Origin of the sequence: Streptomyces sp. NPDC015242 (assembly GCF_043079125.1) — a bacterium.
Lineage (GTDB): Bacteria > Actinomycetota > Actinomycetes > Streptomycetales > Streptomycetaceae > Streptomyces.
This window is the reverse complement of sequence record NZ_JBIBUF010000003.1, coordinates 112,887-168,828: the sequence shown is the minus strand read 5'-3', so window position 1 is coordinate 168,828 and position 55,942 is coordinate 112,887. Positions and strand designations below refer to the sequence as shown.

Here is a 55,942-nt window from a genome sequence, read left to right as displayed (position 1 = left end):
ATCCTGGCCGACCTGGGCATCATGTGCGCCGGCGCCGCCACGACCACGGTCTATCCGCAGACCAACGCCGACGAGTCGGCGTACATCCTGTCGGACTCCGAGAGCCGGGTGCTCATCGCGGAGAACGCCGAGCAGCTGGCCAAGGCCAAGGCCAAGCGCGCCGAGCTGCCCGAGCTGACCCATGTCGTGGTGATCGACGCGGCCGGCGCCGAGACCGCCGACTGGATCCTCACCCTCGACGAGCTGGAGAAGCGCGGCGCCGCCCGGCTGGAGAAGGACCCCGACCTGATCAAGGAGCGGGTCGGCGCGATCTCCAAGGACCAGCTGGCCACCCTCATCTACACCTCCGGCACCACCGGCCGCCCCAAGGGCGTGCGCCTGCCGCACGACAACTGGTCGTACATGGCGAAGGCGATCGCCGCGACCGGGCTGGTCAGCGGTGACGACGTGCAGTACCTGTGGCTGCCGCTCGCGCACGTCTTCGGCAAGGTGCTCACCTCCGGCCAGATCGAGGTCGGGCACGTCACCGCCGTCGACGGCCGCGTGGACAAGATCATCGAGAACCTGCCGGTGGTGCAGCCGACGTACATGGCGGCCGTGCCGCGCATCTTCGAGAAGGTCTACAACGGCGTCGCCGCCAAGGCCCGGGCGGGCGGCGGGGCCAAGTACAAGATCTTCCAGTGGGCCGCCGAGGTCGCCCGCGAGTACGCCAAGGTCTCCCAGGACAACTTCCGGCGCACCGGGACCGCGACCGTGCCGTTCGGCCTGAACGCCAAGCACAAGGTCGCCGACACGCTGGTGTACGCCAAGATCCGGGAGGCCTTCGGCGGCAACCTGCGGGCCTGCGTCTCCGGCTCGGCCGCCCTCGCGCCCGAGATCGGCTACTTCTTCGCCGGCGCCGGCATCCACATCCTGGAGGGCTACGGCCTCACCGAGTCCTCGGCGGCGTCCTTCGTGAACCCGGGCGAGGCCTACCGCACCGGTACGGTCGGCAAGCCGCTGCCCGGCACCGAGGTGCGCATCGCCGACGACGGGGAGATCCTGCTGCGCGGCCCCGGCATCATGGAGGGCTATCACAAGCTGCCCGAGAAGACCGCCGAGGTGCTGGAGCCGGACGGCTGGTTCCACACCGGTGACATCGGCGAGCTGTCGCCCGACGGCTACCTGCGGATCACCGACCGCAAGAAGGACCTCATCAAGACGTCCGGGGGCAAGTACATCGCGCCGGCCGAGGTCGAGGGGCAGTTCAAGGCGGTGTGCCCGTACGTGTCGAACATCCTCGTGCACGGCGCCGACCGGAACTTCTGCACGGCCCTCATCGCACTCGACGAGATCGCCATCACCGAGTGGGCCAAGGAGCACGGCCTCGAAGGCAAGTCGTACGCGGAGATCGTCGCGGCGCCGCAGACCGTCGAGATGGTCGACGGGTACGTGAAGCAGCTCAACGAGGGACTCCAGCGCTGGCAGACGATCAAGAAGTTCCGGCTGCTGCCGCGGGACCTCGACGTCGAGCACGGCGAGATCACGCCGAGCCTGAAGCTGAAGCGGCCCGTGGTGGAGCGGGAGTACAAGCACCTGATCGAGGAGATGTACGAGGGGTCGCGCGAGGCGTGAGCTCCCCGCGCTCCTAGGAGACGTCACCCACCCGGCGCCGCAGTTCCCGGACCTCCGCCCTGAGGCGTTCCACCTCCCTGCCCTTGCGGTAGAGGTCCAGGAAGACGCTGACCTTGGCCCTGAGGACCCACGGGTCGAAGGGCTTGGTCACGTAATCCGCGGCGCCGGTGGCGTAGCCGCGGAAGGCGTAGCCCGAGTCGTCGTCCGCCCCGGTCAGGAAGATGATCGGGACGTCCCGGGTCTGGGTCAGGCGCTTGATGTGGGCGGCCGTCTCGAAGCCGTCCATGCCGGGCATGCGGATGTCCAGCAGGATCAGGGCGATCGGCCGGCGCAGCAGGGCCTTCATGGCCTCCTCGCCGGAACGGGCCCGCACCAGCGGTTCGTTGAGGGACGCGAGGACGGCCTCCAGGGCGGTCAGGTTGTCCTCCATGTCGTCGACCAGGAGGATCCCGGCGCGTTCGTCGTGGGTGCCCGCGTCGCTCATGCCTCTTCTTCCGTACCGTCCGGATCCAGCAGTCCGCACACGACCGTCAGCAGCCGGTCGATGTCCACCGGCTTGGGGACGTAGTCGTGGGCGCCGCGGGCGATGGACTTCTCCCGGTCGCCGGGCATCGCCTTGGCGGTCAGCGCCACGATCGGCAGGTCCGCCCAGCGAGGGGTGCGGCGGATGGCGGAGATGGTCTCGTAGCCGTCCATCTCCGGCATCATGATGTCCATCAGGACCAGTTCGACGTCGGGGCTGCGCTCCAGCGTCTCGATGCCCTCGCGGCCGTTCTCCGCGTAGAGCACGGTCATGCCGACCCGGCCCAGGACGTGGGTGAGGGCGAACACGTTGCGGATGTCGTCGTCCACGATCAGCACCTGCCGGCCGGGCAGGATCCGGCCCGGCCGGCCGGACGTCCACGCCTCCAGCCTGGCCGGCGCCGGCCAGGCGTCGTCCGTGTCCTGACCGGCCGGGAACGGGCCGGCGGACGGCTGGAGCGGCAGGGGCGGGGCCGAATCCTCCGGGGCCGGCGTGGGCACCGTGTGGCCCGGGCTGACGACCGGCACGTACAGGGTGAACGTCGAGCCCTTGCCGGGTTCGCTCTCGGCGACGATCCGGCCGCCGAGCAGTCCCGCGATCTCCCGGCTGATGGACAGGCCGAGCCCGGTGCCGCCGTACTTGCGGTTGGTGGTGCCGTCGGCCTGCTGGAACGCCTCGAATATCACCGGGAGCTTCTCCGGCGCGATGCCGATGCCGGTGTCGGACACGGCGAACGCGATGACGTCGTCGGTGTCGCGGACCCAGCGGTGCTCGGTGTCCTGCACCCGGTGCACGCGCAGCTCCACCTTGCCCGTCGCGGTGAACTTGATCGCGTTGGAGAGCAGGTTGCGCAGGATCTGCTGCAGGCGCTGCTCGTCCGAGTACATCTCGCGCGGCACGTCCTCGCCGACCGCCAGCTCGAAGGCGAGTCCCCGGTCCAGGGTGAGCGGGCGGAAGGTCGCGTGGACGTAGTCGAGGAGCTTGATCAGGGGGAGCCGCTTGGGGCGTACGTCCATGCGGCCCGCCTCGATCTTCGACAGGTCCAGGATGTCGTTGATCAGCTGCAGGAGGTCCGAGCCCGAGCGGTGGATCGTCGTGGCGAACTGCACCTCCTGGTCGGAGAGATGGCCGTCCGGGTTGTCCGAGAGCAGCCGGGCGAGGATCAGCAGCGAGTTCAGCGGGGTGCGCAGCTCGTGCGACATGTTCGCCAGGAACTCCGACTTGTACTGCGAAGACGTGGCCAGCAGGGCGGCCTTCTCCTCCAGTTCGGCGTTGGAGCGCTGCAACTCGCCCTGCTGCTTCTGCAGTTCGTCCGAGCGCTCCTGGAGCTGCATGGCCAGGCGCTGGGACTCGCCGAGCAGGGACTCCGTGCGGGAGTTGGCGATGATCGTGTTGATGGCGACGCCGATGGTGTTGACGAACTGGTCGAAGAAGGCCAGGTGCACGTCGGAGAAGCGGGAGAAGGAGGCCAGCTCGATGACGCCGAGGAGCTTGTCCTCGAAGAGGATCGGGATGATGACGATGGTCGTGGGCGCCGCCTCGCCGAGCCCGCTGTTGATCTTGATGTAGTCGGGCGGGGCGCCCTCCACCAGGATCCGTTTCTTCTCCCGGGCCGCCTGCGCGACCAGGCCGTGCACGGGCAGGCCGCCGGTCTCGACGGTCGCGTCCTGGGCGGCTCCGTAGCCCGCGATGAAGGCGAGCCCCTTGGTGGGGACCGTCGCGCCGTCCTCCTCGGGGTCGGCCAGGTAGAACGCGCCGTACTGGGCGTTCACCAGCGGGGTCAGCTCCCTGAGTATGAGGTCGGCGACCTCCATCAGGTCGCGGTGGCCCTGCATCAGGGCGGCGAGGCGGGCCAGGTTGGATTCCAGCCAGTCCTTCGCCCGGGTGGTCTCGCGCAGGTTGGCCACCATCAGGTTGATGTTGTCCTTCAGCTCGGCCACCTCGCCCTGGGTCTCCACCGTGATCGAGCGGGACATGTCGCCCTGCGCCACGGCCGAGGCGACCTCGGCGATCGCGCGGACCTGGGTGGTGAGGTTGGAGGCGAGCTCGTTGACGTTCGTCGTCAGGCGCTTCCAGGTGCCGTAGACGCCCTCGACGCGGGCCTGGCCGCCGAGCCGGCCCTCGGAGCCGACCTCGCGGGCCACCCGCGTGACCTCCGAGGAGAAGGAGGACAGCGTGTCGACCATCGTGTTGATGGTGGTCTTCAGCTCCAGGATCTCGCCCCGCGCGTCCACGTCGATCTTCCGGGACAGGTCGCCCTGGGCCACGGCCGTGGCGACCTGGGCGATGTTGCGCACCTGGGAGGTGAGGTTGTCGGCCATGTAGTTGACGTTGTCCGTCAGGTCCCGCCAGACGCCCGAGACGCCCAGCACCTGGGCCCGGCCGCCGAGCCGCCCGTCGGTGCCGACCTCGCGGGCGACCCGCGTCACCTCGTCGGCGAAGGCCCGCAGCTGTTCCACCATCGTATTGACGGTGTCCTTCAGTTCGAGGATCTCGCCCCGGGCGTCGACCGTGATCTTCTTCGACAGGTCCCCGTTGGCCACGGCCGTCGTCACCTGGGCGATGTTGCGGACCTGCGAGGTCAGATTCAGCGCCATGAAGTTGACGTTGTCGGTGAGGTCCTTCCAGACCCCGGAGACGCCCCGGACCTGCGCCTGGCCGCCGAGGTTGCCCTCGGTGCCGACCTCGCGGGCCACGCGGGTCACTTCGTCGGCGAAGGCGGAGAGCTGGTCGACCATCGTGTTGATCGTCGACTTCAGCTCCAGGATCTCCCCCTTGGCCTCCACCGTGATCTTCTTGCCGAGGTCGCCCTGGGCGACGGCGGTGGACACGAGCGCGATGTTGCGGACCTGCGAGGTGAGGTTGTCCGCCATGAAGTTGACGTTGTCGGTGAGGTCCTTCCAGACCCCGGAGACGCCCCGGACCTGGGCCCGGCCGCCGAGATTGCCTTCCGTGCCGACCTCGCGGGCGACCCGGGTGACCTCGTCGGCGAAGGCGGAGAGCTGGTCGACCATCGTGTTGATCGTCGACTTCAGTTCCAGGATCTCGCCCTGCGCGTCGACCGTGATCTTCTGCGACAGGTCGCCGTTGGCCACGGCCGTCGTCACCTGGGCGATGTTGCGGACCTGCGAGGTCAGGTTCGACGCCATGAAGTTGACGTTGTCGGTGAGGTCCTTCCAGACCCCGGAGACGCCCCGCACCTGGGCCCGGCCGCCCAGCTGGCCCTCGGTGCCGACCTCGCGGGCCACCCGCGTGACCTCGTCGGCGAAGGCGGAGAGCTGGTCGACCATGGTGTTCACGGTCAGCTTCAGTTCCAGCAGCTCACCGGTCGCCTCGACCGTGACCGTACGGGTCAGGTCGCCGCGCGCCACCGCCGTCGTCACGGCCGCGATGTCGCGCACCTGCGCCGTCAGCCGGGACGCCATCGTGTTGACGGCCTCGGTCACGTCCCGCCAACTGCCCGAAAGGCCCTGCACCTTGGCGCGGCCCCCGAGCCGGCCCTCGGTGCCGACCTCGCGGGCGACCCGGGTCACCTCGCCGGTGAACCGGGACAGCTGGTCCACCATCGTGTTCACGGCCCGGCCGAGGCGGCGCAGGTCACCGCGCAACTGCCGGGTCCCGTCGTGCAGGTCGACCCGCTGGGTCAGATCACCGCCGGCCACGGCGTCCAGCACGCGCGTGGCGTTCGCCGCCGGAGCGACCAGGGCGTCGAGCAGCTGGTTCACGTCGTCGACCCGGGACGTCCACAGGCCCTGGCCCGGGCTGGCCGAGAGCCGTTCGTCGAGCCGGCCGTGGCGCACCAGCTCCCGCCGGACGCGCCGCACCTCGGTGGTGAAGTGGACGCTGCGGTCCATGATCTGGTTGTGGACCGCGATGAGTTCGGCCACCATCCCGTGGCCGGTTTCCGGCACCTTGGTGAAGTCGCCGTCGCGGGCGGCCGTCATGGCCGCGAGCAGGGGACGCAGATCGGATGCACGAATCCGACCGTCTTCGTACCGGTCTTCGACCACAGGAGTAGCACGGTTCTCACTCATGGCGGCCCACTTCGGTAACTCGGCGCTTATGGGCGTGGCCAGTCTGTCACTCTGTCGGCATCGACTGTGGCGTATTCGTACGAACTGCCCGGGGAGCTGTCCATGGGGGCCATTCCGACGCAACGGGAGAACGCCTTCCGTGCCTCAGATGCGCCTGCACACGTGGGGGAGACGTTCGTGCCCGTTCAGGAGGGGCCCGTTTTCGGGGAGCCCGTACCGGCCGCGGAGGCATCCGCCTCCGGGGGCGCGTCCGCCTCCGAGGCGCCCGCGCAGGCGCCCGCGCCGGAGCGCGCGCGGGCGCACGCGAGCCTGCCCGGCAGCTCCGTCGCGCCGGGAGCCGCCCGGGCCCTGGTACGCCGGGCGCTCGCGGAGTGGGCCGAACGCGGCCTGCCCGGCGCCGGGCACCTCACCGACCGCCTGCGCGACGACGCCACGCTCGTCGTCAGCGAACTCGTCACCAACGCCGTCGTGCACGCCGGCACCGACGTCGAGATGGAGTGCCGGCTGGAGGGCGACGGCCCGGACACCGCCGCGCTCGTCGTCGAGGTCTCCGACCACCACCCCTCCCGGGCCCCGCGCGGCGGCGAGCCCGAGACGCCGCACGACACGCCCGAGTACGGACGCGGCCTGCGACTGGTCGGCGCGCTCTCCGAGGCCTGGGGGATCACCTACCGCACGGGCCGCAAGACGGTCTGGGCGCGCCTGCCGGCGGCGGGCGGCACGGCGGGGGAGCAGATCGAGGCCTACGCCGGGGAGCACGCGCTGGCGCGCGGCTTACGGGTGGCCGAGATCCTGGCCCCCGAGCCGCCCCCCGGCGACAGGGCCGCGCAGGCCGGACGGGACGCTCCGGGCCTGCGCGACTGGAGCGACCTGCGGGACTGGCGGGACCGCCACGAGAACCCCGTGGGACGCGACGGACCCGACGGCTCCTGGCTCGGCCGCGGGGCCCTGTCCTTCCTCGCGGAGGCCTCCGACCTGCTCGCCGGGCAGCTCGACGAGGACCTGGTCGCCGCCCTCGCCGGGCAGCTGATCGTGCCGCGGCTGGCCGACTGGTGCGCGGTGTGGCTGGAGGACGAGGCGACCGGCGGCGGCTGGGGCGGCGGTGCCGGGGCGGGCGGCCCGCGGCTGGCCCGGGTCTGGCACGGCAGCGAGAACCGCATCGAGGAACTGCGCCGGGCCCTGGAGAAGGAGCCGCCCCCGTCCGGCCCGGTGGGGTCCGGGCCCGTCGGCTACCCGTGGCCCGGCGAGGCGCTCGGCGACGGCCCCGGGGAGTCCGGCTCCGCCCTCGCCTACCGGCTGGTGGCCGGGGGACGCCCGCTGGGCACCCTGGTCATCGGGCGCTCCCGCACCGCCCGCTTCCCCGACGAGATCACCGGCCTCGTCGAGGACCTCGGGCGCCGGGTGGCCCTGGCCATCGGCGCCGCCCGGCAGTACGCCCGCCAGGCCACCATCAGCGCCGTCCTGCAGCGCGGGCTGCTGCCCGGAGCCGTGGCCGAGATCCCCGGCGTGCGCAGCGCCCTCGTCTACGAGCCCTACGACAAGGGCGGGCCCAGCGGCGACTTCTACGACCTGTTCCCGGCCGGCGACGGCCGCTGGTGCTTCGCCGTCGGCGACGTCCAGGGCAAGGGGCCCGAGGCGGCCGTCGTCATCGGGCTGGCCCGCCCGTGGCTGCGGCTGCTGGCCCGCGAGGGCTACCGGGTCGCCGACGTCCTCGACCGCCTCAACCAGCTCCTGCTCGACGACGCCACGGAGGCCGCGGACGCGGCGGCCCGGGCCCTGGTGGCCGCCGGCGCCCGGCCGACCCCGCCCGGCGACGGTCCGCAGACGCGCTTCCTGTCCCTGCTCTACGGCGAGCTCGTCCCCTTCGACGGCGGCGTCCGCTGCACCGTCGCCTCCGCCGGGCACCCGCTGCCCCTGCGGCTCGGGGCGGGCGGCGAGGTCCACCCGTGCGCCCGGCCGCAGACCCTGCTGGGCGTGCTGGAGGACGCCACGTACACCAGCGAGACCTTCGAGCTGCGCTCCGGCGACACGCTGCTGTGCGTCACCGACGGCGTCACCGAGCGCCGCTCCGGCTCCCGCCAGTTCGACGACGGCGACGGGCTCGCGGCGGCGCTGGCCGGGTGCGCGGGGCTGGACGCGGAGCTGATAGCCGAGCGGATCAAGCGGCTGGTGCACGAGTTCGGTGCCCGGCCCCCGGCGGACGATCTGGCGCTGCTGGTGCTCCAGGCCGAGTGACCGCGCGGGTGCTGGACAATGGAAGGCATGCCTTCCGCACTCCCCGACGGCGAGCCCGTCCCCGACGACGGCGCGCTGCCCGCGACCGCCCTCGCCGGGGCCGCCGACCGCCCGCTCGGGTTCTACCTGCACGTCCCGTACTGCGCCACCCGCTGCGGCTACTGCGACTTCAACACCTACACGGCGACCGAGCTGCGCGGCACCGGCGGCGTGCTCGCCTCCCGCGACAACTACGGCGGGACGCTCGCCGACGAGATCCGCCTGGCCCGCAAGGTCCTGGGCGACGACCCGCGGCCCGTCCGCACGGTGTTCGTGGGCGGCGGCACGCCGACGCTGCTGGACGCCGGCGACCTCGTCCGGATGCTGAAGGCCGTCCGGGACGAGTTCGGGCTCGCGCCGGACGCCGAGATCACCACGGAGGCCAACCCGGAGTCGGTCGACCCGGCCTATCTGGCGACCCTGCGCGAGGGGGGCTTCAACCGGATCTCCTTCGGCATGCAGAGCGCGCGGCAGCACGTGCTGAAGGTGCTGGACCGCACGCACACCCCCGGGCGGCCCGAGGCGTGCGTCGCCGAGGCCCGGGCGGCCGGGTTCGCGCACGTGAACCTCGATCTGATCTACGGCACGCCGGGCGAGTCGGACGACGACTGGCGGGCGTCGCTGGACGCGGTGCTCGGGGCCGGGCCGGACCACGTCAGCGCGTACGCGCTGATCGTCGAGGAGGGCACGCAGCTGGCGCGGCGGATCCGCCGCGGCGAGGTGCCGATGACCGACGACGACGTGCACGCCGACCGGTACCTGATCGCGGACGAGGTGCTCTCGGGCGCCGGGTTCGAGTGGTACGAGGTGTCGAACTGGGCGACCTCGACGGCGGGGCGGTGCCTGCACAACGAGCTGTACTGGCGGGGGGCCGACTGGTGGGGCGCCGGGCCGGGGGCGCACAGCCACGTGGGCGGGGTGCGGTGGTGGAACGTGAAGCATCCCGGGGCGTACGCGGCCGCGCTGGCGGCCGGCCGCTCGCCCGGTGCCGGGCGTGAGGTGCTGAGCGACGAGGACCGGCGGGTCGAGCGGATCCTGCTGGAGCTGCGGCTGCGGGACGGGGTGCCCTTGTCGCTGCTGCGGGAGCAGGGGCTCGCGGCCTCGCGCCGGGCCCTGTCCGACGGGCTGCTCCAGGAGGAGCCGTATGCGAGAGGGCGGGCCGTGCTGACCTTGCGCGGGCGGCTGCTGGCCGACGGCGTGGTGCGCGACCTGGTGGACTGAGCGGGCGCCCGGCGTGGGCTAGGGCGCCGTCACGAAGTCGATCAGCTCCTCCACCCGGCCCAGCAGCTCCGGTTCCAGGTCCTTGTACGAGTGGACCCCGGACAGGATCCGCTGCCACGCCGCGCCCGTGTTCTGCGGCCAGCCCAGGGCCCGGCACACGCCCGTCTTCCAGTCCTGGCCCCTCGGTACCCGGGGCCAGGCCCCGATCCCCAGGGACGACGGCTTCACCGCCTCCCAGATGTCGATGTAGGGGTGGCCGACCACCAGCGCGTGCTCGCTCGTGACCGACTCGGCGATGCGCCACTCCTTCGAGCCCGGCACGAGGTGGTCGACCAGGACGCCGAGGCGCGCGTCCGGGCCGGGCGCGAAGGACTCGACGATCGACGGCAGGTCGTCGACGCCCTCCAGGTACTCCACCACCACGCCCTCGATCCGCAGATCGTCGCCCCACACCTTCTCGACCAGCTCGGCGTCGTGCCGGCCCTCGACGTAGATGCGGCCGGCCCGGGCCACCCGCGCGCGGGCGCCGGGCACCGCCACCGAACCCGAGGCGGTGCGGGTGGGGCGCGCCGGGGCGCCGGAGGAGGGCCGGACCAGCGTGACCGTCCTGCCCTCCAGCAGGAAGCCGCGCGGCTCCAGCGGGAACACGCGGTGCTTGCCGAAGCGGTCCTCCAGCGTCACCGTGCCCGCCTCGCAGCGCACGACCGCCCCGCAGAAGCCGCTGCCGGGCTCCTCCACCACCAGGCCCGGTTCCGCCGGGACCTCGGGGACCGGCTGGGGCTTCTTCCACGGCGGGGTCAGGTCCGGAGAGTACTGGCGCATTCGGATGACGATAGGAGAAGCCGCGGGGCGATCACGGAGACACGCCGAAACGCGCCGCCAGCGCGTCCCGCTGGTCCCGGACGAACGCCGCGTCCACCACCGCTCCGTGACCGGGCACGTACAGCGCGTCCTCGCCGCCCAGCGCGAGCAGCCGGTCCAGCGCGGCCGGCCACTGCGACGGCACCGCGTCCGGCCCGGCCTGCGGCTCGCCCGACTCCTCGACCAGGTCGCCGCAGAACACCACCTCCGGATCGCCCGGCACCAGCACCGCGAGGTCGTGCGCGGTGTGCCCCGGGCCGACGTTCGCCAGCAGCACCTGGCACCCGCCGCCCAGGTCGAGCGTCCACTCGCCGGAGACCAGGTGGCGGGGCGGGACCAGCCGGCCGGCCGACGCGCGCGCCACGTCCTCGGCCAGGCCGTTGCGCACCGCGTCCGCGCACAGCTCCGCGCGGTCCCGCGCCCGGGTCAGCACCGCGTCCACGCCGACCGCGCCGTACGTCTCCGCGTCCGGGAACGCCGCCGCCCCGAAGACGTGGTCGAAGTGGGGATGGGTCAGCGCGAGATGCGTCACACGGCCGCCGGTGAGCGCCCGTGCCTGCGCACGCAACCGCGCGCCCTCGGCCGGGCTCGACCCGGCGTCGATCACCAGCACCGCGCCCTCGCCGGCGACCAGCCCCGCCGTGCAGTCCCACACCGGCAGCCGGCACCGGCCCACCCCGGCGGCAAGCCGCTCCCAGCCGGGCTCTTCCCAAGTCACCGTCATACGGCGACGCTAACCGTGCGCCCCGCCCGGGGCACGACGCCGCACGACCAGCCTTGCCGCAGGCGTACCCCACCGCCGTACACTGGGCCGGGGAACGTTGGCACTCGCACGCGCAGAGTGCCAGGCCGCGAACGGCAGGCAACGGGCGGACGACTTCTGGAGGTGTGCGCGATGCTCAGTGAACGCAGGCTTCAGGTGCTGCGCGCCATCGTCCAGGACTACGTCGGCACCGAGGAGCCCGTCGGCTCCAAGGCCCTCACCGAGCGGCACAACCTCGGCGTCTCCCCGGCGACCGTCCGCAACGACATGGCGGCCCTGGAGGACGAGGGATACATCGCCCAGCCGCACACCAGCGCCGGGCGCATCCCCACCGACAAGGGCTACCGCCTGTTCGTGGACAAGCTCGCCGGTGTCAAGCCCATGACCGCGCCGGAGCGGCGGGCCATCCAGAACTTCCTGGAGGGCGCCGTCGACCTCGACGACGTCGTGGCGCGCACGGTGCGGCTGCTCGCGCAGCTCACGCGCCAGGTGGCCGTCGTGCAGTACCCGTCGCTGACCCGGTCCACCGTGCGGCACGTGGAGCTGCTCTCGCTGGCACCCGCGCGGGTGATGCTCGTGCTGATCACGGACACGGGACGGGTCGAGCAGCGGGTGGTCGACTGCCCGGCGCCCTTCGGCGAGGCCTCGCTCGCGGATCTGCGCGCGCGCCTCAACAGCCGGGTGGCGAACCGCCGTTTCGCGGACGTGCCGAGTCTGGTGGAGGACCTCCCGGAGGCTTTCGAGCACGAGGACCGGGGTACGGTCTCCACGGTGCTCTCCACACTCCTGGAGACGCTCGTCGAGGAGAACGAGGAGCGGCTGATGATCGGCGGCACCGCCAATCTGACCCGCTTCGGTCATGACTTCCCCCTCACGATCCGGCCGGTGCTGGAGGCGCTCGAGGAGCAGGTCGTGCTCCTCAAGCTGCTCGGCGAGGCGAAGGATCCGGGCGTGACCGTCCGTATCGGTCACGAGAACGCCCACGAAGGACTCAACTCCACGTCCGTCGTGTCGGTCGGCTACGGTTCGGGCGGCGAGGCAGTCGCCAAGCTCGGCGTGGTCGGACCGACCCGCATGGACTACCCGGGAACGATGGGAGCGGTACGCGCAGTGGCACGGTACGTCGGACAGATCCTGGCGGAGTCGTAGTGGCCACGGACTACTACGCCGTACTCGGCGTGCGCCGCGACGCGTCGCAGGAAGAGATCAAGAAGGCCTTCCGGCGGCTCGCCCGCGAGCTGCACCCGGACGTCAACCCCGATCCGAAGACCCAGGAGCGGTTCAAGGAGATCAACGCCGCCTACGAGGTGCTGTCGGACCCGCAGAAGAAGCAGGTCTACGACCTCGGCGGCGACCCGCTCTCGCAGTCCGGCGGCGCCGGCGCGGGCGGCTTCGGGGCCGGCGGCTTCGGCAACTTCTCGGACATCATGGACGCCTTCTTCGGCACGGCGTCGCAGCGCGGACCGCGCTCGCGCACCCGCCGTGGCCAGGACGCCATGATCCGCATCGAGGTGGAGCTCGACGAGGCGGCCTTCGGCACGACGAAGGACATCCAGGTCGACACCGCCGTCGTCTGCAACACCTGCAACGGCGAGGGCGCGGCCCCGGGCACCTCCGCGCAGACGTGTGACATGTGCCGCGGCCGCGGTGAGGTGTCGCAGGTGACCCGGTCCTTCCTGGGCCAGGTCATGACGTCCCGCCCGTGCCCCCAGTGCCAGGGCTTCGGCACGGTCGTCCCGACGCCGTGCCCCGAGTGCGCGGGCGACGGCCGCGTCCGGTCCCGCCGCACGCTGACGGTCAAGATCCCGGCCGGTGTGGACAACGGCACGCGCATCCAGCTCGCCGGCGAGGGCGAGGTCGGGCCCGGCGGCGGTCCCGCGGGCGACCTGTACGTCGAGATCCACGAGCTGCCCCACGCGCAGTTCCAGCGCCGCGGCGACGACCTGCACTGCACGGTCACGCTGCCGATGACGGCGGCCGCCCTCGGCACGAAGGTGCCGCTGGAGACGCTGGACGGCATGGAGGAGGTCGACATCCGTCCGGGCACCCAGTCCGGCCAGTCGATCCCGCTGCACGGCCGGGGCGTCACGCACCTGCGCGGCGGCGGACGCGGCGACCTCATCGTGCACGTCGAGGTCCAGACCCCGACCAAGCTCGACCCCGAGCAGGAGCGCCTGCTGCGCGAACTGTCCAAGCTGCGCGGCGAGGAACGGCCCACGGGCCAGTTCCAGCCGGGTCAGCAGGGGCTGTTCTCGCGGCTGAAGGACGCCTTCAACGGCCGCTGACGCGGCGGCCGGCAGGGCTGCGGAAGCGATGGTTCAGCTGGTCTGTGCCACACGGCAGGCCGGTTTCGGAGTTGTCCGGAGGACGTGACAACATGCGGTCATGTCCTCCGCACTGACCGATCTCTTCCCGCTCCCGATCGTGCAGGCCCCCATGGCGGGCGGCGTCTCCGTGCCGAAGCTCGCCGCCGCCGTGTGCGAAGCGGGCGGGCTCGGGTTCCTCGCCGCCGGGTACAAGACCGCCGACGGGATGTACCAGGAGATCAAGCAGCTGAGGAGCCTCACCGGCCGCCCCTTCGGGGTCAACCTCTTCATGCCGCAGCCCGAGTACGCCGACCCCGCCGCCGTCGACGTCTACGCCCATCAGCTGGCCGGCGAGGCCACCTGGTACGAGGCCGAGCTGGGCGATCCGGAGAGCGGCCGGGACGACGGCTACGAGACCAAGCTCGCGGTGCTCCGCGACAACCCCGTCCCGGTGGTGTCGTTCCACTTCGGCGTCCCGCACCGCGAGGTGATCGACGCCCTGCACCGTGTCGGGACGTTCGTCCTGGCCACCGCCACCACGCCCGACGAGGCCCGGGCCGTCGAGCGGGCCGGGGCGGACGCCGTGATCGCCCAGGGCGTCGAGGCGGGCGGCCACCAGGGCACCCACCGGGACGTCCCCGAGACGGACGGTTCCGGCCTCGGCCTGCTGACGCTGGTCGCGCAGGTCCGGGAGGCCGTCGGCATCCCGGTCGTCGCCGCGGGCGGCATCATGCGCGGCGGCCAGATCGCCGCGGTCCTCGCGGCCGGCGCCGCCGCGGCCCAGCTGGGCACGGCCTTCCTCGCCACCCACGAGTCCGGCGCGCACGCCCTGCACAAGCAGGCGCTGACCAACCCGCTGTTCGTGCGGACGGAGCTGACCCGGGCCTTCTCGGGCCGCCCCGCGCGCGGGCTCGTCAATCGCTTCCTGCGCGAGCACGGCCCGTACGCGCCCGCCGCCTACCCCGAGATCCACCACCTCACCTCGCCGCTGCGCAAGGCCGCCGCCAAGGCCGGGGACGCCCAGGGCATGGCGCTGTGGGCCGGGCAGGGGCACCGCATGGCCCGGGAGCTGCCCGCCGGGCAGCTCGTCGAGGTGCTGGCCGGTGAACTCGCCGCCGCCAGGACAGCGTTGTCGGGTGGGGGCGTCGCGGGCGGAGGCGCGCGATGACCGCGCCGGTGTTCGTCGTCGAGCACTTCGACGCGGGCGGCGGCGGGCGGTACGTCCTGGACGGGCCGGAAGGGCGGCACGCCGTGTCCGTGAAGCGGCTGCGCGCCGGGGAGGACGTGATCCTCACCGACGGGGCCGGGCGCTGGGCGGACTGCGTGGTGCTCGGCACCGAGGGCAAGGACCGCCTGATCGTCCAGCTGGACTCGGTGAGCGAGGAGCCGCCGGAGCAGCCGCGGGTGACCGTCGTGCAGGCGCTGCCCAAGGGCGACCGCGGGGAGCTGGCCGTCGAGACGATGACCGAGGTCGGCGTCGACGCCGTCGTGCCGTGGGCGGCGGCCCGCTGCATCACGCAGTGGAAGGGCGACCGCGGGGCGAAGGCGCTCGCCAAGTGGCGCGCCACCGCCCGGGAGGCCGGCAAGCAGTCGCGCCGGGTGCGCTTCCCGGAGGTCGCCGACGCGGCCACGACCCAGCAGGTCGCCGCGCTGCTGCGGGACGCCGACTTCGCCGCGGTGCTGCACGAGAGCGGCGACGTCCCGCTGGCCACGGCCGAGTTGCCGGCCGCCGGCGAGATCGTCCTGGTCGTGGGGCCCGAGGGGGGCGTGGCGCCGGAGGAGCTGGCGCTGTTCGAACAGGCGGGGGCCGGGGCGTTTCGCCTCGGGCGCAGTGTGCTGCGCACATCGACTGCCGGGACGGCGGCCGCTGCCGTCCTCCTGGCGCGTACCGGCCGCTGGTCCTGAACCCCCTGGAGGCACCGTGGAACTCGCCCAAGTACGCCTGCTCGTCTCCGACTTCGCCGCCTGTTACCGCTTCTACGGCGACGTCCTCGGCCTCAAGCCGCAGTCGGGCGCCAGTGAGGGCCCGTACGAGAAGTTCAGCCCCGCGGTCGGCTCCGCCGGGATCGCGCTGCAGGACCGGTCGATGATGGCCGAGGTGCTCGGCGAGGTGGGCCGTCCGGCCGCCGGGCACCGGTCGCTGGTGGTGCTGCGGGTGGACGCGCTGGACGCGTACTGCGAGGAGATCACCCTGCGCGGCGCCACGGTGCTGCACGGTCCCGCGCCCCTGACGGACCGGATGCGGGTCGCCCATCTGAAGGACCCTGAGGGCAACTTGGTGGAGCTTCAGGAGTGGCTGCTGCTGCGCGGTTGACGCCTTTGCGCCCTACCGCGCGGCCCCCGTGGATGGCAGGCTGCCCCTCATGGGGGTTTCGAGAAGGTTCTTGCCGGGAGGACGCGGCCGGCGGGCGGCCGTCGCTGCGGTGTTCGCGGTCGCCGCCGTCGGCGGTGCCGTCGCCTGCGAGCCGGGCGATGGCATCAGTTCCGCGGCCGTCGCGTACACCCTGGACGAGACCGTGACCCGGGAACTCGACCGCCAGAAGGCGGGCGTGCGCTGGCTCAGCTGCACCGCCTCCTACGGCGACAGCGGCAGGAGCACGAAGCCGTCGCCCTCGGCGAGCCGGAAGACGGTCGCGAGCGTCGACTGCCAGGGCGAGACCGACGACGGCAAGGACATCGACGTCGACGGCGAGGTCACCCACGCGGTGGACGGCGCCTGCGTGCGCGGGAACATCACCGCCAAGGTGGACGGCAAGGTGTGGTTCGAGGTCGACGGGCTCGGCGACTGCGACGCCACCAGCCCGCCCCCGGTGGGCGGCGGACCCACGAACGGCGGGCCGGGGGCCACCGTCACCGTGACGGTCACGCAGACCATCTGGTGCGACCGGTACCCGGACTGCCGCCCGGTCGAGGGCAAGTGATCCGAACCCTGTCCGCGCGGCGCCCGTGCTGCATAGGGTGATCAGGTGACATCGCCTGCTTACCTCCGGTTCCCGCACGTGCACGGCGACCTGGTCGCCTTCACCGCCGAGGACGACGTGTGGCTCGCGCCACTCGACGGCGGCCGGGCCTGGCGCGTCAGCGCCGACAACACGCCGGTGACCCACCCGCGCATCTCACCCGACGGCACCACCGTCGCCTGGACCTCCACCCGGGACGGCGCCCCCGAGGTGCTCGTCGCCCCGGTCGACGGCGGCCCTGCCAGGCGCCTGACGTACTGGGGCAGTTCGAAGACCCAGGTGCGCGGCTGGACGCCCGGCGGCCAGGTCCTGGCGATCAGCTCCCACGGGCAGGCCAGCCTGCGCCGCACCTGGGCGCGTGCCGTCCCGCTGGACGGCGGCCCCGCCGCCACCCTGCCGTACGGGCCGGTCGGCGCCGTGGCGTACGGGCCGCACACGGTGCTGCTGTCCGCGCCGATGGGGCGCGAGGCGGCCTGGTGGAAGCGGTACCGGGGCGGTACGGCGGGCAAGTTGTGGATCGACCGCGAGGGCGACGGCGAGTTCGTCCGGCTGCACGACGACCTCGACGGCAACATCGAGGATCCGCTGTGGGTGGGCGACCGGATCGCGTTCCTCTCCGACCACGAGGGCACGGGCGCGCTCTACTCGTCCCTCGCCGACGGCTCGGACCTGCGCCGCCACACCCCGCTCGACGGCTTCTACGCCCGGCACGCCGCCACCGACGGCAGCCGGGTCGTCTACTCCAGCGCCGGTGAACTCCGGCTGCTGGACGACCTGGACGGGGCCGAGCCGCGCCGGCTCGACGTGCGCCTCGGCGGGCAGCGCGCCGACCTCCAGCCGTTCCCGGTGAACGCCGCCCGCTGGTTCGGTTCGGCCTCCCCGGACCACACCGCGCGCGGCAGCGCCGTCTCGGTGCGCGGCACCGTCCACTGGGTCACCCACCGCTCCGGACCGGCCCGCGCCCTGGCCGCCACGCCCGGCGTCCGGGCCCGGCTGCCGCGCGCCTTCCGCGCCGACGGCGAGGAGTGGGTGGTGTGGGTGACGGACGCCGAGGGCGACGACGCCCTGGAGTTCGCGCCCGCCACCGGCCTGGCCCCGGGCGCGACCCCGCGCCGACTGGCCGCCGGGCAGCTCGGCAGGGTGCTGGACCTCGCCATGGCCCCCGACGGCAGCCGCGCGGCCGTGGCCTCCCACGACGGGCGCCTGCTGCTCGTGGAGCGGGAGACCGGCGAGGTGCGGGAGGTGGACCGCAGCGAGGACGGCGACGTGTCCGGGCTGGTCTTCTCGCCCGACTCGTCCTGGCTCGCCTGGTCCCACCCCGGCCCACGGCCCCTGAGCCAGCTGAAGCTCGCCAACACCACCGACCTGTCGGTCACCGAGGCGACCCCGCTCCGCTTCCAGGACTACGCGCCCGCGTTCACGGCGGACGGCAAGCACCTCGCGTTCCTGTCGACCCGCTCCTTCGACCCGGTCTACGACGAGCACGTCTTCGACCTGGCCTTCGTCGAGGGCGCCCGGCCGCACCTCATCACCCTCGCGGCCACGACCCCCTCGCCGTTCGGCCCGCAGCGGCACGGCCGGTCCTTCGAGACGCCCGACCGGGAGGAGACCCCCGACAGCGAGGGCACCCCGACCACCCGGATCGACCTGGAGGGCCTCGCCGACCGCATCGTTCCCTTCCCGGTGGAGGCCGCCCGCTACTCCAACCTGCGGGCCGCCAAGGACGGGGTGCTGTGGCTGCGCCACCCGGTCGCCGGAGTCCTCGGCGCGTCCCGGGCCACCCCCGACGACCCCGAGCCGAAGACCGAGCTGGAGCGCTACGACCTCGCCCAGCAGCGCGTCGAGCATCTCGCCGCCGACGCCGACCACTTCGAGGTCAGCGGCGACGGCAAGCGCGTCCTGCTGTGGACCGACGGACGGTTGAAGGTCGTCCCCAGCGACCGGCGCGCCTCGGGCGACGACGACAGCGACAGCAACATCACCGTCGACCTGAGCCGGATCCGGCAGATGATCGACCCCGCCGCCGAGTGGCGGCAGATGTTCGACGAGAACGGCCGCATCATGCGCGACCACTTCTGGCGGCCGGACATGAGCGGCGTCGACTGGACCGGCGTGCTCGACCGCTACCGCCCGGTCGTGGAGCGGCTCGCCACCCACGACGACCTCGTCGACCTGCTGTGGGAGGTCCAGGGCGAACTCGGCACCTCGCACGCCTACGTCACCCCGCGCGGCGGCCACGGCGGCGGCCCCCGCCAGGGCCTGCTCGGCGCCGACCTCTCCCGCCACGAGGACGGCACCTGGCGCGTCGACCGCATCCTGCCCTCGGAGACCTCCGACCCCGAAGCCCGCAGCCCGCTGGCCGCACCCGGCGTCGCGGTGCGCCCGGGCGACGCGATCGTCGCGGTCGCCGGGCAGCGCGTCGACCCGGTGGCCGGCCCCGGCCCGCTGCTCATCGGCACGGCGGGCAAGCCGGTGGAGCTGACCGTCCTGCCGTCCGGCGGCGGCGACCCGCGGCACGCCGTCGTCGTCCCGGTCGCCGACGAGGAGCCGCTGCGCTACCACGCCTGGGTCGCCGACCGCCGCGCCTACGTCCACGACAAGTCCGGCGGCCGCCTCGGCTACCTGCACGTCCCGGACATGCAGGCGCCCGGCTGGGCGCAGATCCACCGCGACCTGCGCGTCGAGGTGGCCCGCGAGGGGCTGGTCGTCGACGTCCGCGAGAACCGCGGCGGCCACACCTCCCAGCTCGTCGTGGAGAAGCTGGCCCGCCGCGTCGTCGGCTGGGACCTGCCCCGCGGCATGCGCGCCGAGAGCTACCCGCGCGACGCGCCCCGCGGCCCGGTCGTCGCCGTCGCCAACGAGTTCTCCGGCTCCGACGGCGACATCGTCAACGCCGCGATCAAGGCCCTCGGCATCGGCCCCGTGGTCGGCACCCGCACCTGGGGCGGCGTGATCGGCATCGACAGCCGCTACCGCCTGGTCGACGGCACCCTGGTCACCCAGCCGAAGTACGCGTTCTGGCTGGAGGGCTACGGGTGGGGCGTGGAGAACCACGGCGTCGACCCGGACGTGGAGGTCGTCCAGCGCCCGCAGGACCACGCGGCGGGCAGGGACCCCCAACTGGACGAGGCGATCCGGCTGGCGCTGGAGGCGCTGGAGGCCACTCCCGCGAAGACGCCCCCGGCCCTGTCGGCCCTCTAGGGCCTGTCTGACAATTCCCACCGTCGCCCGGAGGGCGGCCTCGCGGCGTCAGGTGCGTGCTCTCGGCGTGCCGGGCGTAGAGCGTCGTACTGGATGTACTTGGCTCTGCGCCCGGTGCGGCGAGAGTGCGTGCATGGCGTCGCGAGGCAGGAGGGAATTGTCAGACAGGCCCTAGGGGCCGGACCGCCCGCGCCCGACGACGATACGATGCCGACTGCGCTCACACCGCCCAGACTTCGGAGGTAACCGAATGGCCGGGGAACCCCAGGACGACTGCCTGTTCTGCAAGATCGTCGCAGGCACGATCCCGGCGACGATCGTCCGCCAGACGGAGACGACCCTCGCGTTCCGCGACATCAACCCCCAGGCACCCACCCACGTCCTGGTCATCCCCAAGGCGCACTACGAGAACGCGGGTGCCCTCGCCGCCGCCGACCCGGGCCTCACCGCGGACGTGCTCCGCGAGGCCCAGGCCGTCGCGGACGAGGAGAAGCTCGACAGCTACCGCCTCGTCTTCAACACCGGCAGCGGCGCCGGCCAGACCGTCTGGCACGTGCACGGCCACGTGATCGGTGGCCGCGGCCTCGAGTGGCCCCCGGGATAACCGCCTTGTCCGTACGCGAACTCGTCGTCCTCGGCACCGCCAGCCAGGTCCCGACCCGGCACCGCAACCACAACGGCTACCTGCTGCGCTGGGACGGCGAGGGCATCCTGTTCGACCCCGGCGAGGGCACGCAGCGCCAGATGCTGCGCGCCGGGGTCGCCGCGCACGACCTGAACCGCATCTGCGTCACGCACTTCCACGGCGACCACAGCCTCGGCCTCGCCGGTGTGATCCAGCGCATCAACCTCGACAAGGTCCCGCACCGGATCACCGCCCACTACCCCCGCTCCGGGCAGCGCTTCTTCGACCGGCTCCGGTACGCCACCGCCTACCGCGAGACCGTCGGCATCACCGAGGCGCCGGTCGACGCCGACGGGCCCCTCGCCCGCGCCGGCGGCTACACGCTCGAAGCCCGGAAGCTGTCGCACCCGGTGGAGTCGTACGGCTACCGGCTCGTCGAGCCCGACGGCCGCCGCATGCTGCCCGAGCGGCTGGCCGCGCACGGGGTGACGGGCCCGGACGTGGGGCGGATCCAGCGCGAGGGCTCGCTCGGCGCGGTCACCCTGGAGGACGTCAGCGAGGTGCGGCGCGGGCAGCGGTTCGCGTTCGTCATGGACACCCGTCTGTGCGAGGGCGTGTACGCGCTGGCCGAGGGCTGCGACCTGCTCGTCATCGAGTCGACCTTCCTCGACGAGGACGAGCAGCTCGCCGTCGAGCACGGTCACCTGACGGCGGGTCAGGCGGCCCGGGTGGCGCGGGAGAGCGGGGTGCGGCACCTGGTGCTCACCCACTTCAGCCAGCGATACACGGACCCGGACGAGTTCGAGCGGCAGGCCCGGGCCGCCGGATACGAGGGCGAGCTGACCGTCGCCCACGACCTCCTGCGGGTGCCGGTTCCGAAGCGTCGGTGAAACGCCCGTACGATGCATTGATGCCCATCCCCAAAGCCGAACTGCACCTTCACATCGAAGGCACCCTGGAGCCGGAGCTGGCCTTCGAGCTCGCCACCCGCAACGGCCTCACGCTGCCCTACGCCGACACGGACGAGCTGCGCGAGGCCTACCGCTTCGACGACCTCCAGTCGTTCCTGGATCTGTACTACGAGCTCATGGCCGTCCTGCGCACCGAGCGGGACTTCGAGGACCTGGCGAACGAGTACCTGGCCCGGGCCGCCGCGCAGGGCGTGCGGCACGCGGAGATCTTCTTCGACCCGCAGGCCCACACCGGCCGCGGCCTGGAGCTCGGCACGGTCGTCGAGGGGCTGTGGCGGGCGCTGGGGCGCAGCGAGGAGAACCACGGGGTCTCGACCCGGCTGATCCTGTGCTTCCTGCGCGACGAGTCCGCCGAGTCGGCCCTGGCCACCCTGCAGGCGGCCGAGCCCTACCTGGACCGGATCACCGGCGTGGGTCTGGACTCGGCGGAGGTCGGGCACCCGCCGGCGAAGTTCCGCGCGGTCTACGAGGCGGCCGCCGCCCTCGGCCTGCGCCGGGTCGCCCACGCGGGCGAGGAGGGCCCGCCCGCGTACATCACCGAGGCGCTGGACGTGCTCGGTGTCGAGCGGGTCGACCACGGGCTGCGCTGTGTGGAGGACCCGGCGCTGGTGGAGCGGCTGGTGCGGGACCGGGTGCCGCTGACGCTGTGCCCCCTGTCGAACGTCCGGCTGCGCACCGTGGACACCCTCGCCGATCACCCGCTGCCCGCCATGCTGGACGCCGGCCTGATGTGCACGGTCAACTCCGACGACCCGGCCTACTTCGGCGGCTACGCCGGCGACAACTTCGACGCCGTGCGCGCGGCGCTCGGCCTGGGCGAGGAGCGACTGCGCGAGCTGGCCCGCAACTCCTTCCTCGCCTCCTTCCTGGAGGACGACGAGGAGCTGCGGGCGCGGTACCTGGCCGAGGTCGAGGCGTACACCTTCGCCTAGGGCCTCACAGGACCTCCGAGCCCGCCTTGCCGTAGGCGCGCTGGGCGGGGACGGCCGGGGTGTCCACGGGGATCTCCACCACCGGCTGCTCCGGGGCTCCGATCTCGGGAATCGCGCCGGTCGGGGTGCCGGTGGCGGCGGCGACCAGGGCGGCCGGGTGCCCGCCGCGGCGGCGGATCGCGCCGGGCAGCAGCGGGCGCCCGCCGGTGTGCAGCGCGACGGCGGTCATCGGCAGCGCGATCACCAGCAGGCCGGCGCCGAGGACCAGGCCCATCACCGGGAACCCGGCCTGCGCCGACAGCACGCTGCCGGTCAGCGGTCCGGCGGCCGTGCCCAGCGAGGACGCCGAGCCGACCAGCACCGCCCAGCGGCCGCGCGGGTCGAGCGAGGCGGCCAGCCCGATCAGGTACGACAGCACCACCGGGTACAGCGTGTTCCAGGCGATCTCGCCGGCCGCGAAGCTGCCGAGACCGGTGGCGGAGGCGCTGACGGCGATGCAGCCGGCGATCAGCACCGTGCCCAGGCCGATCGGCACGGCACGTCCGAGCCGCGCGCCGAGGGCCCCGGCCGCGAGGACCCCGGCCAGTCCGGCGCCCAGCGCCACGGCGAACACGGCGCCGACGGTCGCCTCGCCCAGGTGGGCCTGCTCCAGCCCGATGCGTCCGCTCACGCCCCACAGGGAGTTCTGGGCGAGCGACCAGCAGACCATGGCGGCGGCCAGCACCAGACCGGAACGGGCGTGCGGCAGGCGGGCCTTGTCCTGCCGGGCCGGTGCGGCGGGCACCCCGGAGGGGAGCCGGCCGGTCAGCGGCCACACCGCCAGGGACGTGAGGGCGATCGCGGACAGCGGCAGGCCGTGCCCCGGGCCGAGGTGCGGAACCGTCAGGTACACGGCGCCCGCGAGGGCGGAGACGCTCAGCAGCCCGGCGGTGGAGGCCCGGTGCGGGTCCCGCTGCGCGGCGATGAGGGTGGCGGCGACGGTCGTCGCCGTGCCGGAGCCGAAGCCGCCGGCCATCGCGCCGGCGACGACGGCCGGGACCGCGGAGGTCAGGGCGGCGCCGCCGTAGCCGAGGACGGCCAGGACGAGGCCGAGCCGGGCGAGGGCGCGGGCGCCGATCCGCTCGACCCGGGAGGCCAGGGCGAACCCGGCGGCGGCCGAACTCAGCAGCAGCGCGCTGCCGACGGCACCGGCCTGCGTGGCGGAGAGCGGAAGGGCCGAGTCGAGTCTGCCCACGGTGGTCGGGAGCAGGTACGGCGCGAGGTACCCGGCCGTGAAAAGGGCGACGAGGGGCCAGGGGGTGGTGCGGGGGGCGAGCACGGGCGTTCCCAGGGCATGCGAAAGGAGCGGCGAGAAAAGGGGGGATGGGGCGACGACCGTCGACGGACAGGAACGCGCGGGCAATTTGTATCAAGCAAGTACTCGGGCACGGGAGCCCGGGGCGTGTGATCTGGCGCACGTTGCGTTTGGGGTGGTGAAGCCCGGGTAAACGCGCGTCTTTCGCCAGGTGTTCCGGAGGTTCCCCCGGCTCCTCCCGCGCGTCCGCGCTAGCGCCAGTGCACCGACCCGGCGCCCGCCGGCACCGTCGCCTCGATCTTCGCCCGGATCTCCCGCATCACGGCGACGATCCGCTCCTCGTGCTCCGGGCTGAGCCGGGCGACCGGCACCGAGCAGCTGATCGCGTCCTGCGCGGGGGTGTCGTAGCGCAGCGCGAAACCGAAGCCGACGATGCCGGGCACGCCCTCCTCGCGGTCGACGGACCAGCCGCGGTCCCGGATCCGCGCGAGGTCCGCCGCCAGGGACTCCCGGCTGGTGTGCGAGTGCGCGGTCAGCGCCTCGTACGGCCCCTCGGGCAGCTCCTCGTCGGGGCGTTCCGCCAGCAGCGCCTTGCCGAGCGCGCCGACGTGCGCGGGCAGGCGGCGCCCGACCCGGCTGATCGTCCTGAGGTACTCGTGCGACTCCCGCGTCGCCAGGTACGCCACGTCCCGGCCGTCCAGCCGGCCCAGGTGGATGGTCTCGCCGAGCGCCTCGGACGCCTCGTCGAGGTACGGCCGCACGACCCGGACCCGGGGGTCGGAGTCGAGGTAGCTCGTGCCGGTGAGCAGGGCGTGGATGCCGATGCCGTACAGGGAGCCGGTGACGTCGGTGCGGACCCAGCCGCGCGAGATCAGGGTCTGCAGCAGCGCGTACATCGAGCTACGCGGCACGCCGAGCGCGCCGGCCAGTTCCTGGAGCCGGGCCGGGCGGTCGCCGCGCGCGGCGAGGAGTTCCAGCAGCTCCACCGTGCGCGCCGCGGACTTCACCTCGCGGACGCCCCCTGTGTCTGACATGCGCCGATCGTAATCGTCCCACCGCGCCCGGTTGACGGCCTCTGTTCGCCTACCTAACCTCCATTCCCATACGTGGATCGCGTCTACATGAGGAGATGATCGTGAGCGCTGGACCGGTGGCGGTCGCGCAGCGGCTGCGGGACGGCATGGCGGGCGGCGTGCTGTCGTTCCCGCTGACCTGCTTCCGCGACGACGGCGCCCTCGACCCGGACGGCTTCCGCCGCCACGTCGCCGAGCGGCTCGCCGCCGCGCCCGGCGCCGTCTTCCCCGCCTGCGGCACCGGCGAGTTCTTCTCGCTGGACGAGGACGAGTACCGGCAGGTCGTCACCCTCACCGTCGAGGAGGCGGCCGGCCGCGTCCCCGTCGTCGCGGGCACCGGCTACGGCTGGGCACAGGCCGCCCGGTTCGCGCGCATCGCCGAGGACGCCGGAGCCGACGCGCTGCTCGTGCTGCCGCACTACCTCGTCGCCGCCCCGCAGGACGGCCTGGTCGCCCAGATGGAGCAGCTCGCCGCCCGCACCCCGCTGCCCCTGATCGCCTACCAGCGCGGCCAGGTCGCCTACACCGCCGCCTCGCTGCGGCGCGTCGCCGCCCTGCCGACGGTCATCGGCCTCAAGGACGGCCACAGCGACCTCGACCGGCTCCAGCGCCTCACGCTCGCCGCCCCCGAGGACTTCCTGTTCTTCAACGGGGCCGCCACCGCCGAGATCCAGGCCCGCGCCTACGCCGCCGTCGGCGTCCCGGCCTACTCCTCCGCCGTCCACGCCTTCGCCCCCGAGATCGCCGGCGCCTTCTTCACCGCCCTGCGCGACGGCGACCACGGCACGGTCGGCGAACTGCTGCGCGGCTTCTACGTCCCGCTCGTCGAACTGCGCGACCGCGTCCCCGGCTACGCCGTGTCCCTGGTCAAGGCCGCCGCCCGGCTGCGCGGCCGGCCCGTGGGTCCCGTGCGCGCCCCGCTCACCGACCCCTCGCCCGCCGACCTGGCCGCCCTCGGCACCCTCCTGCGCACCGGACTCGGCCTCGTGGGAGCCGCCCTGTGAACCTCACCGTCACGGACGTCCGGCTGACGCCGGTCCTGGTCGCCGACCCGCCGCTGCTGAACACGCAGGGCGTGCACCAGCCCTACACGCCCCGGCTGATCGTCGAGGTCGTCACGGCGGACGGCATCACCGGCGTGGGGGAGACCTACGGCGACACCAAGTACCTCGAACTGGCCCGGCCCTTCGCCGAGCGGCTGAGGGGACGCCCGGTCAGCGACCTGAACGGGCTGTTCACCCTCGCGGACGAGGTCGCCGTGGACGCCTCCCGGGTCGAGAACGCCGTCGACGTCGGCGGCCTGCGGGGCGTGCAGACGGCCGGCAAGCTGCGGCTGTCCGTGCTGTCCGGGTTCGAGGTCGCCTGCCTCGACGCCCTCGGCAAGGCCCTCGGGCTGCCGGTGCACGCGCTGCTCGGCGGCAAGGTGCGCGACGCCGTCGAGTACAGCGCCTACCTGTTCTACAAGTGGGCGGGCCATCCGCGGGGCGTGCCGGCCGAGCCGGACGACTGGGGCGCCGCCCTCGACCCGGCGGGGGTGGTGGAGCAGGCCCGCCGGTTCACCGAGCGGTACGGCTTCACCTCCTTCAAGCTCAAGGGCGGCGTCTTCCCGCCCGACGAGGAGATCGCCGCCGTACGGGCGCTCGCCGCGGCCTTCCCCGGGCATCCGCTGCGGCTGGACCCCAACGGGGCCTGGTCGCAGGCGACCTCGCTGCGGGTCGCCGAGGAGCTCGGCGACGTCCTCGAATACCTGGAGGACCCCACGCTCGGCACCGCCGGCATGGCCGAGGTCGCCGCGCGGACCCATGTGCCGCTCGCCACGAACATGTGCGTGACGACGTTCGCCGAGATCGAGGAGGCCTTCACCCGCGACGCCGTGCAGGTCGTGCTCTCCGACCACCACTACTGGGGCGGGCTGCGGGCCACCCAGCAGCTCGCCGCCGTCTGCCGTGCGTTCGGCGTCGGCGTGTCCATGCACTCCAACACCCACCTGGGCATCTCGCTCGCCGCGATGACGCACGTCGCCGCCACCGTCCCGGACCTCCACCACGCCTGCGACTCGCACTACCCCTGGCAGCCGGAGGACGTCCTCACCGAGCGCCTCGCCTTCGAGGGCGGCAGGGTCGCGGTCCCCGACGCCCCCGGGCTCGGCGTGGAACTCGACCGCGACCGGCTGGCCGCGCTGCACCGGCGATGGCTGGAGGACGACGGTGCGCTGCGCGACCGCGACGACGCGGCGGCGATGCGGGTCGCCGACCCGGCGTGGCGGACGCCCTCGATGCCGCGCTGGTGAGGCGCGTGGCCCGAGGGGGGCGTGCGGAGGTCCCGCGCGAGCTGACGGGCCGGGCGGGTCCGGCGTGAGAGGCGTCGCGTCGCCGGTGGCGTGGTGCAGACTGGCCTGATCCGCACCACGCCAGGGAGCGCCTCGTGATCGCGTCCACCGCCCCGGCCGGAAAGGGCCCGGCCGGAAAGGGATCGCCCCGCCAGAGCCAGGTCGATCCCCTCGCCCCGCTGCGCACGCCGGACGACCCGCCCTGGGACGTCTACCTCACCGGCACCGTCTTCCTCGACATCGTCTTCACCGGCCTCGACTCCGCCCCCGTGCGCGGGACGGAGTCCTGGGCGCGCGGGATGGGGTCGAGTCCGGGCGGTGTCGCCAACATGGCCACCGCGCTCGCCCGCCTCGGCCTGCGCACGTCCCTCGCGGCCGCCTTCGGCGACGACCACTACGGCGACTACTGCTGGGACGCCCTGGAGCACGGCGAGGGCATCGACCTCTCCCCGTCGCGCACGGTCCCCGGCTGGCACTCCCCGGTCACCGTCTCCATGGCCTACGAGGGCGAGCGCACGATGGTCTCGCACGGCCACGAGCCGCCTCCCGAGGAACCGGCCCCCGAGTGCCCGCCCCGCGCCCGCGCCGCCGTCGCCTCCCTCGCGCCGGGCGTCAGCGCGCCCTGGATCGCGCAGGCCGCGAGCAAGGGAACCCGCGTCTTCGGCGACGTCGGCTGGGACGACACCGGCGCCTGGGACCTCGCGGGCCTGCCCGACCTGCGGCACTGCGAGGCGTTCCTGCCGAACGCCGAGGAGGCCATGCGGTACACGGGCGCGGACTGCCCGCGGGCCGCCGCGCACGCCCTGACCGAGTACGTGCCGCTGGCCGTGGTCACCCTCGGCGCGGACGGGGCGTACGCGGTGGACCGGCGGACCGGGGAGACGGCCGAGGTGCCCGCCATCGAGGTGGAGGCGCTCGACCCGACCGGGGCCGGGGACGTGTTCGTCGCCGGGTTCGTCACCGGGACGCTGGCCGACTGGCCGCTGGCGGACCGGCTGGCCTTCGCCGGGCTGACGGCGGCGCTGTCGGTGCAGGAGTTCGGCGGCTCCCTGTCGGCGCCGGGCTGGTCGGAGATCGCGGCCTGGTGGCGCAAGGTGCAGTCCGTCGAGGGACAGTCGGCGGAGGCGCTGCAGCGGTACGGCTTCCTCGCCGACCTGGTGTCGGAGGAACTGGTGCGGCCCTGGCCGCTGCGCAGGGCCGTGCCCACGATCGGCTTCCGCCGCTCGGCGTGACGGCGACGTGCCCTCGCCTCCGCGACCGCCCCTCGGGAACCCCTGGGGAGAATCCCTGGTGAGAAGCCCCGCCCCAAAACCCCTACGGCGTTGTCACTCCACCGTCGTACCCTGGGAATCGCGAGGCCGCCCTCAGCTGCGCGGCCGTGACGAGGAGGAACCGCAGGCCTTCAGCGCCGGCCCATGACTCAGACACCCACAGCTCACACCCCCGCGCAGGAGCAGGCGAGAGCGCAGTTCACCGTCCCCGCCCAGCACCCCATGGTGACCGTTCTGGGGTCCGGCGACTCCCTCCTGCGCGTGATCGAGAAGGCCTTCCCGGCGGCCGACATCCACGTCCGGGGCAACGAGATCAGCGCGGTCGGCGACCCCGTGGACGTCGCCCTCATCGCCCGCGTGTTCGACGAGATGATGCTGGTGCTCCGCACCGGGCAGCCGATGACGGAGGACGCAGTGGAACGCTCGATCGCCATGCTCAAGGCGAGCGACAGCGGCGAGAGCGACGGCCAGGAGACCCCGGCCCAGGTGCTCACGCAGAACATCCTGTCCTCGCGCGGCCGCACCATCCGCCCCAAGACGCTCAACCAGAAGCGCTACGTGGACGCGATCGACAAGCACACGATCGTCTTCGGCATCGGCCCGGCCGGTACCGGCAAGACGTACCTGGCGATGGCGAAGGCGGTGCAGGCCCTGCAGTCCAAGCAGGTCAACCGCATCATCCTGACCCGCCCGGCGGTCGAGGCCGGCGAGCGCCTCGGCTTCCTGCCCGGCACGCTCTACGAGAAGATCGACCCCTACCTGCGCCCGCTGTACGACGCGCTGCACGACATGCTCGACCCGGACTCGATCCCGCGGCTGATGGCGGCGGGCACGATCGAGGTCGCGCCGCTCGCCTACATGCGCGGCCGCACGCTCAACGACGCCTTCATCATCCTGGACGAGGCCCAGAACACGAGCCCCGAGCAGATGAAGATGTTCCTCACCCGCCTCGGCTTCGACTCGAAGATCGTGATCACGGGTGACGTGACGCAGGTCGACCTCCCCGACGGGACCAAGTCCGGCCTGCGGCAGGTCCAGGACATCCTGGACGGCGTGGAGGACGTGCACTTCTCGCGGCTGTCGTCGCAGGACGTCGTCCGGCACAAGCTGGTGGGCCGTATCGTCGACGCGTACGAGCAGTACGACACGCAGCACGGCACCCAGAACGGCGCGCACAAGGGCCGCGGCAAGTCCGGGCACAAGGGGAAGTAGACACACACAGCACCATGTCGATCGACGTCAACAACGAGTCCGGAACCGAGGTCGACGAGCAGGCGATCCTCGACATCGCCCGCTACGCGCTCGCGCGGATGCGCATCCACCCGCTCTCCGAGCTCTCGGTGATCGTCGTGGACGCCGATGCCATGGAGCAGCTCCACATCCAGTGGATGGACCTCCCCGGCCCCACGGATGTCATGTCCTTCCCGATGGACGAGCTGCGCCCGCCGTCGAAGGACGACGACGAGCCGCCGCAGGGGCTGCTCGGCGACATCGTGCTGTGCCCGGAGGTCGCCGAGAAGCAGGGCAGGGAAGCGGAGACGCAGCACTCCATGGACGAGGAGCTCCAGTTGCTCACCGTCCACGGCGTGCTGCACCTGCTCGGCTACGACCACGAGGAGCCGGACGAGAAGGCCGAGATGTTCGGCCTCCAGGCGGCCATCGTGGACGGCTGGCGCGCGGAGCGAGGCCTGACCGGGCCGTCCCCGGCGCCGACGGTCTCGTAGCGCCCGCCGATGAGTCCGCAACTCGTTCTGGGCGCCATCGCCCTGGTCGTCGTGGCCTGGCTCGCCGCCTGCGCGGAGGCGGGCCTCGCGCGCGTCTCCAGCTTCCGCGCCGAGGAGGCCGTGCGCTCCGGCCGCCGCGGCAGCGCCAAGCTCTCCCAGGTCGCCGCCGACCCCACCCGCTACCTCAACGTGGCGCTGCTGGTCCGCGTCGCCTGCGAGATGGCCGCCGCCGCGCTGATCACGTACGGCTGCCTGAAGGAGTTCGACGGCACCACGCAGGCCCTGCTGATCGCCATCGCGGTCATGGTCCTCGTGTCGTACGTCGCCGTCGGGGTCTCGCCGCGCACCATCGGCCGCCAGCACCCGCTGAACACGGCCACGGTCTCCGCCTACGTCCTGGTGCCGCTGGCCCGGATCATGGGGCCGGTCCCGTCGCTGCTGATCCTCATCGGCAACGCGCTCACGCCCGGCAAGGGCTTCCGGCGCGGCCCGTTCGCCTCCGAGGCGGAGCTGCGCGCGCTGGTCGACCTCGCCGAGAAGGAGTCCCTCATCGAGGACGACGAGCGCCGCATGGTGCACTCCGTCTTCGAGCTGGGCGACACCCTGGTCCGCGAGGTCATGGTGCCGCGCACGGACCTGGTGGTCATCGAGCGCTTCAAGACCATCCGCCAGGCCCTCACCCTCGCCCTGCGCTCCGGCTTCTCGCGCATCCCGGTCACCGGCGAGAGCGAGGACGACATCGTCGGGATCGTCTACCTGAAGGACCTGGTCCGCAAGACGCACATCAGCCGTGACGCCGAGTCCGAGCAGGTGTCCACGGCCATGCGCCCGGCGTTCTTCGTGCCCGACACCAAGAACGCCGGCGACCTGCTGCGCGAGATGCAGAAGGAACGCAACCACGTCGCCGTCGTCATCGACGAGTACGGCGGCACGGCCGGCATCGTCACCATCGAGGACATCCTGGAGGAGATCGTCGGCGAGATCACCGACGAGTACGACCGGGAACTGCCGCCCGTGGAGGAGCTCGGCGCGGACCGCTTCCGGGTCACCGCCCGCCTCGACATCGGCGACCTGGGCGAGCTGTACGGCCTGGAGGCGTTCGACGACGAGGACGTCGAAACGGTCGGCGGACTGCTCGCCAAGGCGCTGGGCCGGGTGCCCATCGCCGGGGCGTCGTCCGTCGTCGCCCTGCCCGACGGCCGGGAACTGCGTCTGACCGCGGAAGCCGCGGCCGGCCGCCGGAACAAGATCGTGACGGTGCTCGCGGAGCCGGTGGACCCGCCCGAGCCGCCCGAGGAGGAGAAGCCGGAATGACCCCGCAGGAGCTGCGCGCGTTCTGCCTGTCCTTCAACGCGGCGGAGGAGGACTTCCCCTTCGGCCCGGAGATCTCGGTGTTCAAGGTGCGGGGCAGGCTCTTCGCCCTCTCCTCCCTGGACGCGCGCCCCCTGAAGGTCAACCTCAAGTGCGACCCGGACGAGGCGGTCCGCCTGCGCCGCGAGCACGAGGGGCTCATCGTGCCGGGCTGGCACATGAACAAGCGCCACTGGAACACGGTCACCGCCGACGGGGACCTCCCCGATCAGCTGGTCCGGGAACTCGTCGAGGACTCCTACGACCTCGTCGTGGCCGGCCTGCCGCGAGCGGACCGCCTGCGCCTCGACCGCCCCTGACGCTTCCGTATGCTCGGATCATGACCGACAGCAGCGCGCTCGACCCCGAGGACCGCAAGATCGTCACCCTGGCCCGATCCGCGCGGGCCCGCAACGGCGTGCCCGAGGGGGCGGCCGTGCGCGACGAGACCGGACGTACCTATGTCGCGGGCACCGTGTCCCTCGACTCGCTGAAGCTGAGCGCCCTGCGGACGGCGGTGGCGATGGCGGTGGCCTCGGGGGCGCGGTCGCTGGAGGCGGCGGCGGTGGTGACCGAGGCGGAGTCGGTGCCCGACGAGGACCGGGCGGCCGTGCGGGACCTCGGCAGCGCGCGGACCCCGGTGCTGCTGGCGGGGCTCGACGGGACGGTCCGCAGCACGGTCACCGCCGGCTGAACCCCGCTGTGACGGTGACGCGGCCCCGGTGCTCAGAGCGCGTCGGGGCCGCGCTCGCCCGTGCGCACCCGGACGACCGTGTCCACGGGCAGCGCCCACACCTTGCCGTCGCCGATCCTGCCGGTGTGCGCGGCCTTCACGACCGCGTCGATGACCGCTTCGGCGTCCGCGTCCTCCACGACGACCTCGATCCGGGCCTTCGGCACCAGGTCCACCCGGTACTCGGCGCCCCGGTACACCTCGGTGTGGCCGTGCTGCCGCCCGTAGCCGCCGGCCTCGGAGACCGTGAGGCCGTGCACGCCGAGTTCCCGCAGGGCGTTCCTGACCTCGTCGAGGCGGAACGGCTTGACGATCGCGGTGATGAGCTTCATGCCTGGGGGCTGACCTTCCGGGCGGGGAAGACGACGGAGCGGTGGACCGGGGCGATCGTAGGCGGTCCCGGCGTGCACCGTGAGGTCCGGGCCGGTGTGCTGCCGCTCCTCACGGCGGCGGCGGGCCGTCCGGCGGTGTCACCGGCGCACGCGGCGAGGGTCCTGCGGGCCGCGGTGCGGAGGGGTCGGTTGGATCAGGGAGAATGGGCGGCATGAGCGTTCGCATGCAGTCATCCGAAGAACCGGGCGAGACCGTCCACCGTGCCGGCTTCGCCTGCTTCGTGGGCCGTCCCAACGCGGGCAAGTCCACGCTGACGAACGCTCTGGTCGGGCAGAAGGTGGCCATCACCTCGAACCGGCCGCAGACCACGCGGCACACCGTGCGGGGCATCGTGCACCGGCCGGAGGCGCAGCTGATCCTGGTGGACACCCCGGGGCTGCACAAGCCGCGCACCCTGCTCGGCGAGCGCCTGAACGACGTGGTGCGCACCACCTGGGCCGAGGTCGACGTCATCGGCTTCTGCCTGCCGGCGAACGAGAAGATCGGCCCCGGTGACCGGTTCATCGCCAAGGAGCTCGCGGGCATCAGGAAGTCGCCGAAGGTCGCGATCGTCACCAAGACGGACCTCGTCGACGGCAAGACCCTGGCCGAGCAGCTCATCGCGATCGACCAGCTGGGCAAGGAGCTGGGCATCGAGTGGGCGGAGATCGTCCCGGTGTCGGCGGTCGGCGACAAGCAGGTCGAGCTGCTGGCGGACCTGCTGATCCCGATGCTCCCGGAGGGCCCCGCGCTCTACCCCGAGGGCGACCTGACGGACGAGCCCGAGCAGGTCATGGTGGCCGAGCTGATCCGCGAGGCGGCCCTGGAGGGCGTCCGCGACGAGCTGCCGCACTCCATCGCGGTCGTGGTGGAGGAGATGCTCCCGCGCGAGGACCGCCCCGCCGACAAGCCCCTCCTCGACATCCACGCCAACCTCTTCATCGAGCGTCCCAGCCAGAAGGGCATCATCATCGGCCCCAAGGGCAAGCGCCTGAAGGACGTCGGCATCAAGTCCCGCAAGCAGATCGAGGCGCTGCTGGGGACGCCGGTCTTCCTGGACCTGCACGTGAAGGTGGCGAAGGACTGGCAGCGCGACCCCAAGCAGCTCCGGAGGCTGGGCTTCTGAGCGGCCCGCTCCCCGCGAGCTCGGGACGGCACCGGCAGGTCATCCGGCCCCGGGCCACCCGTCCCCGCCCCTGAGGCCCGCCGCGCGCGTCAGGCGCGGGTCGCCGGTCTGGTTGGCCCGGATGAGCGACCGGTAGTGCTCACTGGTGTCGAGCAACTCCCCGTGGCTGCCCGTGGCGACGACCCGGCCCGCGTCGAGGACGACGATCAGGTCCGCGGCCCGGATGGTCGACATGCGGTGCGCGATCACCAGCAGCGTGCACTCCCGCGCGGTCTCCCGCATCGACCGCCGCAGCGCCGCCTCACTGACCATGTCCAGATGCGCGGTCGGCTCGTCGAGCAGGAGCAGGCGCGGCCGGGCCAGCAGCGCCCGGGCGATCGCGATCCGCTGCCGCTCGCCGCCGGAGAGCGCCATGCCGTGCTCACCGGCGTCGCTGTCCAGGCCCCGCGGCAGCCGGGCGACCAGCTCCCCGAGGTGGGCCAGTTCGACCACCCGGTCCAGCTCCTCCGGGCCGGCGTCGGGGACGGCGTAGGTGAGGTTCTCCCGCAGCGTGCCGTACAGCACCGGGGCGTGCTGTTCCACCAGGCCGACGCGGCTGCGGTGTTCGGCCCGGCCGGTCGCCGCGATGTCCCGGCCGCCGAAGAGGATCCGGCCGCGCTCCGGGTCGTAGAACCGCTCGATCAGGGCGAAGACGGTGGACTTGCCGACCCCCGAGCTGCCGATCAGGGCGACCTGGGCGTGCTCGGGCGCCTCGAAGGACACCCCGCGCAGGACGGGACGCCCCGGCTCGTAGCCGAACCAGACGTCGCGGAACTCCAGCGCGGGCGCCCGGGTTCCGGCTGCTCCCGGCGGCCCCCCGTCCTCCGCACCGGCGGTGCCCGGCACGGCGTCCCGCTCCGCGGGCAGTTCCAGCACCTCGGTCACCCGGCGGTACGCTCCGACGCCCTGCTCCATGGTGCTCAGGGACTGGAACAGCATCCCGATCGGCTCCACCAGGTAGATCATGTACAGCAGGAAGGCCGCGAGGTCGGCGACGGACCCCTGCCGGTCGGCGACCCGCAGGCCGCCGATGAGCAGCACGACCACGAACGAGCCCTTGACGGCCAGCTGGATCGCCGGTGCCACCACGGCGTCCAGCTTCGCCATCCGCACGCTGCCGGCGTAGGCCGCTTCGGCGCCCTGCGCGATGCGGTCGGTCTCGCGCTGCTCGGCGCGGTTCGCGCGGACGGTGCGGACGGCACCGAGGGCGCGCTCGAGGTCGGCCGTCATGGCGCCCGTCGCCCGCTGCGTGGTCAGCGACGCCACCTCGATGCCGTGCAGCACGGACACGACGATCACGGTGGCGATCGCCACCATGGCCAGGACGACCAGGAACATCAGCCAGTCGAGCCAGACCATCAGGGCCACGATGCCGACGAGCCCGATCGCACCGGTCACCGCCTCGGTGAAGCCCTCGGCGACGAGCAGCCGCAGAGTGGTGCTGTCGGTGCTGGTGCGGGAGATCAGGTCGCCGATGCGGTGGCGGTCGTAGGCGGCCATGGGCAGCCGCAGCACGTGCCTGATCAGCCCGAGCCGGATCCCCAGGACGATCCCCTCGCCCGTGCGGGCGAGCACGAACTGGGCGAGGCCCTGCACCAGTGCCTGGGCGAGGAACAGGACGACGAGCAGGGCCAGGACGGGTCCGACCGCGCCGCCGGTCGTGGCCGACTCGATCACCCGCTTGACCAGCAGCGGCTGGGCCAGGCTCAGGGCCGAGGCGCCCAGCGTCAGCAGGACGGCCAGGGCGATCCACCGCCGGTGGCCGTACAGCAGGCGCAGGAAGTCCCACGGGGCGGTCCGGCGGTGCCCGCCGGTCTCAGCCGTCGCTTCGGGCTTCATGGAGCAGGGCTTCACGGCGGTCGGGACCCGGCGCGCAGGGCACGGTGAACAGGGGGCGGAAGTAGTCGGGCGGGTGGTGCTCGCCCACGGCCACTCCCTCCGCCTCCACCCAGGCGTGCGCCCCGAAGGGCGGCAGGCGCCGCGCGCCCACGCACCAGGTGGGCCACTGGCCGTGCAGCCGGCACAGCAGGATCGTGGCCAGGGACCGGGGGAGGCACCCCTCCCGCCCTCCGCACGCCAGGCTGACCGCGACCACGGCGTCCCGGGCGGCCCGGGTCTGTGCGACGGTGGCCGGACGGGCGCCCCGGCGCAGCAACTCCAGGACGGTCCGGATCTGCCGGGGACGCCGGCGGGCCAGCAGCCGGGCGGCGCCCACCGCGAGGCGGACCGGGATCCGGCGGCGCAGGGGCACCGAACGCGGGTCGTGGAAGATCACTTCGGGTGAGGTCATGGCCGCTTCCCTTCCCGCCGCCGGCCGCGCAGGTGCGGCCGGCGGCCGTGCGCCCCGGCCCCGGGCTCTCGCGCGCCCCCGGCGTCCTCCCCGCCCAGGCCGGCCGAGCGCAGTCCGCCGACCAGCTCCCGGACATCGCGCCGGGCGGTGCCGGGATCCACCGCGTACTCCGTGGCGAGGGCCCGCGCGGCATCGGCCTCGGTGCCCCCGTCCAGCAGTGTCCGCAAGGCGACGGCGGCACTGGGGTTGAGCGTCCAGTACTGGTCGTGCTCCTCGTCGAGGAGGGCGATCCCGTAGTCGGTCTCGGCCGTGAACACTCCCTGGCGCAGCTTGAACGCCATGGCCCTCTCCTTCTCAGCCCGGAACGGCGGTGGGGACGTCCTCCAGCGTCCGCAGCCACATCTCGCACACGACGGTCTGGTACAGCGCGTCGAACGGCAGCGTCGGAGGCAGCGGCCCGCCGCACGTCTCCCGCAGCCGAGCCGCGTCGATCAGGCCCAGCCGGGCCAGCCGGGAGTCCTCGCACAGGGCCAGCAGTTCGGCCCGCTGCTCCCGCATCCCGGCCTCGGCCTCGTAGGAGCCCTCGTCCTTGGTGTGGCGGGTCAGGCTCTCCTCGGGGACGACGCCGCGCATCGCCTCGACGATGAGCGGCTTGTACCGCCAGGGGGTGATGCGGTCCTGCGGGCGCACGGCGAGGCCCGCCTCGACGACGCGGTCGTCGTAGTAGGGGGCGGCGAAGGTGAGCCCGGTGCGGCCGGCCATCCGGCTCACCTGCCGGACCATGCGGGAGTTGTTCCCGAGGGCCTCCAGTTCGATGTGCTGCCCGCGGCTGCCGGCCAGGGGCTCGGCGGTGCGCGCCGCGGTGCGGATCAGCGCCCGTACGGCCTCGACGGCGTCCGGAGTGGCCCAGGGGGGAAGCCGCGGCGGTGTCCCCCAGTCCAGCGCGGGCGCCTCCAGCGGGGGTGGCGGGGCGGTGAGCGAGTCGCCGGCGCGGGCGAGCCACTCCCCGTAGGAGCTGGTGTCCCACAACTGCCGGAGCGTCTCCCGGTACGGCCACGGGCCCTGGGCGGCGAAACCGCGCAGTCGCTGCCACGCGGTCCGGGGGTGGGTGCGCATCAGCGTGTGCAGATGCGCCGGCGAGCCGGCGAGCAGTTCGTCCCCGCCGAAGCCCGTCAGGTGCATGCGGGAGCCCGCCGCCGCGGCCAGCCGCGGGACGGCCAGGCAGCGGCCGGGGTGCATCATCGCCGGGCACGGCTCGTCGAAGCGCTCGGACACGGTCCGCACGCCCTCGTAGACCATCGGCAGCCGGTCCCCGGCGATGACGTGGTGCGTGACGCCGCTGAGCGCGGCGACCGTCCGGCGCGCCCAGGCCACGTCGTCGCACAGCGGGTCGAGACCGTCGGCGGTGTAGGCGAGCACCCGCGCCGGGCCGCGGGCCGCCAGGGCGCACACCGAGGTCGAGTCCAGCCCGCCCAGATCGCAGCTCACCACGTCCCGGCCCCGGATCCGCACCTCCACCGCGGCCGACAGCGCGTCCCGCAGCGCCGCCGCGCCCTCGGCCATCGGCACCACCGGTGCCGGCGGCCGCCACCACGCCACGGGCTGTCCCCGGCCGTCGGCGTCGAGCGCCAGGTACTGGCCGATGCCCAGGGCGCTCACACCGCGCCACACCGGCTCGCCGGCCAGCGGATGGGGCGCGCACGGATTGAGCAGCCGGGCCGCCAGCCGTTGTGCGTCGACCTCCGCGTGCAGCAGGCCGGCCAGCACGTCGGCCCGGTCCGCGGCCACCGTGACGCCGCCGATCCTCGCGTGGAACACCCGCCGGAAGCCGGTGACACTGCCCTGGACCCGCACCCGCCCGGCGACCGAGGCGAGCAGGTGGGCGCTGCCCGCCATGCCGCGGGCCAGGCCGTCCAGGCCGGTGAGCGCCCGGGTCCGGCCGGCCGCCACGGTGAGCCGCCCGGCGCCCAGGGCGTGTTCCCCGACGACCGCGATCCGCACCGGGCCCGCCTCGCCGGCGGTGAGGGTGCCCGGTGCCCAGCGGCCCAGCAGCCAGGGACGTCCGGACGGGTGGGCGAGCTCCTGGAGCCTCCGGGCGCGCAGGGCGCCGGCCACGGGGGCGGCCGAGGCGCAGTCCGGGAGAGCGACGAAGAAGTCCGGCTCCTCGCCGGATTCAGGAAACGCGGCCATGCCGGCCCCTTCGCGTACGACGAGCCACGGGGTCCGTCAGGGACAGGGGCGGCAGGACGCGCGTCCTGCCGCCGTCGGGGAGTTCCCGTGCCGGTGGCACGGCCGGCGGATCAGAAGAACCTCCTCCGGAAGAACCAGTACCTCTCCGGTCCGGCCCGGAAGCCCAGACCGGTCTTGCGGAAGGAGCCGACCGCGGTCAGCGTCGGACGCTCGTAGGTGCGCATCGCGTTGCACCTCCTCGATCAAGCGCGGTGCTCGGTGGTTCCTCTCAGAATAGGACGGTATGCACCAAATGCCCAGATAAAACTGGGTTGTTACCGCTTCAATCATTAGGGGTGCTCAGCGCTGATCGCGTGCGCCCTGCGCGCGCAGCACCTCCTGGAACCACGCGTAGGAGGCCTTGGGCGTCCGCTCCAGCGTCTCGAAGTCGACGTGGACCAGACCGAAGCGGCGGGCGTAGCCCTCCGCCCACTCGAAGTTGTCCAGCAGCGACCAGACGAAGTAGCCGCGTACGTCGACTCCCGCCTGAAGCGCCCGGTGCAGGGCCCGGAGGTGGCCGTCCAGGTACGCGATGCGGTCCTGGTCGTCCACGCCCGGGTACGAGCAGCCGTTCTCGGTGATGACGACCGGCGGCAGGCGGTCGCCGTAGCGGTCGCGGAAGGACGTGAGGAGCTCGGTGAGGCCCTCCGGTACGACGGGCCAGCCGAAGTCGGTCACCGGGTGGCCCTCGATCTCCCGCACGGAGAAGGGGAGTTCGGCCGGCATGGTGACCCCGCCGAACTCGATCCGCGTGCCCTGCGGCGCGCCCACCCGGGTCGGGGCGTAGTAGTTGACGCCGTACCAGTCGAGCGGCTCGGCGATGACCTTCAGGTCGGCCTCGACGTCCCCGGGCAGCAGCGCCTCGATGCCGTCCGGGTAGCGGCCCAGCAGCAGCGGATCGGCGAACAGGCGGTTCAGCAGCAGGTCGTAGAAGTCCGCCGCCTCCACGTCCGCCGCCTCCGCCGAGGCGGCCCAGGTGGGGCCGTGCGAGTTGGCGACGCCGATGTCCGCGGCGCCCGCCGCGCGCAGGGCGCGGACGGCCAGGCCGTGGGCGAGCAGCTGGTGGTGGGCGACCGGCAGCGCGTCGAACAGCAGCCGCCTGCCCGGCGCGTGCACGCCCAGGGCGTGCCCCAGCAGGGTGTGCTCGGCGGGCTCGTTCAAGGTGATCCACCGGGGCACGCGGTCGCCGAGCCGGCCGGCGACCAGCGCGACGTGGTCGGCGAAGCGCGCGGCCGTGTCGCGGTCGAGCCAGTCCAGGTCCGCCGGCAGGTCCCAGTGGAACAGCGTCGGCACCGGGCGCACGCCCGCCGCGCACAGCTCGTCGACCAGCCGGTCGTAGAAGTCCAGGCCGCCCTCGGAGCGCACCCGCGGCCAGGACACCGAGAAGCGGTAGGCGTTCACACCCAGGTCGGCCAGGAGCGCCACGTCCTCGCGGTGGCGGTGGTAGTGGTCGCAGGCCACCGCCGCCGTCGAGCCGTCCTTGACCCGCCCCGGCTCGGCCGTGAAGGCGTCCCACACCGAGGGTTCGCGCAGCTCGGCCGCGCCCTCGATCTGGTGCGCCGAGGTCGACACGCCCCACAGGAAGCCGGGCGGGAAGCGGGGGATCGGGGTGCCTGCGTCAGTCGCCATGCGCCGGATCATCCGTACCGGGGGTAACGGAAGTCAACGGCCGCGCGGGCACCGGCCGTTACGCCCCCTCCTTCAACACCCGCGAGATCAGCCTGCGTTGCTCGTCGGTCAGCCGTGGATCGGCCGCGTACACGGTCCGGCCGTCCACGGTGATCCGGTAGGCGAACCCGTCCGGGACCCCGATCGGCGGCGTGGTCCGGCCGCCGGCGAGCGCCCGTTCGGCCAGCGCGTGCCACTCGGCGGCGTCGGAGCGCCCGGCGGTGTCCACCTCGGCGTGCCGCTCGATGCCCGCGAAACCGCCCGTGCGCCTCACCTGAATCCGCATGGCACCTGTCTAGTACGGAACTACAGGGTCCGCACCCCGACCCGCTCCCAGGCCTTCGCCACCGCGTCGAGTTCCTCGCCGTCGCCGAAGCGCTCCCGGGCGGCCTTGACGGTGAGCGTGGCGAAGTCGACGAAGAGGGCCTGCTCCTTCAGCTCCCCGCCGGTCAGCACGTCGTACCAGACCTGTCCCGCGCGCTCCCAGGCGTGGCCGCCCAGGGCCGTCGCCGCGAGGTAGAAGGCGTGGTTGGGAATGCCCGAGTTGATGTGGACGCCGCCGTTGTCGCGGCCGGTGCGGACGAAGTCGTCCATGGTCGCGGGCTGCGGGTCCTTGCCGAGCACGTCGTCGTCGTACGCCGTGCCCGGCTCCTTCATCGAGCGCAGGGCCTTGCCGGTCACCCTCGGGGCGAGCAGCCCGGCGCCGATCAGCCAGTCGGCCTCCGCCGCGGTCTGGCCGAGCGTGTACTGCTTGATGAGCGCGCCGAAGACGTCCGACAGGGACTCGTTGAGCGCGCCGGGCTGGCCGAAGTACGTGAGGTTGGCCGTGTACTGCGTGACGCCGTGGGCGAGTTCGTGGCCGATGACGTCGATCGGGATGGTGAAGTCGAGGAAGATCTCGCCGTCCCCGTCGCCGAAGACCATCTGCTCGCCGTTCCAGAAGGCGTTGCTGTAGTCGCGGTCGTAGTGCACGGTCGCGTTCAGCGGCAGGCCGTTGCCGTCGATCGAGTCGCGCCCGAAGGCACGCAGGAACAGGTCGAAGGTCGCGCCGAGTCCGGCGTAGGCCCGGTTGACGGTGGCGTCCTTGCCGGGGGCGTCGCCCTCGCCGCGGACCTTGTGGCCGGGCAGGCCGGTGCCGTGCCGGGCGTCGTGGACGGTGCGCCGCGGCCTGCCGTCGGCGGACGAGGGGACGGCGGCGGCGCCGAGGACGGTGGTCAGGCGGCGCTGGGTGCGCTCGAAGGCGTCGCGCTGCAGAGTGCGGCGGGCGGGTCCGGCGAGCGCGGGGTCCTCGGCCTGGGCGAGCCTGTCGAGGACGTGGGGCGGGACGATGGTGCAGAAGACGGGCTCGAAGCCCCCGTGGGTCGTCATAACCGGCACCCTTGCACTGCGTGACGAGACTGTCACCGGTCGCCACCATGATTGGTGAAATACCGGGACAACGAAGCTCACTCTCCGTGGCGAAGTGGTATAGCGCACTTTTTGTCCCGTTTGGGTGGCGGGTCCCGCATACTGATACGACCCCACGCGCAGAGGAGGGGCTCGGCTAGCATGCTGCGCATCATGCGTTTCGGGCTGCTTCTCCTTAGCTGCCGCGGCGAGGGCCTGTAGTCGAGGCCGACTCCCTCCCCGCGGAGCTTGGTGCTGCGTCGTCGGCCGTCCTTCCGGACACCCTCTGAGGAGCCCACAGCATCATGGCCAACCGCCAGCAGCCCAGTTCCATGCCGATCCACAAGTACGGCCGCTACGACCAGGTCGACATCCCGGACCGCACCTGGCCGGAGAAGCGCATCACCACCGCCCCCCGCTGGCTCTCCACCGACCTGCGCGACGGCAACCAGGCCCTGATCGATCCCATGTCGCCGGCCCGCAAGCGGGCCATGTTCGACCTGCTGGTCAAGATGGGCTACAAGGAGATCGAGGTCGGCTTCCCGGCCTCCGGCCAGACCGACTTCGACTTCGTGCGCTCCATCATCGAGGAGCCGGGGGCCATCCCCGACGACGTCACCATCTCCGTACTGACCCAGGCCCGCGAGGACCTGATCGAGCGCACGGTGGAGTCCCTGAAGGGCGCCAAGCGGGCGACGGTCCACCTCTACAACGCCACCGCGCCGGTCTTCCGCCGGGTCGTCTTCCGCGGCTCCCGGGACGACATCAAGCAGATCGCCGTCGACGGCACCCGCCTGGTCATGGAGTACGCCGAGAAGCTGCTGGGTCCCGAGACCGAGTTCGGCTACCAGTACAGCCCCGAGATCTTCACGGACACCGAGCTGGACTTCGCGCTGGAGGTCTGCGAGGCGGTCATGGACGTCTGGCAGCCCGGCCCGGGCCGCGAGATCATCCTCAACCTGCCCGCGACCGTCGAGCGTTCCACGCCCTCCACGCACGCCGACCGCTTCGAGTGGATGGGCCGCAACCTCTCCCGCCGCGAGCACGTCTGCCTGTCGATCCACCCGCACAACGACCGCGGCACCGCCGTCGCCGCCGCCGAGCTGGCCCTGATGGCCGGCGCCGACCGCGTCGAGGGCTGCCTGTTCGGCCAGGGCGAGCGCACCGGCAACGTCGACCTGGTCACCCTGGGCATGAACCTCTTCTCCCAGGGCGTCGACCCGCAGATCGACTTCTCCGACATCGACGAGATCCGTCGCACGTGGGAGTACTGCAACCAGATGGAGGTCCACCCGCGCCACCCGTACGTGGGCGACCTGGTCTACACGTCCTTCTCCGGCTCCCACCAGGACGCCATCAAGAAGGGCTTCGACGCCATGGAGGCCGACGCGAAGGCCAAGGGCGTCACCGTCGACGACATCGAGTGGGCCGTGCCGTACCTGCCCATCGACCCCAAGGACGTCGGCCGTTCCTACGAGGCGGTCATCCGGGTCAACTCCCAGTCCGGCAAGGGCGGTATCGCCTACGTCCTGAAGAACGACCACAAGCTCGACCTGCCGCGCCGCATGCAGATCGAGTTCTCGAAGATCATCCAGGCGAAGACCGACGCCGAGGGCGGCGAGGTCACGCCGAAGGACATCTGGGCCGTCTTCCAGGACGAGTACCTGCCCAACCCCGAGAACCCCTGGGGCCGGATCCAGGTCAAGAACAACCAGTCGACCACCGACACCGACGGCGTGGACACGCTGCAGGTGGAGGCCACGGTCGACGGGCAGGACACGGTCCTCACCGGCTCCGGCAACGGCCCCATCTCGGCGTTCTTCGACGCCCTGCAGTCCATCGGCATCGACGTGCGCCTGCTGGACTACCAGGAGCACACGATGAGCGAGGGCGCCTCCGCGCAGGCCGCCTCCTACATCGAATGCGCCATCGACGGCAAGGTCCTGTGGGGGATCGGAATCGACGCGAACACGACCCGCGCCTCGCTGAAGGCCGTCGTCTCGGCCGTCAACCGCGCGACGCGCTGACCAGCCTCGCAGGCGGTTTGCGGGCTCCGTCCGCCGATGTCCGGCGGGCGGAGCCCCGTCACATACCGGCCAATTGCTGTGAGGGTCACGGAAAGGTCTCCTCCGGGGTGCTGACTCCTCCTCGCGGATGTGGCTAACATCACGCAAGCGCGGCGACGTTGCCGTGCGGCGTGACGGAGGTGCGACGTGCTGCCAGGACGGGGACGAAACGGCCGTGCCGCCGGGCTTGCCCGCTTCCTGGGCACCCGTACCGCGTGGACGGCCGCCGGTGACGGGGAGTTCTTCTGCCCCGGCTGCGGCGGTGACCGCAACTACCAGCGGCTGACCGGACAGCGCCGCTTCACCCTGCTCGGCGTGCCCGTGCTGCCGCGCGGCGAGACCGGGCCGGTCGTGGAGTGCGCCGCCTGCCGCCGCCACTTCGGCACCGACGTCCTCGACCACCCGACCACCACGCGCTTCTCCGCGATGCTCCGCGACGCCGTGCACACCGTCGCCCTCGCGGTCCTGGCCGCGGGCGGCGCCGGTTCCCGTACGGCACTGGAGTCCGCCGTGCTCGCCGTGCGCGCGGCCGGCTTCGACGACTGCACCGAGGAGCAGCTGGCCGCGCTCGTGGAGGCGCTGGAGGCCGACACCGGCCGCATCGCCGGCGAACCCTGCGGCGCCGGGCTGGCCATAGAGCTCCACGAGGCCCTCGACCCGCTCACCCCGCACCTGGCCACGGTCGGCCGCGAATCGATCCTGCTGCAGGGCGCGCGCATCGCGCTGGCGGACGGGCCGTACACCCCGGCCGAGCGGGACGTCCTCGCGACCGTCGGAGCGGCGCTCACGATCTGCTCCGACGACGTGACCCGCCTGCTCGCGGCGGCGGCCCGCACGCCGTCGTAGCACCGGCGGCCCGTACGCCGCCGGGTGGGGCGTCGCCGTGCCGTTCTGCGGGGTCGACGCGCGCTTCTGCCGCCAGTACGCCGCCTCCATCGTGGAGCGCGCCGGACGGGCCGAACGCACCCGCGAGGAGGAGGCCCGGCGGCGCCTCGCCGAGGGGCGGCTGCGGATCGCCCGGGACCTGCACGACCTGCTCGCCCACAGCATCACCGTCATCGGCGTGCGGACCGCCGTCGCCGCCCACGACCCGGGGGACGCGCGCGGTCCGCTGCCCGGCCCGGACGGGCTGCCCGGCCTCGCCGACGCGGCGCGGTTCGCCGGTGCCCGGGTCGAGCGGACCGTACGGATACGGCACGCGCCGCCCGCCGTCGGCGCCGCCGCCCACCGCATGGTCCAGGAGGCCCCCACCAACGCCGTACGGCACGCCGGGCCCGGACCGGGCGCCCGGGTGTCGCTGCTGTCGCCGGGGCCGACCACACGGCTGATCGAGCGGTTCCTGCGCAGCCCCTCGGCACCGGCGGCCGGCGGGCCCGAGTGCCTGTCCGAGCGCGAGCGGGAGGTGCTCGCACCGGTCGCGCGGGGCCGCAACTACACCGAGGCGGCCGAGGTGCTGGGCCTCAGCCCCCTCACCGTGAAGACCCACGTCAGCCGCATCATGGGCAAGCTGGGGGCGCGGGACAGGGCGCAGCTGGTCATCGTCGCCCACGAGTCGGGGACGGTGAGACCGGGGACATCCGGGGGATGAGACTCCTCACCCGCACCCTCGTGGCCACCTCGGCCGTCCTGGTCCCTCTCACCGCCGCCGTCCCCGGCGCCTCGGCCGCTCCCGGCTGCGCGTCCTCCGTCCCGTACGTCTCGGGCGAGGGCGGTTACGCCGCGTACCGCATCCCCGCCGCCGTCACCACGCCCCGGGGCACCGTCCTCGCCTTCGCCGAGGGCAGGCGCGGCGGGGCGGGCGACAGCGGCGACATCGACGTCGTCCTCAGACGCTCGGCCGACGGCGGCTGCACCTGGGGACCGCTCACGGTCGTCGCCGCCGGGGACGGCGACACCCGCGGCAACCCGGCACCCGTCCTCGACCCGCGCAGCGGCGCCGTCGTCCTGCTCACCTCCTACAACGGCGGGGACGTGACGGAGGCGCAGATCATGCGCGGCGAGGTCATGCCCGGGCAGAGCCGCCGCGTCTTCGTGCAGCGCAGCCGGGACGACGGCCGCCGCTTCACCGAGCCCCGCGAGATCACCGCCCAGGTGAAGCACCCGTCCTGGCGCTGGTACGCGACCGGCCCCGGCCACGCGCTCGCCCTCACGCGGGGCCCGCACGCGGGCCGCCTGGTCGTCCCCGCCAACCACTCGGCGTCCCCGCCGCCCGGCTCCCCGGACACCGGCCGGGAACCCCGCTACTACGGCGCCCACGCCCTCCTCAGCGACGACGGCGGCCGGACCTGGCGGACCGGTTTCGTCGACGACTCCTACGACGGGACGCACAACGCCAACGAGTCCACCGCCGCCCAACTCCCCGACGGAGCGATCTACTTCAACGCCCGGGACCAGCACGGCACCAGCCCGGGCCACCGCCTCGACAGCACGTCGCGTGACGGCGGCGCGACCCTCGACCGGCCCTACGCCGTGCAGCCGGCCCTGAACGACGTCCCGGCCGTCCAGGGCAGCGTGCTGCAACTGCCCGGTCTGGGCAGGCCGTTGCTGTTCTCCGGTCCGTCCGTCCCCACCGCACGCCGGGACATGGCCGTGTGGCGCAGCACCGACGGCGGCGCCACCTTCACCAAGGCGCTGACGCTCTCCCGGCAGCCCGCGGCCTACTCCGACCTGGTGCCGCTCGGCCGGAAGACGGTGGGGATCCTCTACGAGACCGGCGTCCGGGGGGCCTACGAGACGATCGCGTTCCGGCGCGTCCCGGCCGGTGACCTCTAGAGCAGCCCGGCAGCGGCCAGGTATGCGCCGACCCGCTCCACCTCGCCCGGCGACAGCGGCACCTGCGGCTCGGCCGTCGCCGGGCAGTCGATCACGCCGCGCAGGTGCAGCGCGGCCTTGAAGGCGCCGATCGCGGAGGAGCCCGGGCCCATGCGGGCCGGGTCACCGACGGACACCATGCCGAACAGCGCGCACAGCCGCTCCTGTTCGGCCCGGGCCTCCTCCGGGTCCCCGGCGCGGCACAGGCGGTCCAGGCGGACGTAGCCGTGCGGGTCGACGTTGCCGAGGCCCGGGACCGTGCCGTCCGCACCGAGCGCGAGGGCCGCGTCGACGATCAGCTCGGACCCGGTCAGCACGCTGAAGCCGGTGATGCCCTGATGGTCACGGGCGCCGGTCACCACCTGCCGGAAGGCGGCCAGATCGCCGCTGGAGTCCTTCAGCCCGGCCAGGACGCCGTCGGCGGCCAGCTCCAGCACGACGTCCCCGGGCAGCTTCGTGTGGACGGCGACGGGGATGTCGTAGGCGATGACCGGGACCGGGCTGGCGGCGGCGACCGCGCGGTAGTGGCGGGCGATCTCCGCCGGATGGGTGCGGGCGTAGAACGGGGCGGTGACCACGACCGCGTCCGCGCCCGCCGCCGTCACCGCGGCGACGTGGTCCCGCACCCGGGGCGTGGTCATGTCGATCGCCCCGGCCAGCACCGGAAGCTGCCCGCCGGCGTGGCGGACGACCGCCTCGACGACCAGCCTGCGCTGCGGGTCCGTCAGAAAGGCCGCCTCCGAGGTCGAGCCGAGCACGAACAGGCCGTGCACCCCGCCCTCCACCAGATGGTCGACGAGCCTGAGCAACGAGGGGACGTCCACCTCGCCGTCCGGTGTCAACGGCGTGCACAGGGGCGGGATGACACCGGTCAGCGGGGTGATCGTCATGGGGCCTCCGTCGGTTCGCTCCGGGGGACGAGGTCACGGGTCGACTCGTCCTCCCCGACAGGATGGTGGCAGCGGAAGCGGTGCGCGGGGGCCGACGCGGCCGAGAAGCCCGGCATCCCGTCCGCGCAGACGCCGTCCGCCTTCCAGCAGCGGGTGCGGAACGGGCAGCCGCTCGGCGGGCGGGTCGCCGAGGGCACGGGACCGGACAGCGGGATGGGCTCGATCGGGTCGAGCAGGCCGGGTGTGGCGGAGAACAGGGCGCGGGTGTACGGGTGCCGGGCCCGGTCGGTGACCAGGGCGGCCGGGCACTCCTCGACGATCCGGCCCAGGTACATGGTGATCACCCGGTCGCTCATCCGCCGGACCGTCTGGATGTCGTGCGAGACGAACACCAGGGCCAGGCCCAGGCGTTCCCTCAGATCCAGCAGGAGGTTGAGGATCTGGGCCCGGACCGACACGTCCAGGGCGCTGGTCGGCTCGTCCGCCACGACCAGGTCCGGGTCGAGCGCCAGGGCCCGGGCGATCGCCACGCGCTGGCGCTGCCCGCCCGACAACTGGCCGGGCAGGGCGTCGGCGAGGGCCCGGGGGAGACCGACCAGCGACATCAGCTCCCTCACCCGCTCCTCGCGCCAGGCACGCGTGCCGCGGTCGTGCACGTCCAGCGGGTCGCGCAGGATCCGCCGGACGGGCAGGCGGCGGTTCAGGGCCGTCGACGGGTCCTGGAAGATCATGCCGGTGCCCGCGCCGACGGTCCGGCGGCGCTCGGCGGCCGGCATCGCCCACAGGTCCCGTCCGCGGAACGCGACGGTGCCGCGGGCCGGCCGCTCCACGCCCACCAGCACCTTCGCCAGGGTCGACTTGCCGCAGCCGGACTCGCCGACCACGCCGACCGTCTCGCCGGGCGCGACGGCCAGGTCCGCGCCGGTCAGGGCGTACACCCGGTCCCGGGTGAACACCCCGCCGCTGCGGGCCCTGTGGACGACGTGCGCGTCGGACAGTTCCACCAGGGCACGGCCGGACGCCGTGACCGGCTCGCTCATGACACCGCCTCGGTCTCGGTGGCCGGCAGTTCCACGGCCGGGTGATGGCAGGCCACCGTGTGCGCCGGAGCACCGGCCAGGACGGGGGCCGTGGTCCGGCACACCTCGCTCGCGCGCGGGCACCGGCCGGCGAAGCGGCAGCCCGCCGGGAAGTCGGCCGGGGACGGCACGACACCCCTGATCTGCGTCATGCGCTCCTGCGCCGACTCCAGCGACAGCACGCTGCCGAGCAGTCCGCGCGTGTAGTGGTGGGCCGGGGCCTCCACCAGGTCGGCCGTGACGCCGGTCTCCACGATCTGCCCGCCGTACATCACCGCCACCCGGTCGGTGACGTCCGCGACCAGTGCCAGGTCGTGCGAGACCAGGATCAGCGCGAAGCCCAGCTCCGCGCGCAGCCGCAGCAGCAGCTCCATCACCTGGGCCTGCACGGTGACGTCGAGCGCGGTCGTCGGCTCGTCGGCGACGATCAGCTTCGGCTCGCGCGACAGGGCCATCGCGATCAGGACGCGCTGGCGCTGCCCACCGGACAGTTCGTGCGGGAAGCTGCGCAGGGTGCGCTCGGGGTCCAGGCCGACCAGGGTCAGCAGCTCGGCGGGGGTGCGCCGGCCGCCGCGCCGTACGACCTGCTTGAGCTGGGCGCGGATCGTCATGGCGGGGTTGAGGGAGGACAGCGCGTCCTGGTAGACCATCGCCATCTCGTGGCCGAGGAGCCTGCGGCGGGCGCGCACCGGCTCGGCGAGCAGGTCCCGCTGGTGGAAGCGGACCTGACCGCGCACGCGGGCCTCCCTGGGCTGCAGGCCCATGACCGCCAGCGCGGTCAGCGACTTGCCGCAGCCCGACTCGCCGACCAGGCCGAGCACTTCGCCGGGGTGCACCTCGAAGCTGATGCCGTCGACGATGTCCACGCCGCCGTGCCGCCGGTCGAAGCCGATGGCGAGGTTCTCCACCGCCAGCACCGGCTGCCCGTCCCGGGGGACGTGCCGGGCCCGGGCCCGCAGCCTGCGCGCCGCCTGCGTCAGGCCGGGCAGCGGCGCGACCTCCCCGCCGCCGGGCTCCGGCGCCTGGAGCCGGTCGTCGTCGCCGGGCGCCGTCACCTCCCGGCCCGACGGGGCCGCCCACGCGTCGGAGACGCCCTCGGACAGGATGTTCAGCGACAGCACCGTGACCAGCATCAGCAGCCCCGGGAACACGGTCGCCCACCAGCCGCCGGTCAGCACCATGTTCTTGCCGTCGGCGATGACGCTGCCCCAGGACGGGTCGGGCGGCCGCACGCCCGCCCCGATGAAGGACAGCGACGCCTCGAAGACGATCGCCTCGGCGACCTGGACCGTGCAGAACACCAGCACGGGCGCGGCGCAGTTGACCGCCACGTGCTTCAGCACGATGTGCGGGGTCCGGGCGCCGATGACCCGTTCCGCCGTCACGTAGTCCTCGCCGTACTGGTCCAGGACGTTGGCCCGGACGACCCGGGCCACCGGCGGGGTGAACAGGAAGGCGAGCGCGCAGATCAGCACCGTGATGCCGCCGCCGAACACCGCCACCAGCACGGCGGCCAGCGCGATGCCCGGGAACGCCATCACCACGTCGAGGCAGCGCATCAGCGTCTCGTCGACCGCCTTGCGGGAGGTGGCGGCGACGGCCCCGAGCAGCGCTCCGGCCACCAGGGCGAGCCCGGTCGCGCCGAGCCCGATCGCGAGCGACCAGCGCGCCCCGTACATCAGCCGGCTCAGGATGTCCCGGCCGAGGCTGTCCTGGCCCATCCAGTGCCCGGCGGAGGGGTGCCCGGTGCCGTCCACCGGCGGCTGCTGGTCCAGCGGGTCGTGCGGGGCGAGGAGCGGCGCGAGCAGGGCCATGAGGACGACGACCGCCAGGAAGCACAGGGCGGCCTTCGACAGCGGCGGCAGCCCGCGCCGGCCGCGCCGGCGCACGCCGCTCCGGGACAGGGCCGTGGTGAGTCTCGTGCGGGCCGTCACGTCGTCCCACCCCTCAGGCGCGGATTGACCAGCAGGTACAGGACGTCGATGACGAGGTTCACCACCACGAAGCCGGCCGCCGTGGTCAGCACGACGCCCTGGACGACGGCCGGGTCGCCGTTCTTCACGGCGTCGATCATCAGCTTGCCCATGCCCGGCAGCGAGAAGATCGTCTCGATGACGACGGCGCCGCCCAGCAGGTAGCCGACGCGCAGCCCGAGCACGGTGAGGGGGTTGATCAGGGCGTTCCGCAGCACGTTCCGCCCGACCACCACCCGGGGCGGCAGTCCGCTGCCGATCGCCGTCCGCACGTAGTCCTTGTCCAGTTCCTCCACCACGGCCGTCCGCACGATCCGGGTCAGCTGCGCCGCCACCGGGAGGGAGAGGGCGAGGGCGGGCAGGGTCATGGTCCGCAGCCAGCCGGTGAGGGAGTCGGCCGGGTTGATGTAGCCGCCGGTCGGGAACCAGCCCAGGTCGACCGCCAGGTACTGGATCATCAGCAGCGCGAGCCAGAAGCCGGGAGCGGCGACCCCGGTGAGCGACACGACCCGGATGACCTGGTCGGGCAGCCGGTCCCGGTGGATCGCCGCCGTCACGCCGCCCAGCAGGGCCAGCACGACCGCGATGCCGAGGCCCAGGAAGGTGAGCTGGAGGGTGAGCGGCAGCGCGGTGGCGACCTGGTCGATCACCGGCGCCCGGGTCAGCGCGCTGGTGCCCAGGTCGCCGTGGAGCAGGTCGGCGACGAAGGCGAGGTAGCGCACGGGCAGCGGGTCGAGCAGGCCGTGTTCCTCGCGGAAGTCGTGCAGTTGCCGCGGGGTCGGGTTGGCGCCCTGGAAGAACGCGGAGGCGGGGTCGACGTCCGAGAACCGCATCACCAGGAACACGAACAGCACGATGCCGAGCATCAGCGGCACGAGCAGGGCGAGGCGGCGCAGCAGGATCCGCAGGACGGCCGTCATGCCGCTAGGCCCACTTGGCCCGGAGGAGGTTGATCCCCGGGTAGGGCTGGGCCCTTATGCCGCTGAGCCGCTTCGGGTCCCAGGCCGTCATCAGCTCGTTGTGCACGACCGGGTAGAGGACGGCCTGTTCGGCGACGACGTCGACGTAGTCCTGGACGATCGCCTTCTTCTTCTCCGGGTCTGGTTCCCGGGTCGCCCGGTCCATGTCCTCGAAGAGCTGCCTGGCGACCGGGTGGGAGGCCCACCGGGTGTACTGCATCCACAGGTTCTCGGGGCCGTAGTTGTAGCGCATGATCAGGTCGGCGTCGACGCCGAACTGGTTGGGGTTCGAGGCGGCGGCCACGACCTGGTAGTCCTGCTTCTGGTCCATCTTGGTGAAGACGGCCGTGGTCTCCTGCGGGGAGAGGGTCGTGCGCACGCCGATCGCGTCCCAGGACGCCTTGATGGTGGGCAGGCAGTCGACGATCCAGCTGACGTTCACGGCCAGGACGTCGATGCTCAGGCCCTCGGCCCCGGCCTCCTTCAGCAGCGCCTTCGCCCTGTCCGGGTCGTGGTCGTAGACGGTCTTCGCCCGGCGGTAGGCCGGGTTGCTCTCGTCGAGGAAGGAAGTGGACGGCTTGCCGTGCCCCTTGAGGGCGACCTCGACCATCTTCTCGGTGTCGATGGCGTAGTGCAGGGCCTGGCGCACGCGCACGTCGTCGAAGGGCTTGCGCCGGGTGTTGAACATCAGGAACAGGTTGTTCATCCCGGCCCCGCCGGCGACCGTGAGCCCGCCGCTCTCCAGTTGGCCGATGTTGGCGTAGGGGATGTTGTCGGCGATCTGCGCGCCCGCGCTCGACCCGGAGATCTTCGCGACGCGGGGGGCCGCGTCCACGATCGTCAGCCAGTTCATCTTGCGGAAGGCGGGTCTGCGCGGGCCGTTGTAGGCGTCGAACGCCTCGAAGGCCGTGTTCGACTTGGGATGGTGGGCGGTCTGCCGGTACGGGCCGGAGCCGATCGCCTTGCCCTTGATGGCGTCGTCCCAGCCACCGGGCCGCCCGAACACGTGCCTCGGCATGATCTTGGCGAGCGTCAGCCGGGAGAGCCCGTCCGGGAAGGGGAACCTCAGCACCAGCTCGACCTGCCGCGCGTCGATCCTGCGGACCTCCTTCAGCCAGCTCGCGAAGAAGCCCTTGGCGAGGGTCTGGGTGTCCGGGTCGAGGATGCGGTCGAAGACGAAGACCACGTCGTCGGCGGTGACGGGCCTGCCGTCGTGGAACGTCGCACCGGCCCGCAGCGTGAACCGCCACGCGGTGCCGTCCGGGTCCTTCGGCACCTCGGTCGCCAGGGCCGCGTACGGCTCCCGGGAGATCGGGTCCGTGTCGAGCAGGCCCTCGTAGATGTGGTGGTTGGCGGCCATGCAGAACGCCGAGGCCGTCTGCGTGGGGTCCCAGCTGCCGTCGTTGCCGTAGCCGATCACGGCCGTGAGCGTCCGGTTCGCCCCGCTGCCGCCCTCGCCCGTGTCGTTCGTGGACTCGGGTCCGGAGGAACAGGCCGACAGCGACGCGGAGACGGCGGCGGCCGCGCCCAGCGCGCCGGTGTACTTCAGGAACGACCGGCGGTGCAGCGCCGGCTCGTCGGGGGTCACGTCGCGCACGGGTCCTCCAGCGAGAGGTCTGGGGGGAAGGGGCCGGCCGAGGAGATACGACGTCCTACGTCCTGCGGTCAGCGCGACCATAGGAGGGGCCGTGGGGCCGGTCAAGGGATCGCACACGAATGGCCCATCCGCCACAGGTCGGACCAATGGCGCCGGGAAATGACCGACAACAGAGGTGAATTGACCGCCCGTCAGGCCGGTCGCGGCATCGGGTGCCGCCGGAGGTGGGACGTGGGACGTCCCGGGCGCGTACGATGCGGCGCATGTCCGAGGAGCCCAGGACCAGCCGGATACGGCGCGAGGTCGTCCAGCTCATCCTCGACCGCGGGCTCACCGCCGGCGCGCCCCTGCCCACCGAGACCGAACTGACGCGGACCCTGGGCGTCAGCCGCAACTCCGTCCGCGAGGCCCTCAAGGCCCTCCAGGCCCTCGACATCGTGGAGATCCGGCACGGCCACGGCACCTACGTGGGCCGGGCCTCCCTCACCCCGCTCGTCGACGGCCTCACCTTCCGCACCCTGACCCGCCACGCCGACGGCCCCGGCGCCCTCGCGGAGATCCTCCAGGTCCGCGAAGTGCTGGAGGCGGGCCTGATCCACCGGGTGGCCGCGACCGTCACGGAGGCGGAACTGGACGAGCTGGAGGAGGTGGTGACACGGATGGAGGCCGCCGCCCGCGCCGGGGAGGAGGCCCGCGGTACGGACCGGTCCTTCGCCGACCTCGACCGCGCGTTCCACGAGGCGCTCTACGCCTCCCTGGGCAACGACCTCGTCCCGCAGCTCCTCGCCGCCTTCCGGACGGTCATCCGGCAGGTCTCCGGCGCCGGCGGCCGGTCCCACGACCCCTCGCCCCGGACCACCGCCCGCCGCCACCGGGCCGTCGTCACCGCCCTGCGCGCCCGCGACGCCGAGGGCGCGCAGCGGGCCATGGCCGTGCACTTCCGGGGGGCCGGGGCGCGGACGGCGCGCCGGTCGCGGGGCGTGGGCTGAAAACCGCCGACGCCCCGGCCCCCGAGGGGGAATGATGGCGGGCGTGAGCGATCTGTGGAGCGAGCGGGACGCCGGCGTCCTGCGTCTGCCGTCCGGCCGGTCGGTGCGCGGCCGGGGCCTGCGCCACCCCCTGGACCCCACCGCGCCCCTGCCTTCCTACGGCGTCTACCTGCTGGGCCGCCGGCCGCCCGAGACGCCCTGGCCGTCGGAGTGGGTGCGCTGGCCCGACTTCCGGCTCCCGGCGGACCCGGAGGCCGCCCGCGCGGCCCTGACCGGGGCGTGGGAGCGGGCCGCCGGGGAGCGGGTGGAGATCGCCTGCGGGGGCGGCCGGGGCCGCACGGGCACGGCCCTGGCCTGCGTCGCGGTCCTGGACGGCGTCCCCGCGGTGGAGGCCGTGGCGTACGTCCGCCGGCACTACGACCGGCGGGCGGTGGAGACGCCCTGGCAGCGGCGGTTCGTGCGGCGCTTCGCCCACCCCCGCTGACGTCACCCGCAGTGCAGGTCGGACCCCGGCCGCTTCCCGGTGGCGAGGAAGCGGGAGACGGCCCGGTCGCCGCAGGCGTTGCCGTTGGACAGGTAGGCCTGGTGGCCCGTGGAGTCCACGGTGACCATCACGGCCCGGTCGCCGAGCGCCTCGCGGAGCTTCAGGGCGCCGCTGAGCGGGGTGGCGACGTCCCGCTCGTTCTGCACGAGCAGCACGTTGGACGGCCCGCGGCCGGTGATCCGCACGGCGGGTTCCGCCGGCTCGTACGGCAGGGCGGCACACACCATCGGCCCGCGCGGCATGCCCGCCGTCAGCGGGTACTTCACCCGGCTCTCGTGGACGCCCCGCTGGTAGGCCCCGGGCGACTCCGGCCAGTCGACGTCGTTGCACACCGTGCCCACGCTGACCGCGGCGACGTTCTGCAGCACCGACTCGGGCGGCGACTCGGGCACGGGCGGCACGGTGCCCGCCCGGGCCGCGAGGATCGTCCTGGCCAGCACCGGGTAGTCGTCCGGGTCGTAGAGGTTGGTCAGCATGGTCTGGCGCAGGGCGGTGCCGTCCAGCCGGTCCGGGGTCGCGCCGGGCCAGGGCAGGGGGTCGCGGTCCAGCCGGGCGGCGAGGCGCAGGAAGCCGGAGCGCACCTCGGCGGGGGTGGAGGCCAGCCGGTACGGGTTGCCGGGCCGGGACGCCCACGCGGCGAACACGGGGAAGTTGTCCTCCACGCCCCGCTCGAACGCGGCGAGCCAGCCGCGGGTCACCCGGGTGGGGTCGGGGTCGTCGTTGCTGTCCAGCACGACGCGGTCGGTGCGGTGGGGGAACAACTCCCGGTAGACGGCGCCGACGTACGTGCCGTACGAGACGCCCCACGCGGAGATCCTGGACTCGCCGAGCGCGGCCCGGACGCGGTCGAGGTCCCGGGCCTCGTTGGCGGTGCTGATGTGCCGGATCAGCTCACCGCCGTTGCGGTCGCAGGCCGCGGTGATGCGCCGGGCGGTGGCCATGTTCCGGGCGACGGAGCCGTCCGGGGCGGGCCAGGGCAGGAGCCGGGTCATGCTGAGATCGGCCGGGTCCAGCTTGCAGTCCACGGCGGTGGAGGGCGCCATGCCGCGCGGCGCGAAACCGATGAGGTCGTAGGTGTCGCGCACCTTCTGCGGCAGCTTCTGCCCCTTGCCCGAGGGGTCGGCGAGGCTGTCCCCGCCCGGCCCGCCCGGGATGAGTAACAGCGCGCCGCGGCGGGCGGAGGGCTTCTCGCTCTTGATCCGGGACACGGCGATCTCGATGGTCCGCCCGGCCGGGTCGGAGTAGTCCATCGGGACCTTCACGGTCGTGCACTGCTGCCGGGGGTCGAGGCCGGTGCCCCGGCAGCCGGACCACTTCAGCGGCTCGGGGGTGCCGGCGGAGGCGGTCAGCGGGACGGCGAGGGAGAACAGGACCGCTGAGGCCGCGGCGAGTGTGGCGTGACGCCTGATCTGCTTCTTGTCCATGACCCGATCCTGGCCCGCCGCCGCCCCACCCCCCATCCGGGCAACTCCCGCATTCCGCCGGGGGTTTACCCCAGCCTCAGGCCGGAGGCCGGAGCATGAGGACGTCCGTCGCGTCCTCGCTCTCCACCTGGAAGCCGTGACGTTCGTAGAGGCGGCGGGCCGGGCTGCCCTGCAGGACGTCGAGACGGACGGCCGTCCCGGTGGCGTCCGTCCGGCTCAGCAGCGCGCGCAGCACCGCCGTGCCGAGGCCCCGGCCCTGGACGCCGGGGGCGAGGTAGAAGTGCTCCAGCCAGTGGCCGTCCTCCGCCGGGCGCAGGGCGACGCCGCCCGCGAAGGCGCCCCCCACCAGGACGACCGACGTGTGCTCGGGACGGAAGCCGTCTCGCAGGCGCCGGCGCACCCGGTCCGGGTCGTAGCGCCCCAGCCGCTCCAGATCCGGGC

50 protein-coding genes (2 of these 50 only partly in view) are annotated in these 55,942 nt (G+C 73.3%); 28 read left to right on the top strand and 22 right to left on the bottom strand.

Going from position 1 to position 55,942, the window contains the following annotated elements:
* On the top strand, positions 1-1,614 hold the 3' portion of the coding sequence (locus ACF07N_RS12320) for an AMP-dependent synthetase/ligase (protein WP_392111452.1). The gene continues 261 nt to the left of window position 1, outside the view; only the last 1,614 of its 1,875 coding nucleotides appear in the window; its start codon lies beyond the left edge, outside the window; the stop codon is at positions 1,612-1,614.
* 13 nt (positions 1,615-1,627) lie between these two features.
* Here ACF07N_RS12320 and ACF07N_RS12315 read toward each other — a convergent pair whose 3' ends face one another.
* Complete coding sequence (locus ACF07N_RS12315; RefSeq protein ID WP_383322563.1) at positions 1,628-2,098, bottom strand: two-component system response regulator; 471 nt, start codon at positions 2,096-2,098, stop codon at positions 1,628-1,630.
* On the bottom strand, positions 2,095-6,171 hold the full coding sequence (locus ACF07N_RS12310; protein ID WP_392111449.1) for a HAMP domain-containing protein: 4,077 nt from the start codon (positions 6,169-6,171) through the stop codon (positions 2,095-2,097). The genes ACF07N_RS12315 and ACF07N_RS12310 overlap by 4 nt, the downstream gene beginning before the upstream one ends.
* Before the next feature lie 102 nt (positions 6,172-6,273).
* Here ACF07N_RS12310 and ACF07N_RS12305 point away from each other — a divergent pair, with 102 nt between their 5' ends.
* The gene (locus ACF07N_RS12305; RefSeq protein WP_392111446.1) at positions 6,274-8,406 is read left to right on the top strand and encodes a SpoIIE family protein phosphatase; all 2,133 of its coding nucleotides are present in this window, start codon (positions 6,274-6,276) and stop codon (positions 8,404-8,406) included.
* A 27-nt stretch (positions 8,407-8,433) separates the two neighbouring features.
* The gene (hemW, locus tag ACF07N_RS12300) at positions 8,434-9,666 is read left to right on the top strand and encodes a radical SAM family heme chaperone HemW (RefSeq protein ID WP_392111443.1); all 1,233 of its coding nucleotides are present in this window, start codon (positions 8,434-8,436) and stop codon (positions 9,664-9,666) included.
* An 18-nt stretch (positions 9,667-9,684) separates the two neighbouring features.
* On the opposite strand, the gene ACF07N_RS12295 is transcribed toward hemW, so the two are convergent.
* Positions 9,685-10,488, bottom strand: a complete 804-nt coding sequence (locus ACF07N_RS12295; RefSeq protein WP_392111440.1) for a DUF3097 domain-containing protein — start codon at positions 10,486-10,488, stop codon at positions 9,685-9,687.
* 31 nt (positions 10,489-10,519) lie between these two features.
* Entirely contained in the window at positions 10,520-11,251 is a 732-nt protein-coding gene (locus ACF07N_RS12290) for an MBL fold metallo-hydrolase (protein ID WP_392111437.1), read from the bottom strand.
* A gap of 171 nt (positions 11,252-11,422) precedes the next feature.
* On the opposite strand from ACF07N_RS12290, the gene hrcA reads away from it, so the two are divergent.
* The 10 genes from hrcA (at position 11,423) to ACF07N_RS12240 (ending at position 22,285) form a co-directional block, all read left to right on the top strand.
* A complete protein-coding gene (gene hrcA / locus ACF07N_RS12285; RefSeq protein WP_031111606.1) occupies positions 11,423-12,439 on the top strand; it encodes a heat-inducible transcriptional repressor HrcA in 1,017 nt (338 codons plus the stop codon).
* On the top strand, positions 12,439-13,575 hold the full coding sequence (gene dnaJ, locus ACF07N_RS12280) for a molecular chaperone DnaJ (protein WP_311686826.1): 1,137 nt from the start codon (positions 12,439-12,441) through the stop codon (positions 13,573-13,575). Before hrcA ends, dnaJ begins: the two co-directional genes overlap by 1 nt.
* A gap of 100 nt (positions 13,576-13,675) precedes the next feature.
* Positions 13,676-14,764 carry a nitronate monooxygenase gene (locus ACF07N_RS12275; protein WP_392111433.1) on the top strand — a complete coding sequence of 363 codons (1,089 nt, stop codon included), beginning with the start codon at positions 13,676-13,678 and terminating at the stop codon, positions 14,762-14,764.
* A complete protein-coding gene (locus ACF07N_RS12270) occupies positions 14,761-15,501 on the top strand; it encodes a 16S rRNA (uracil(1498)-N(3))-methyltransferase (RefSeq protein WP_392111430.1) in 741 nt (246 codons plus the stop codon). The genes ACF07N_RS12275 and ACF07N_RS12270 overlap by 4 nt, the downstream gene beginning before the upstream one ends.
* Positions 15,502-15,517: 16 nt before the next feature.
* On the top strand, positions 15,518-15,910 hold the full coding sequence (locus ACF07N_RS12265; RefSeq protein WP_383582121.1) for a VOC family protein: 393 nt from the start codon (positions 15,518-15,520) through the stop codon (positions 15,908-15,910).
* Between the two features lie 49 nt (positions 15,911-15,959).
* On the top strand, positions 15,960-16,517 hold the full coding sequence (locus tag ACF07N_RS12260) for a hypothetical protein (RefSeq protein WP_392111427.1): 558 nt from the start codon (positions 15,960-15,962) through the stop codon (positions 16,515-16,517).
* 90 nt (positions 16,518-16,607) lie between these two features.
* On the top strand, positions 16,608-19,757 hold the full coding sequence (locus tag ACF07N_RS12255; protein WP_392112387.1) for a S41 family peptidase: 3,150 nt from the start codon (positions 16,608-16,610) through the stop codon (positions 19,755-19,757).
* 250 nt (positions 19,758-20,007) lie between these two features.
* Positions 20,008-20,361, top strand: coding sequence for a histidine triad nucleotide-binding protein (locus ACF07N_RS12250; RefSeq protein ID WP_383322593.1), 354 nt, complete (start codon positions 20,008-20,010; stop codon positions 20,359-20,361).
* A 5-nt stretch (positions 20,362-20,366) separates the two neighbouring features.
* Positions 20,367-21,272: a ribonuclease Z gene (locus ACF07N_RS12245; RefSeq protein WP_392111424.1), complete on the top strand. Its 906-nt coding sequence runs from the start codon at positions 20,367-20,369 to the stop codon at positions 21,270-21,272.
* A 20-nt stretch (positions 21,273-21,292) separates the two neighbouring features.
* Positions 21,293-22,285, top strand: coding sequence for an adenosine deaminase (locus ACF07N_RS12240; RefSeq protein WP_392111422.1), 993 nt, complete (start codon positions 21,293-21,295; stop codon positions 22,283-22,285).
* A gap of 4 nt (positions 22,286-22,289) precedes the next feature.
* Here ACF07N_RS12240 and ACF07N_RS12235 read toward each other — a convergent pair whose 3' ends face one another.
* Positions 22,290-23,603 (bottom strand): MFS transporter, encoded by a 1,314-nt coding sequence (locus tag ACF07N_RS12235; protein ID WP_392111419.1) that lies wholly within the window; start codon positions 23,601-23,603, stop codon positions 22,290-22,292.
* Positions 23,604-23,830: 227 nt separating this feature from the next.
* Entirely contained in the window at positions 23,831-24,613 is a 783-nt protein-coding gene (locus tag ACF07N_RS12230; protein WP_383322605.1) for an IclR family transcriptional regulator, read from the bottom strand.
* A 95-nt stretch (positions 24,614-24,708) separates the two neighbouring features.
* On the opposite strand from ACF07N_RS12230, the gene ACF07N_RS12225 reads away from it, so the two are divergent.
* From ACF07N_RS12225 to ACF07N_RS12190, 8 genes are all read left to right on the top strand, one after another.
* Entirely contained in the window at positions 24,709-25,656 is a 948-nt protein-coding gene (locus tag ACF07N_RS12225) for a 5-dehydro-4-deoxyglucarate dehydratase (RefSeq protein ID WP_392111416.1), read from the top strand.
* The gene (locus ACF07N_RS12220; protein WP_392111413.1) at positions 25,653-26,942 is read left to right on the top strand and encodes a glucarate dehydratase family protein; all 1,290 of its coding nucleotides are present in this window, start codon (positions 25,653-25,655) and stop codon (positions 26,940-26,942) included. The genes ACF07N_RS12225 and ACF07N_RS12220 overlap by 4 nt, the downstream gene beginning before the upstream one ends.
* A 134-nt stretch (positions 26,943-27,076) precedes the next feature.
* Positions 27,077-28,213, top strand: a complete 1,137-nt coding sequence (locus ACF07N_RS12215; RefSeq protein WP_383322614.1) for a carbohydrate kinase family protein — start codon at positions 27,077-27,079, stop codon at positions 28,211-28,213.
* A 183-nt stretch (positions 28,214-28,396) separates the two neighbouring features.
* On the top strand, positions 28,397-29,464 hold the full coding sequence (locus tag ACF07N_RS12210; protein WP_383322617.1) for a PhoH family protein: 1,068 nt from the start codon (positions 28,397-28,399) through the stop codon (positions 29,462-29,464).
* A gap of 14 nt (positions 29,465-29,478) precedes the next feature.
* Positions 29,479-29,976, top strand: coding sequence for an rRNA maturation RNase YbeY (ybeY, locus tag ACF07N_RS12205; RefSeq protein ID WP_311686795.1), 498 nt, complete (start codon positions 29,479-29,481; stop codon positions 29,974-29,976).
* A 9-nt stretch (positions 29,977-29,985) separates the two neighbouring features.
* Positions 29,986-31,290 (top strand): hemolysin family protein, encoded by a 1,305-nt coding sequence (locus ACF07N_RS12200; protein ID WP_383340096.1) that lies wholly within the window; start codon positions 29,986-29,988, stop codon positions 31,288-31,290.
* Positions 31,287-31,646, top strand: a complete 360-nt coding sequence (locus ACF07N_RS12195; protein WP_392111408.1) for an MmcQ/YjbR family DNA-binding protein — start codon at positions 31,287-31,289, stop codon at positions 31,644-31,646. Before ACF07N_RS12200 ends, ACF07N_RS12195 begins: the two co-directional genes overlap by 4 nt.
* A 20-nt stretch (positions 31,647-31,666) precedes the next feature.
* On the top strand, positions 31,667-32,020 hold the full coding sequence (locus ACF07N_RS12190) for a cytidine deaminase (protein WP_392111405.1): 354 nt from the start codon (positions 31,667-31,669) through the stop codon (positions 32,018-32,020).
* 32 nt (positions 32,021-32,052) lie between these two features.
* On the opposite strand, the gene ACF07N_RS12185 is transcribed toward ACF07N_RS12190, so the two are convergent.
* On the bottom strand, positions 32,053-32,391 hold the full coding sequence (locus ACF07N_RS12185) for a P-II family nitrogen regulator (RefSeq protein WP_392111402.1): 339 nt from the start codon (positions 32,389-32,391) through the stop codon (positions 32,053-32,055).
* A gap of 212 nt (positions 32,392-32,603) precedes the next feature.
* Between ACF07N_RS12185 and era the strand changes: the two genes are divergently transcribed.
* Positions 32,604-33,557 carry a GTPase Era gene (gene era / locus ACF07N_RS12180; protein ID WP_383322630.1) on the top strand — a complete coding sequence of 318 codons (954 nt, stop codon included), beginning with the start codon at positions 32,604-32,606 and terminating at the stop codon, positions 33,555-33,557.
* A gap of 39 nt (positions 33,558-33,596) precedes the next feature.
* On the opposite strand, the gene ACF07N_RS12175 is transcribed toward era, so the two are convergent.
* The 8 genes from ACF07N_RS12175 to ACF07N_RS12140 form a co-directional block, all read right to left on the bottom strand.
* Positions 33,597-35,435, bottom strand: coding sequence for an ABC transporter ATP-binding protein (locus ACF07N_RS12175; RefSeq protein ID WP_392111399.1), 1,839 nt, complete (start codon positions 35,433-35,435; stop codon positions 33,597-33,599).
* Positions 35,413-35,886: a lasso peptide biosynthesis B2 protein gene (locus tag ACF07N_RS12170; protein WP_392111396.1), complete on the bottom strand. Its 474-nt coding sequence runs from the start codon at positions 35,884-35,886 to the stop codon at positions 35,413-35,415. The genes ACF07N_RS12175 and ACF07N_RS12170 overlap by 23 nt, the downstream gene beginning before the upstream one ends.
* The gene (locus ACF07N_RS12165; protein ID WP_392111393.1) at positions 35,883-36,227 is read right to left on the bottom strand and encodes a lasso peptide biosynthesis PqqD family chaperone; all 345 of its coding nucleotides are present in this window, start codon (positions 36,225-36,227) and stop codon (positions 35,883-35,885) included. Before ACF07N_RS12165 ends, ACF07N_RS12170 begins: the two co-directional genes overlap by 4 nt.
* A 13-nt stretch (positions 36,228-36,240) precedes the next feature.
* On the bottom strand, positions 36,241-38,076 hold the full coding sequence (locus tag ACF07N_RS12160; RefSeq protein WP_392111390.1) for a lasso peptide isopeptide bond-forming cyclase: 1,836 nt from the start codon (positions 38,074-38,076) through the stop codon (positions 36,241-36,243).
* Positions 38,077-38,186: 110 nt separating this feature from the next.
* Entirely contained in the window at positions 38,187-38,300 is a 114-nt protein-coding gene (locus ACF07N_RS12155) for a keywimysin-related RiPP (RefSeq protein ID WP_383322644.1), read from the bottom strand.
* 115 nt (positions 38,301-38,415) lie between these two features.
* Positions 38,416-39,744 carry a GH1 family beta-glucosidase gene (locus ACF07N_RS12150; protein WP_392111387.1) on the bottom strand — a complete coding sequence of 443 codons (1,329 nt, stop codon included), beginning with the start codon at positions 39,742-39,744 and terminating at the stop codon, positions 38,416-38,418.
* 58 nt (positions 39,745-39,802) lie between these two features.
* A complete protein-coding gene (locus ACF07N_RS12145) occupies positions 39,803-40,069 on the bottom strand; it encodes a protealysin inhibitor emfourin (RefSeq protein ID WP_383322650.1) in 267 nt (88 codons plus the stop codon).
* 20 nt (positions 40,070-40,089) lie between these two features.
* Positions 40,090-41,151 (bottom strand): M4 family metallopeptidase, encoded by a 1,062-nt coding sequence (locus ACF07N_RS12140; RefSeq protein ID WP_383322653.1) that lies wholly within the window; start codon positions 41,149-41,151, stop codon positions 40,090-40,092.
* Positions 41,152-41,474: 323 nt separating this feature from the next.
* Here ACF07N_RS12140 and leuA point away from each other — a divergent pair, with 323 nt between their 5' ends.
* The 4 genes from leuA to ACF07N_RS12120 all read left to right on the top strand — a co-directional run bounded on the left by leuA (position 41,475) and on the right by ACF07N_RS12120 (position 46,007).
* Positions 41,475-43,196 carry a 2-isopropylmalate synthase gene (gene leuA / locus ACF07N_RS12135; RefSeq protein ID WP_392111384.1) on the top strand — a complete coding sequence of 574 codons (1,722 nt, stop codon included), beginning with the start codon at positions 41,475-41,477 and terminating at the stop codon, positions 43,194-43,196.
* Between the two features lie 186 nt (positions 43,197-43,382).
* Entirely contained in the window at positions 43,383-44,081 is a 699-nt protein-coding gene (locus ACF07N_RS12130; protein WP_383322659.1) for a TerB family tellurite resistance protein, read from the top strand.
* A gap of 37 nt (positions 44,082-44,118) precedes the next feature.
* Positions 44,119-44,823, top strand: a complete 705-nt coding sequence (locus tag ACF07N_RS12125; RefSeq protein ID WP_392111381.1) for a LuxR C-terminal-related transcriptional regulator — start codon at positions 44,119-44,121, stop codon at positions 44,821-44,823.
* The gene (locus ACF07N_RS12120) at positions 44,820-46,007 is read left to right on the top strand and encodes an exo-alpha-sialidase (protein WP_392111378.1); all 1,188 of its coding nucleotides are present in this window, start codon (positions 44,820-44,822) and stop codon (positions 46,005-46,007) included. Before ACF07N_RS12125 ends, ACF07N_RS12120 begins: the two co-directional genes overlap by 4 nt.
* Here ACF07N_RS12120 and ACF07N_RS12115 read toward each other — a convergent pair.
* Genes ACF07N_RS12115 through ACF07N_RS12095 form a run of 5 tightly spaced genes read right to left on the bottom strand, consistent with a single transcriptional unit; the run spans position 46,004 to position 52,544 of the window.
* Positions 46,004-46,936: a dihydrodipicolinate synthase family protein gene (locus tag ACF07N_RS12115; RefSeq protein WP_392111375.1), complete on the bottom strand. Its 933-nt coding sequence runs from the start codon at positions 46,934-46,936 to the stop codon at positions 46,004-46,006. The two genes, ACF07N_RS12120 and ACF07N_RS12115, sit on opposite strands and share 4 nt — an antisense overlap.
* The gene (locus tag ACF07N_RS12110) at positions 46,933-47,976 is read right to left on the bottom strand and encodes an oligopeptide/dipeptide ABC transporter ATP-binding protein (protein WP_392111372.1); all 1,044 of its coding nucleotides are present in this window, start codon (positions 47,974-47,976) and stop codon (positions 46,933-46,935) included. Before ACF07N_RS12110 ends, ACF07N_RS12115 begins: the two co-directional genes overlap by 4 nt.
* Positions 47,973-49,949, bottom strand: coding sequence for a dipeptide/oligopeptide/nickel ABC transporter permease/ATP-binding protein (locus ACF07N_RS12105; RefSeq protein ID WP_392111369.1), 1,977 nt, complete (start codon positions 49,947-49,949; stop codon positions 47,973-47,975). The genes ACF07N_RS12110 and ACF07N_RS12105 overlap by 4 nt, the downstream gene beginning before the upstream one ends.
* Complete coding sequence (locus ACF07N_RS12100) at positions 49,946-50,908, bottom strand: ABC transporter permease (protein WP_383322684.1); 963 nt, start codon at positions 50,906-50,908, stop codon at positions 49,946-49,948. The genes ACF07N_RS12105 and ACF07N_RS12100 overlap by 4 nt, the downstream gene beginning before the upstream one ends.
* A gap of 4 nt (positions 50,909-50,912) precedes the next feature.
* Positions 50,913-52,544 carry an ABC transporter substrate-binding protein gene (locus ACF07N_RS12095; RefSeq protein WP_392111365.1) on the bottom strand — a complete coding sequence of 544 codons (1,632 nt, stop codon included), beginning with the start codon at positions 52,542-52,544 and terminating at the stop codon, positions 50,913-50,915.
* 254 nt (positions 52,545-52,798) lie between these two features.
* On the opposite strand from ACF07N_RS12095, the gene ACF07N_RS12090 reads away from it, so the two are divergent.
* Positions 52,799-53,533 carry a FadR/GntR family transcriptional regulator gene (locus ACF07N_RS12090; RefSeq protein WP_392111362.1) on the top strand — a complete coding sequence of 245 codons (735 nt, stop codon included), beginning with the start codon at positions 52,799-52,801 and terminating at the stop codon, positions 53,531-53,533.
* 34 nt (positions 53,534-53,567) lie between these two features.
* The gene (locus ACF07N_RS12085; RefSeq protein WP_392111359.1) at positions 53,568-54,017 is read left to right on the top strand and encodes a protein phosphatase; all 450 of its coding nucleotides are present in this window, start codon (positions 53,568-53,570) and stop codon (positions 54,015-54,017) included.
* Positions 54,018-54,019: 2 nt separating this feature from the next.
* Here the strand turns inward: ACF07N_RS12085 and ACF07N_RS12080 are convergent, their stop codons facing one another.
* Both ACF07N_RS12080 and ACF07N_RS12075 read right to left on the bottom strand, forming a co-directional pair.
* On the bottom strand, positions 54,020-55,501 hold the full coding sequence (locus tag ACF07N_RS12080; protein WP_392111356.1) for an alpha/beta hydrolase: 1,482 nt from the start codon (positions 55,499-55,501) through the stop codon (positions 54,020-54,022).
* Positions 55,502-55,577: 76 nt separating this feature from the next.
* Positions 55,578-55,942, bottom strand: partial view of a GNAT family N-acetyltransferase gene (locus tag ACF07N_RS12075; RefSeq protein WP_392112384.1) — the 3' portion only. It continues 28 nt past the right edge of the window; the window shows 365 of its 393 coding nt (coding positions 29-393); its start codon lies off the right edge, out of view — the gene reads right to left on this strand; its stop codon occupies positions 55,578-55,580.

What these genes read in the sequence shown, in the direction of transcription:
- era (WP_383322630.1), top strand. Translation starts at nt 32,604, where the DNA reads ATGAGCGTTCGCATGCAGTCATCCGAAGAACCGGGCGAGACCGTCCAC.
- ACF07N_RS12225 (WP_392111416.1), top strand. Translation starts at nt 24,709, where the DNA reads ATGATCGTGAGCGCTGGACCGGTGGCGGTCGCGCAGCGGCTGCGGGAC.
- ACF07N_RS12240 (WP_392111422.1), top strand. Translation starts at nt 21,293, where the DNA reads ATGCCCATCCCCAAAGCCGAACTGCACCTTCACATCGAAGGCACCCTG.
- ACF07N_RS12100 (WP_383322684.1), bottom strand. Translation starts at nt 50,908, where the DNA reads ATGACGGCCGTCCTGCGGATCCTGCTGCGCCGCCTCGCCCTGCTCGTG.
- ACF07N_RS12270 (WP_392111430.1), top strand. Translation starts at nt 14,761, where the DNA reads ATGACCGCGCCGGTGTTCGTCGTCGAGCACTTCGACGCGGGCGGCGGC.
- ACF07N_RS12165 (WP_392111393.1), bottom strand. Translation starts at nt 36,227, where the DNA reads ATGGCGTTCAAGCTGCGCCAGGGAGTGTTCACGGCCGAGACCGACTAC.
- ACF07N_RS12210 (WP_383322617.1), top strand. Translation starts at nt 28,397, where the DNA reads ATGACTCAGACACCCACAGCTCACACCCCCGCGCAGGAGCAGGCGAGA.
- ACF07N_RS12140 (WP_383322653.1), bottom strand. Translation starts at nt 41,151, where the DNA reads ATGACGACCCACGGGGGCTTCGAGCCCGTCTTCTGCACCATCGTCCCG.
- ACF07N_RS12145 (WP_383322650.1), bottom strand. Translation starts at nt 40,069, where the DNA reads ATGCGGATTCAGGTGAGGCGCACGGGCGGTTTCGCGGGCATCGAGCGG.
- ACF07N_RS12080 (WP_392111356.1), bottom strand. Translation starts at nt 55,501, where the DNA reads ATGGACAAGAAGCAGATCAGGCGTCACGCCACACTCGCCGCGGCCTCA.
- ACF07N_RS12310 (WP_392111449.1), bottom strand. Translation starts at nt 6,171, where the DNA reads ATGAGTGAGAACCGTGCTACTCCTGTGGTCGAAGACCGGTACGAAGAC.
- ACF07N_RS12090 (WP_392111362.1), top strand. Translation starts at nt 52,799, where the DNA reads ATGCGGCGCATGTCCGAGGAGCCCAGGACCAGCCGGATACGGCGCGAG.
- ACF07N_RS12085 (WP_392111359.1), top strand. Translation starts at nt 53,568, where the DNA reads ATGGCGGGCGTGAGCGATCTGTGGAGCGAGCGGGACGCCGGCGTCCTG.
- ACF07N_RS12120 (WP_392111378.1), top strand. Translation starts at nt 44,820, where the DNA reads ATGAGACTCCTCACCCGCACCCTCGTGGCCACCTCGGCCGTCCTGGTC.
- ACF07N_RS12230 (WP_383322605.1), bottom strand. Translation starts at nt 24,613, where the DNA reads ATGTCAGACACAGGGGGCGTCCGCGAGGTGAAGTCCGCGGCGCGCACG.
- ACF07N_RS12290 (WP_392111437.1), bottom strand. Translation starts at nt 11,251, where the DNA reads ATGACGGTGACTTGGGAAGAGCCCGGCTGGGAGCGGCTTGCCGCCGGG.
- ACF07N_RS12250 (WP_383322593.1), top strand. Translation starts at nt 20,008, where the DNA reads ATGGCCGGGGAACCCCAGGACGACTGCCTGTTCTGCAAGATCGTCGCA.
- ACF07N_RS12110 (WP_392111372.1), bottom strand. Translation starts at nt 47,976, where the DNA reads ATGAGCGAGCCGGTCACGGCGTCCGGCCGTGCCCTGGTGGAACTGTCC.
- ACF07N_RS12315 (WP_383322563.1), bottom strand. Translation starts at nt 2,098, where the DNA reads ATGAGCGACGCGGGCACCCACGACGAACGCGCCGGGATCCTCCTGGTC.
- ACF07N_RS12155 (WP_383322644.1), bottom strand. Translation starts at nt 38,300, where the DNA reads ATGCGCACCTACGAGCGTCCGACGCTGACCGCGGTCGGCTCCTTCCGC.
- ACF07N_RS12200 (WP_383340096.1), top strand. Translation starts at nt 29,986, where the DNA reads ATGAGTCCGCAACTCGTTCTGGGCGCCATCGCCCTGGTCGTCGTGGCC.
- ACF07N_RS12115 (WP_392111375.1), bottom strand. Translation starts at nt 46,936, where the DNA reads ATGACGATCACCCCGCTGACCGGTGTCATCCCGCCCCTGTGCACGCCG.
- leuA (WP_392111384.1), top strand. Translation starts at nt 41,475, where the DNA reads ATGGCCAACCGCCAGCAGCCCAGTTCCATGCCGATCCACAAGTACGGC.
- ACF07N_RS12195 (WP_392111408.1), top strand. Translation starts at nt 31,287, where the DNA reads ATGACCCCGCAGGAGCTGCGCGCGTTCTGCCTGTCCTTCAACGCGGCG.
- ybeY (WP_311686795.1), top strand. Translation starts at nt 29,479, where the DNA reads ATGTCGATCGACGTCAACAACGAGTCCGGAACCGAGGTCGACGAGCAG.
- ACF07N_RS12275 (WP_392111433.1), top strand. Translation starts at nt 13,676, where the DNA reads ATGTCCTCCGCACTGACCGATCTCTTCCCGCTCCCGATCGTGCAGGCC.
- ACF07N_RS12185 (WP_392111402.1), bottom strand. Translation starts at nt 32,391, where the DNA reads ATGAAGCTCATCACCGCGATCGTCAAGCCGTTCCGCCTCGACGAGGTC.
- ACF07N_RS12295 (WP_392111440.1), bottom strand. Translation starts at nt 10,488, where the DNA reads ATGCGCCAGTACTCTCCGGACCTGACCCCGCCGTGGAAGAAGCCCCAG.
- ACF07N_RS12150 (WP_392111387.1), bottom strand. Translation starts at nt 39,744, where the DNA reads ATGGCGACTGACGCAGGCACCCCGATCCCCCGCTTCCCGCCCGGCTTC.
- hemW (WP_392111443.1), top strand. Translation starts at nt 8,434, where the DNA reads ATGCCTTCCGCACTCCCCGACGGCGAGCCCGTCCCCGACGACGGCGCG.
- ACF07N_RS12175 (WP_392111399.1), bottom strand. Translation starts at nt 35,435, where the DNA reads ATGAAGCCCGAAGCGACGGCTGAGACCGGCGGGCACCGCCGGACCGCC.
- ACF07N_RS12160 (WP_392111390.1), bottom strand. Translation starts at nt 38,076, where the DNA reads ATGGCCGCGTTTCCTGAATCCGGCGAGGAGCCGGACTTCTTCGTCGCT.
- ACF07N_RS12305 (WP_392111446.1), top strand. Translation starts at nt 6,274, where the DNA reads ATGGGGGCCATTCCGACGCAACGGGAGAACGCCTTCCGTGCCTCAGAT.
- hrcA (WP_031111606.1), top strand. Translation starts at nt 11,423, where the DNA reads ATGCTCAGTGAACGCAGGCTTCAGGTGCTGCGCGCCATCGTCCAGGAC.
- ACF07N_RS12260 (WP_392111427.1), top strand. Translation starts at nt 15,960, where the DNA reads ATGGGGGTTTCGAGAAGGTTCTTGCCGGGAGGACGCGGCCGGCGGGCG.
- ACF07N_RS12170 (WP_392111396.1), bottom strand. Translation starts at nt 35,886, where the DNA reads ATGACCTCACCCGAAGTGATCTTCCACGACCCGCGTTCGGTGCCCCTG.
- ACF07N_RS12190 (WP_392111405.1), top strand. Translation starts at nt 31,667, where the DNA reads ATGACCGACAGCAGCGCGCTCGACCCCGAGGACCGCAAGATCGTCACC.